Below are 57,671 nucleotides of genomic sequence, written 5' to 3'. Positions count from 1 at the left end.
GGACTGCAAGACACCGGCTGACGACAAAATCTACATCGTATTGGAGGGTCCGGGTAGTCTTGCCGTATACGGCAATGAAGAGAAACTGACCGGAGCGGTCAGCTTCCAATATCGTCCGGAAGAGCCGTCCAGGCTGAAAAAAATCAATAAGAGCATTTGCTTCAAGGATCTGCTGCCGGCCCAGAGTATGTATACTCCCGAGAATGTTGTCAACGGCTTCTCCAGACCTTATGGCCTGCCGAACGGCTGGATTTCGGAGCGTACAGAAGGACAGGAATGGCTGGAATTCTGTTTTGACGGCCCCAAAAATGTAGAGGAAATCCATCTTGTGTTCAATTCACAGCTCGATTTAGAGCATTTCAACGACCCGATCGAGTCCCTTGTGCAAGATTATGAGCTGACCTTGACTCTAGAAGACGGAACCGAGAGGACAATCCTGACACGCGGGAATTATCTCACGTTGAATAAACATCAGGTGGATGCGAAACATGTCACCCGCGTCCGGATGAATTTCAGCAGAACGTATGGTTCACCTTATTTTGAAGTGTTTGCTGTAAAATGGTTTGCTCCTAAAATCAATAAATGAGGCAAGGTGAAGTCACGATGAAGGAATTATACCCTCGTAGAGGGCTCCCCAATGTCATTCATAAATTGGAAAATGGCGATACCATCACCATCGTATATTTTGGCGGCAGCAATACGCGTTCTGAAGGCTACAGGGTCATGACGGCGGATTGGCTTCGTGAGCAGTATCCTAAGGCGGATATCCGCGCGGTGAATGCAGGCATTAACGGGACAGGGTCGGATCTGGGCTGTGCCCGGATGGAGACCGATGTACTGCGTCACCGGCCTGATCTGGTATTTGTTGAATTTGCCGGCAACGATGGCGGAGATCCCGAATCCAAGGCGCGGATCGAAGGAATTGTCCGCCAGATCCGTAAGCGGAGCCGGTTTACCGATATCCTGTTCGTGTATACGCTGAAGGAGCGGGATGTGGCCGTATTCCAGTCCGGGGAATACCAGAAAGGGGCTATCATGCAAGAGGAAGTGGCTGACTATTATGGTATTCCTTCAATTCACCTGGGCGTAGAGGTCAGCCGCCTGGTATCTGAGGGGAAACTCGTGTTCACCTCAAGGGAGGACCTATCCGTTCCCGGAGTTGTTATTTTCACACATGATTCGATCCATCCGACCATTCCCGAAGGACACCAGATTTACACGGATACGATCACCCGGTCATTTGAGATCATGCGCGAACTCAGAAGTCATCCGGGAAGGCAAGTACATCACTTGCCCCGGCATCCGTTGGTTCCGGCTAATCCTTGGGAGTACGCGACCATGCTGTCACTGGATAGTCTTCCTAACACTCATTTCACTGCAGGATGGTCTTACCTGACGCCCGAGGAATCTGCTGTAGTACGTGAGTACAATTGGTTGTTCCCGGGCCTATGGCAGGCGGCCGATCCTGGAGAGGCGGTCACGGTTCAGTTCGAAGGAACCCGTATCGGGTTATTCGATATCGGGGGGCCGGATTCTGGCAGATTGAAGGTGTCGGTGGATGGAGGGGAACCCTTTATTATCGACCGGTTCACCCATTACAACGATCATAACCGAAATCAGTATGTATTCCTGCCGGAGCTCCCGAACGGGAAACATACGGTTCGCTTCGAGCTCGATACCGGCAAGACAGACAAAGCGGCTGTGTTCGAGGCAAGCGGCAATGAACGGAGCAGTGAGCATATCCGGCAGCATCCAGAGTGGTATGAGCAAACGGTGATCCGGCTTGGGAAGCTGTTAATGGTGCAGCCTCCCTTATAATGGCTCATTAGACATTGTACAATGGATGAACCCTCAGGAACGCTATCCTAGCGTCCTGAGGGTTTTTAGCTTTTGTTTCATTTCTTTTGTCCGTTCATATTCAGTTCATATTGACGTCACGGGGAATACACTTTCATTGGTTAAGCTTACATCTTAGCAAAAGAAGAAGTAGAAAGAGAGGGAGTCAAATGAGATTATTTGAGATACTTTTAGTTCTATCCTGTTTCGCGCTGCTCGCAGATCTATTGTTTATCAGAAGAGGTGTAAAGACAACAGGACTGGCTTTGGGGATAGGAAGCAGCATTATATTGGCAGTTCAATTATCGGTAGAGGGATACAGGTGGCAGTTACTTTTGGTATATATCATGACGGCGCTGCTCATACTCATCGTTATACTCAGGCATTTAGGTAAGATAGGGAATATAGGGAATATAAAAGCAGGGAAGCTGTTGAAATATAGTTCATCTTCCATCATCGTCATTCTGCTTGTTATATCTACCGCCCTGTCTGTATACTTGCCCGTCTTTCATTTGCCGAAGCTTGAAGGCCCTGAGAAAGTGGGGACTCAAACCTTTCATTTTACGGATCAGAACAGAGATGAAATCTTAACGGAAGATCCAGGCGATAAGAGGGAACTAATGGTTCAAGTGTGGTACCCTACTGCAAATAGCAGTAACAAGAAGAGTGAAGCTCTTTTTCCAAAAGATAAAGAAATGTTCAAAAAGTATATCCAGACCTATTCTAATTCATTAAACCTGCCAGACTTTGTATTCGATTACTGGAAGTATAGTAAAACCAACTCTTATGAAAATGTAGAAATATTGCCTTCTACAAGTCCTTATCCTGTGGTACTGCTATCTCACGGTATGGGAACCAGTCGGGTTCTACATGCTTCACAGGCCGAGAATCTCGCCAGTCACGGGTTTATAGTAGTTACCATCGATCATACGTATAGCACCTTTGCTACCATTTTTCCGGATGGCCGTGTAACGGACTATACAACCAAGACGACTACCGTAGAAGATCGCAGAAGAATCGGTAAGATATGGACGAAAGATGTGGAGTTTGTAATCAATCAAGTGGATAAGCTAAATTCAGGTGCAATCGAAAGTCAATTTAAAGGAAAAATTGATCTAAATCATCTAGGCGTAATGGGGCATTCTTTCGGGGGGGCAACAGCGTTTAATACTACTTATCTAGATCCTAGAATCAAGGCCGGGGTCAATATGGACGGGTCGCTAATCGAAGTAGACAATAGAGATGATCTAAAGAAGCCTTTTATGTTCATAAGATCGGGAAGCTTTAAAGACTGGTTAGCAGATTTTAAGAAGGATACCCAACCGGATAACGAAATAACGAAACAACTTTCAGATGAGCTGCACATTATGCAAAATGTGATCAATCAAGGGGGGCTTGCGATTTATGTCAAAGGTACCCAGCACTTCAATTTCACCGACCTTCAATTCTATTCTGAGCTGATTAAGCTGACTGGAATAACAGGCGACATTAATGGTAAACGAGGATCAGACCTCGTTAATCAATATGTCCTCGATTTCTTTAATAAGCAGTTGAAAGGAGAAGGGGGACAACTGCTTGAGGGTCCAAACGACAGCTATCCCGAGGTGAAATTTATAAAGCCGGAAGACCTGTAATATGAAACAATATACGATTTTGATATAATTACAAACGATTTCGGGAGCAGCACTCCCTTCTTTATACTATTCTGAGAATAGAAATAAGAAGGGGGTGCTGCTTATGATCGTTCAGGCTGTGATAGGAATGCTGTTGATTCCATTCCTTAATTGCAATTTGTACAACTAACTGGTCTGATATGCCGCCAAGTCTCCGTTTAGTTGTATTTCCTGCAGTTAAAATGCCTCTATATCTGAATTTTCGCCCATCCGGGCAAATTTAGTTGTACAGAATACACTTAGAAGAGGAAGTCCACCCTTTTCATTGTTTTTAGTTGCACTGAATACACTTATCCCTTATATTCCTACAACAGAAAAGGTATAGCAGGGGGAAAACAAAAAAAGTCATAAGGATGGGATTTCTAAAGCAGAGGATAGCTGTGTAATAAACTTGGAAAGAACTTCTCTGTTTGAATTTTAAAAGGATTGTAGCACATTTTCCGCTTAAACAGCGGAGAGGACGGAACGATTGTGGAAAAGCGTCAGCGGTCGCCTTGGTCTCCGGATTTTCACCGCTAAGGGGAATAAAAAAAATCTGGAGAGCACAGCGATTGTAACAACGGTCTGTTCGCGGAGCGTCCTCACCGAGCGCAAACATCCATCCAACTCCAAAACAAGGGGGTGTCCCAGCCATTTCATGGCTTATGGGATACCCCTTTTATTTTAAGAAAAGCGCATAACCAATAACGAACATGGTTCTTGACGAACAGTGTTCGTTATGTTATAAATGTATCAGCTTAACTAATTCATACGCTTATTTAAGGAAAGGAGGAGAGCGTTTATGTCAGATACAAAGGATAGCCGCAGTGTTCAAGCAGCCTTTTCCTTAAAACAGATCCTGCCCGTACTTCTCGCTGTTGCTTCAGGGATGTTCCTGGTGATATTAGACAGCACCATCATGAATGTAGCTGTTCCGAAATTAGTTAGTGCCTTCGATACCAATCTTAGTACGATTCAGTGGGTCATTACGGCGTATACCTTGTCTTTATCGGCAGTCATTCCGTTAGCCGGCTGGTTCTCTGACCGTTTCTCACCCAAACGGATGTTCATGATCAGCATTGTGTTATTTGTGCTCGCTTCTGTTCTGTGTGCAATGGCGACCACTCCTAGTCAGCTTATCATTTTCCGCATCATTCAAGGTCTGGGCGGAGGCATGGTGGCTCCCATCGGAATTGCCACTGTATTCATGGTCGCTCCTCCGGACAAAAGAGGATCGGTCATGGGCATCCTCGGGATCCCGATGCTGCTTGCTCCTATTCTTGGCCCCTTATTATCGGGCTGGCTGATCGAGTACATCAATTGGCACTGGATCTTTTTCATCAACGTACCGGTTGGCATCTTGGCTTTATTCATGGCCTGGAGGTACTTACCTGCATCGGATGCACAAGCCAATAACAAGCTGGATGTGACCGGTGCGCTTTTGGCTCCTATTGCCTTTACTTCAATTGTGTTTGCCGTACATCAAGCAGGAGAGAAGGGGTGGTCCAATCTATGGACGTTAGCTCCTCTGGCCTTGGGCCTGGTTATACTGGCCATCTTTATCTGGAATGAGCTGCGGCAAAAGCATCCGCTGTTGGAGCTACGAGTATTCCGTTCGCCTACCTTTGTGCATGGCATTTCTGTCGCCTGGCTGAATCAGATCGCTTTGTTCGGAAGTATCCTTTTGTTCCCGCTGTATTTACAGCAAGTGAGAGGGCTAACTCCTCTTGAGGCTGGATTATATGTGATCCCGCAAGCCCTGTTATCTACTGTCGGGATTAACGCAGGTGGCCGGTTATTTGACCGTTTCGGTGTTCGCCCGGTAGCCATCATGGGTATTCTGTCTCTCTGCGGGTCCTTACTTGCACTGACGCAGATTGATGCACATACGAGTTCTATATATATCATTTGCAGCTTTGCTTTTGCAGGGCTTGGGCAAGGATTAACGATGATGCAGATTAATACACATGTCCTCAGATCAGCTCCCAAGGAATTAATAAGCCGTGTTACGCCCATAACCACTTCAGCACAGCAAATCATGTCCAGCTTCGGCGTTACCATCACGATGGCTTTTCTGGCCAAACAAATCAGGGGACTTCCCGCACAGCATTCACCCGATCAATTAGGTCATGCCTTCGGATCAACCTTCTGGATTACTTTGGGCTTTGCAGTGATTGCATTGGTTTTATCTTTGTTTTTTGCAGGCAAGAAGCAAGATTCTTGAGAAAATACTTTCAAACGAAGGAGATGTCTACACATGACAACTGTTAATTCTACCGAACAACGCCGGATCGCCATTATTGGGGGTGGACCAGGAGGGCTAACGCTCGCCCTGATTCTGCAACAGCATGGTATTTCCTCGACGATTTACGAACGTGAACATGAGGACCTTAGCCATGAACGCGGAGGCTCCTTAGATATCCATGAAGAATCCGGGCAACTCGCTTTGAAGGAAGCCGGATTATATGAAGCTTTTCTGCAGGCAGCAAGGTTTGAGGGCGAAGACTTCCGGCTCATGGATAAGACGGGGACTATATACCTGGATGAAGTGGCCGATGAAGAGATCTCGGAAGGGCAGAGACGCCCGGAGATTGACCGTGGTGTGCTTTGTGACTTGCTATTAAACAAATTAGATCCGTCTACCATTCAATATGGGTATAAACTGGAGAAGGTTGTATCTCTGGGCGAGGGTAAGACGGAGCTTCATTTTGAGAATGGACATATCGCTGTGGCAGATCTTGTCATTGGTGCGGATGGCGCCTTTTCCCGCGTTCGCCCTCTGCTTACCGATACAAATGTGGAATATTCAGGTCTGACTATGCTGGAGCTTAACGTTATTGCAGCCGATCACCCGGATCTGGCAGCATTCAACGCACGTGGCAAGATGTTTGCACTGGATGATCACAAAGGGATTCTGGGCCAGCTGAACGGCAACGGACGGATCAAAGTATATGCGAGTTTCAAGGTAGAGCGGGACTGGTTAGACGAAATCCGCAGCGATAACCCGCAGGAGATAAAGGCAAAGCTGCTTGAGCTGTTTCACGATTGGAGTGAACCGCTCAAGAATTATATCCGGTATGCGGAAGATGCTGTTGTGCCCAGACGGATTTACATGCTGCCTGTCGGCTTTCGCTGGGAACGGAACTCTGGTGTCACGTTGATCGGGGATGCTGCACATGTCATGTCTCCTTTTGCCGGAGAAGGGGTGAATCTTGCAATGCTGGATGCGCTGGAGCTGGCTCTTGCCATAGTAAGGAACAAGCAGACATCAGTGGCCATTGAAGAATATGAGGAGAAAATGTTCCAGTATGCCTCAGAGAAAGCATATGTATCTAACGAAAATCTCATCCTGAGCTTCTCACAGAATGCGGCACCAAAATTTGCTGAACTGATACAATCTTACCAAGTTCAGGCTGATCAGCTGGGATGAGGTTATCTTCCGCGGGTGTATTTACTATTGTCTTCCGGCATGTTATAAGAAAAGTATGATGAAACCTAAACGAGAAATTGTGAGCCGCCGCAACCGGCCAGCCAAAGAACCCCTCAGTCATGAACTAATTGTCAAAACCGCCTATGAGCTGCTGAAGCAGGAAGGGACCTCCGGTATGAGCATGAGGAAGGTTGCCAAACAACTGGACACCGGACCTTCCTCCCTGTATGTTTACGTCAAAAATTTGCAGGAATTGAGTTCTTATGTGCTTGACCTTGGTCTCGGTGAGTTGAACCTGCCGGAGCTGACGGACGATAACTGGAAGGAGCAGTTATTTCAAGCACTGCATGCTTATGCGGAGCTGCTTATCGAGCAACCCGGATTAGCTGAGCTGTCTCTACAGACGATTCCTATTGGGAATCATGCTTTTCGTCTGAATGAGTATTTACTTACTGTCCTCCAGAAGGGAGGAATCACCTCTACGTCTGCTGCTTGGGGAACGGACCTGTTGCTCCTGTACGTGTCTTCCATTGCCTTGGAGAAGGCAAAGAGAGCAAACGAACTGATGGAAACTGCCCAGAGCTACTATAATGAAGCAGATCCGGTACGGTTTCCGTTGATGAACAGTCTGAAGACTGATTTATTCTCGGGGGATACTGCCTCCAAGGAGAGGTTCTTCTGGGCCATTGAGGTGATACTTCAGGGGATATTGCACAAACAGTTAGGAGACAATGGTAAGTAACCAAGCGACGAAGATCATGAGAGAGGTGTCTATTGAAATGGAAGCGAATCAACCGACGAAAATAATTGTACAAGCCGTGGTTCAAGCCCCTATCGGGAAGGTATGGCGCTACTGGACCGAGCCGGATCACATCACGAAGTGGAATCAGGCGTCCGAGGACTGGCATGCGCCGAGAGCCGAGAACAATCTGCAGGCCGGCGGTACCTTTCTGACACGGATGGAAGCGAAGGACGGCAGCATGGGCTTTGATTTTGGCGGCGTATACGATGTCGTGAATCAGCACGAAGTGATCAGCTACACCATAGAAGACGGAAGAAGAGTGGAGATCACGTTCGTCGATCAAGGGAATGAGACGAAGATCATTCAAACATTCGATGCGGAAAACGCCAACCCCGTCGAGCTCCAGCAAGCAGGCTGGCAAGCGATCATGGACAATTTCAAAGCGTATACCGAGCACAACTAACTATCAAAGAAAGGCGCCTGGGATCCCAGGCGTTTTTCTTTTTGAAGCCTTAGTAGGAGCATACTCTTCGTTCAAAGAAGGAGAACAGATGTTTTAAATATGACATAAGGTGACATGATTAAGCTTTATAATGATATTAAATCAACGAAAGGAGCAATAAATCGTGAGCAGAAGAATCATTTTAGACTTGGCAGTTACTTTGGATGGTTATATTGAAGGGAAAAATGGAGAAGTGGACTGGTGCATTATGGACCCTGAGCTGGAGTTCACTCAATTTTTGAATCAAGTGGATACCATATTTTATGGAAGAAAAAGCTATGACCTATTTGGACAATACATTCTGAAGGATGAAGATTCGGATGCTGACAAAGAACTTTGGGCACTAGTTCATAGCAAAGAGAAATATGTGTTTTCCAGGTCGCAGCAGGGGGAGGGGCATGAAGCTATTTATATAAACGACCATATTCTCGAAGAAGTAAACAAAATCAAACAGAGACCCGGTAAAGACATCTGGTTATATGGTGGAGCAAGCCTGATTACAACGTTTATTCAATTAGGACTTGTGGATGAATTCAGATTATCCGTTCACCCTGTGGTTCTCGGAGAAGGAAAACCGCTGTTTGCGGATATCAAAGAACGGTTGAATTTAAAATTAGCTCATACCCGAAGCTTCTCCTCCGGACTTGTTCAGCTTATATACCATTGGGATGGTGAGCCTGGTGCACGCTAATGATATCGTCATTAAAGGCGCGAGAGAAAATAACCTGAAAAACGTGAATGTCCGCATTCCGAAACGGAAAATCACGATCTTCACAGGCGTCTCGGGTTCGGGCAAATCTTCGCTGGTCTTCGACACCATCAGTGTCGAAGCTCAGCGGCAGCTTAATGAGACGTTCTCTGCATACATCCGCAACCGGCTACCCCGGTATAGTCAGCCAGACGCCGATCTCATCGAGAACTTGTCTACGGCCGTTGTTATCGATCAGAAAAGACTCGGCGGCAACTCCCGTTCGACGGTTGGCACGATCACGGATATCAATGCTATGCTCCGGCTGCTGTTCTCCAGAATCGGCAAACCGTTCATTGGCAATTCGCATGTATTCTCCTTTAACGACCCGGCTGGTATGTGCCTGGAGTGCTCGGGAGTGGGACAAGTGGTGCAGTTCGCTGTGGAGAAGCTGCTTGACAGGTCCAGGTCGCTGAATGATGGCGCGATTCTGTTCCCCGCTTTCAAAGTGGGGGGCTGGTTATGGAATACATATTCCCATTCCGGACTATTCGACAACGATAAGCGGCTCGCTGACTACACACAGGAAGAGATGGATGTCCTCCTGCATGGCAAAGAGAGCAAGATCGTGTACAACACCAAGGGCGGAGCCATCGAATCGGATTACGAAGGTCTGCTGCCCAAGCTCACACGCCTGTATCTGAAGCGGGACAGCAGCGAGCTGTCCGAAGCCAAACGCGAATCCATTGACCGGTTCTTGTCCTACAGCGAATGCAGCCTGTGTAAGGGGAGCCGGCTTAATCAAGAAGCCTTAGGCTGCCGGATTAACGGATACAACATCGCTGAGTGTGTGGCTATGGAGATTGGCGGGCTTATTTGTATCATCGAAGCCATTCAGGAACCCGTTGCCGGGCCTATGAAGGAGGGAATCCTGACCCGGTTGAATCATCTGGTCTCGATCGGGCTGGAGTATCTCAGTCTGGACCGGCAGACCACAACATTATCGGGAGGGGAGTCGCAGCGCATTAAGATGGTCCGTCATCTGAGCAGCAGTCTTACCGATATGATCTATATTTTTGACGAGCCAAGCGTCGGGCTGCATCCGCGGGATGTTCATCGTCTGAACGGCATGCTGCGCCAGCTCAGGGACAAAGGGAATACGGTGCTTGTTGTTGAACATGACCGCGAAGTGATGGAAATCGCTGATTATATTATTGATGTAGGACCTCATGCCGGTACCCGTGGCGGTACAATCGTCTATGATGGTGACTTTGCAGGCTTACTCCAGGCGGATACGTTAACAGGACGGTACTTGAAGCAAAGTCTGCCCTTGAAGACATCTGTCAGAGTGCCAAAGGGACGAATGAGCGTAGCCTGCACCAGCTTGCACAATCTGAAGGAGGTGAGTGTTGATATCCCTGTTGGAGTACTGACTGTGGTAACGGGAGTTGCCGGCTCAGGTAAAAGTACGCTGATTAACGGAGCTTTCCTGTCCTCACATCCGGATGCCATCGTCATTGATCAGTCGGCTGCAGGCACATCCATCCGCTCTAATCCGGCTACCTACACGGGAATAATGGACGACATCCGCCGGCTGTTCGCAGCCGCCAACGAGGTCAGCGCTTCCCTGTTCAGCTTCAATTCCAAGGGAGCCTGTGCCAACTGTCAGGGTCTAGGCATGATCTACACAGATCTGGCGTTTCTCGAGCCCATACGGACGACTTGTGAAGTGTGTGCGGGCAGGCGGTTCAGCGAAGAAGTATTGACCTATAAACTCAATGGACAATCCATCAGCGACGTCCTGGCTATGACCGTGCGGGAGGCTTCGGAGTTCTTCAGCAAGAAGGAGCTGCTCCGCAAGCTGCAGACACTGGAGGATGTGGGACTTGGGTACGTAACGCTGGGCCAGCCTTTGAGCACCTTGTCGGGCGGTGAGTGCCAACGCATCAAGCTGGCTGAGGAGCTTCACAAGGAGGGTAGCCTCTACGTTATGGACGAGCCGACAACCGGACTGCATATGTCCGATATCTCTGGTCTGATGGACATCATGAACCGCCTCGTCGACAGTGTCAACTCCGTGTTGGTCATCGAGCATAATCTGGATGTGATCAAGAGTGCAGACTGGATTATTGACATGGGTCCCGAAGGCGGACACCGGGGTGGGCAAATCGTATTCGAAGGCACACCTGCCCAGCTTGCCGCTGCTGAACATTCTATAACAGGGACGTATCTGCGCAAGGCTCTAGAGCAATCTTGAATGAGCATCCCATATCAAACCTATCTTCGTTCCCTCTTCGGGATTCGATCGAACCTCAATTCGCCCTTTCATAGCCTCGATCAAGCCTTTGGTTACCGCCATACCCAGGCCTGAGCCGACATCGGGTGCCGCTGTATCTGTGCCGCGATAGTAACGTTCGAACAGCTTCCACACTGTCTCCTGATCCATTCCGCGTCCATTATCGGCAAATTGAATGATGAAATCGCCTGCCTCCGTACCTGGCTGCACACTTACAATCAGCTTCGCGTCCGGCGGATTATGCAGCAGGGCATTGGCGGTCAGATTATCAACGATCCGTTCAAAGGAGGGAATGTGTACATAACCCTGTACCTGAGCCGGGGCAGGCTGGAACGTAATGCGGCCCTCACCATAAGCCGGGTTACGTTCAGCACGCTCTACCAAATCCTGAAGCAGAGCATTGATATCCGTTAGCTCAACAGGGGGCTGGTATCCGCCACTGCGCAGACGATAAGTCATGGCCAGGTCGCTTACCAGCCTGTCCATGTACATCGACTTGTCTAACATAATGCCCGCGAATTCCCGTACTTCATTAGAAGCCCACTCGTATCTCTCTGCTTCCAGCATATGTGCATAGCCCTGGATGGAGGACAGGGGTGTCTTTAAATCATGGGTGATTCCAGCAATCCATTCCTCGCGAAGAGAGTCAGTCTGTCTGCGGAGTTCTTTATCCTGTTTCAGAGTATCGGATAACGTCTGGATGGAACGTAACACTTCCGTATATACCCGATATTTCCGCCGCCATTTCCCGTTCTTCTTCTGGCTAAGCGGCCTGCCGCGGGGGCCGGCCGGCTCCTCATATTGTCCGCGTTCCAGCCGCTGCAGCCATTGGAGCATATGGAGCATAGGATAACCGAACAGGTTGGCATACCAGACAGCAAGCAGGATCAGCAAGCCGATAATAGATACCAGAAGTGCAGCCAGGGCTGGACCAAAAATAAATCCGAAGGGGTTCTCATTGCTCCCCGCCGGCTTGCTCCCAAGTGGAACACTAAGCATCCAGGTAGAATGGTTCTGCTCATCATAGCTGGTAACTGCAGTCATTCCATACCGGGAGGGGTAACGTGTACGCAGAATCAGATCCTGGATGCTGTAGCTGTCCGGAATCCCTGCTGCGGGCTTGTTGAATGAAGCCATCTCCTGCCCCTGTTCGTCCAGAATCTGAAGATAGGCATCCGCCGCGCGGATGATGTCCTGCTGCCCGGATGCCAGTTCAAGCTTGTTATTTGCATAACGCCCCCCGTTATATGCTTGCTCCAGTATGGTTACGGCCTGGTTGTTCTCTCCATACAGCAGGGTGAAATTGATCCCTTGTCGTTCCCGGATAAGCAGATATAGCTCGTAGGGAAAGGGCTTTTGTCCTTGCCAATAGGATATGAGCTCTCCAGGTTTATAGTGATTCGGCACATCAGGAGGAGTATGAAAAGCATCCAGCACACGGCCCTGCTCATCGAGAATCTGCAGCCAGCCGTTGTTCTCTTCGATTCGCTTCAGCAGACCGGGATCATACTTAACACTGCCGTCCGGCAAAATATCGGCTGTACTGATTAGCTGGTCGAGCCCGACAGTAGCAAAATCTTCAACAAGGTTAGCCTCATTCAACTGCTGAATGACCCAGTAAGCTATACTTCCGCCTATGATCAAGATCAGAATCACTGTACCCGCAAGCAAGCCAATGAACCGCGTCATCAATCTGCGTCTTACACTCATCGCCCAGGCCCCATGTCGGACTGAATGAGCTTATACCCTAGCCCGCGTACGTTCACCAATAATTCAGGTGCGGAGGGATCTGCCTCAATACGCTCACGAATCCGGTGAATATGCACCATGACGGTGTTATCATCACGAATGGCCTCCGATCCCCAGACCCGCTCATATAATTCAGACTTGGTAAAGATACGATTGGGATGTTTGCAAAAGAACAGTAGCAACTGGTACACCAGCGCTGGGCAGTTCACGGGTTGACCTTCTACTCTAAGCTCACCGGCTGGCTCAATGACTTGAAAGCGTCCAAAATCATAGATGCCTTCCTGCGGCGGTTGCTCTGCTTCCGTCTGTCTGGGCAAATATCGTCTCAGCAGGGATTTGATCCGTGCGACTACCTCCAGCGGGTTAAAGGGTTTAACGACATAATCGTCTCCTCCAACCGCAAAGCCGGTCAGCTTGTCATAATCGGTAGTTTTCGCAGTCAGAAAGAGAATAGGGGCATCTGTAATTTGACGCAGAAAAGGGCAGACTTCCAGCCCGCTTCGGCCTGGAAGCATTACGTCCAGCACGATGCAGTGATAGATTTTCTTTTCACATGCCGCAATCGCCTCTTCACCGGTAGTGACCGTATCAATATCCAGGAATTGCTCTTTGAGCAATACCGTTCGGAGCATATGCAGAATCGCCTGTTCATCATCAACAAGCAGGATTGAAACTTCATCCATGACGAAATAGAGCCTCCCAGCTTTTTATACAAGTATCATACCATTCTGAAGCACTGTGTTGCGTGCCGGCAACCTTAACGGATGCTTAATTTTGGAGATAGAACACGCTGCAAAGTTAAGATAGACGTAAGAGTGGGTTAGACGGCAGATAAGATTGATTTCGTACACTGAACTGGAAAGATATCGTGCTAACAAAGGAGTGCAGGGAAATGACTAGAGTACATTCGAAAAGCTGGAAGCTGCTTGCCGCAGTGCTGGGTACGTGTGTGATATTATCTGCCTGCGGCACCTCGAAATCAGCTGAACCGCAAGAGGAATTACCTGTAGAACAGACTTCCAGTCCAGCCCCATCAGTGGAAGCTGCGAATGGAGCGGGGGAGGGCGCAATGATTACACCTGACAATTTCATGGATACCTTAATGAAGGGATCGAAGGAGGACATCTACAAGCAGATGAGCCCGGAGCTGCAGGGAATCATATCGCTGGACGAATTCAAGACGACTGCCGATAGCTTTATGGAAGGCATTGCTTCATGGGAGAAGGTTACGGAGTTTAAAATGAACAATCTGATTGAAAGCTCATGGAAGGATCAGACGGGGACTAAGGGGATTCAAGCCTCTTTTGCCGAAGATCACCAGATTGCGGGGCTGCTTATTCAGCCGCTTGAGAGGCATGAAGAAACGGATAAGGCGCTGACCAAGACTGCATTCCAGTTTCCTCTGAAGGGCGAATGGTTTGTATTCTGGGGAGGGAACGATGTGTTATCCAACTATCATTATGCTCATGAAACCCAGCGTTACGCACTCGACATTATCCGCACTCAGGATGCTGCAAGCTATGAAGATAAGGGAACGGACAATGAGAATTATTATGCTTTTGGTGAACCGATCTATGCAGCAGCAGATGGAAGGGTGGTTGAAGTCAAAAATGACATCCCGGATAACACTCCGGGCGTGATGAACGCTGAAGAACCGGCCGGGAATGTTGTGGTCATTGATCACGGAAACGGGGAGCACAGCATCACAGCACATCTCAAGCAAGGCAGTGCAGCCGTCAAAAAAGGGGATAACGTTCAGCAGGGAGATCTCATCGGACATCTTGGTAATTCAGGGAACTCCAGTGAAGCACACTTGCATTTTCAAGTATCAGACGGGCCCGACATCTTCACTTCGCGTTCGCTTCAGATCCGCTGGGCCGATCAGAGTCAGAAGCTGACACGGGGTAATTCTTTTCAGGGACTGCCCGATTAATTGCGTCAGTTTTTATAAACGGCATACTTTCCAAAGGACTCTTGCACCCGCAAGAGTTTTTGCCGTTCCAAGTAACGTACATGTGCTGAGGTCTCCCCAAGCGCAAACCGCGCGCTGTCATTGTCAAAAACCTTGGAGAACAGTCTCAGGCTAATGTCATATATCGTAGCACCAGCGCTTCCAGCCTCCTGCACAATGTCCAGGACATGATTGAGCCGCTCCTTATGATGGGCGATCACAGATTCAAAAAAGCCGGTCTGCGGCTGAAACACCGGTCCGTGTCCAGGCAGAACGGTGCGGATATTCCGTCTTTGCAGCGCGTGCAATGTCTTAAAATATGACGCCAGCGGATTATCCTCATCGTCTTCGTACTGATAGGTGATGTTGGGCGTGATTGTCTGCAGCAGCAGATCCCCGCCAATCAGCGCCTGACGTTCCGCATTCCAGAACCCCACGCTGCCCTCAGCATGGCCACCGCCGAGCACGATCTCATACGGCTCCCCGGCGAGCGTGATCGAGTCCCCTTCCAGCAGGTTTACCCTCGTTCCTGTAATTGGGGAAATTTGCTGGAGCAGCTGCGAATCCAGCACAGCTACCTCCTGAGCAAGCACCTCCGGCATTCCGCTTTTTAAATAAAATTGGAGATTTCGCTCTCCCTGCTCTTGGCTATAATAGTGCTCCGCCAAGGCATAAGTCTCGCGGCTTGCGAGCACCTCAGCTCCTGCCCAGCGCTGCATCTTACCGGCAAATCCATAATGGTCAGGATGGAAATGCGTAATGTAAATGTTGCGGATCTCAGAGGGCTTTATATGGAGCTGATGCAGCGTCTGCACCCATGATTTCTCGGTAATTACGGTGTCCAGCCCGGGATCGATGACACTCCACCAGGCCCCGTCCTGAACAAGATAGCTGTTCACGTGATTGAGCCGGAAGGGGAGCGGGATGCGAATCTGATAGATTTGCTTCAGCGGTGTCTCCATGTATTGATCTCCTCTTTATGTAAATCGAAGTTTAGTGAGAACTATAGATCAATGCAGAGCCTTTCGTCAATGGCTTATAGATTTTTTTGTTGTGATATAGAAAAATTCAATTAGACATTAAATACCTACCGGTTTAGTATGAATAAAAATGTTTCATAGGCAAACAAAAAGGAGATGAACATCCATTGGCCGCCGTTTTAACTAGAGAAGAAATAGAGCCGGTTCTGACCGGTACGAAGTTCCATCAGTTTCTGGGCATCCGGTTAGAAGAAGTGAATGATCAGTCCCTTACCATCCGGCTGCCCTATAATGAGCTCTTCTATACCTCCGCCGATGGATATATCCACGGGGGGATTCTTGCCACTGTCATCGACATCGCCGGATATTTTGCCGTGTTCAGCCAACTGAACCAGCCGGTACCGACGGTCGATCTCAAAATCGACTACTTGCGTCCCGGGAGGGCGGGGGATCTGCTGTTTACCGCTTCCGTAGTTAAGCTGGGAAGGACCGTCAGCATCGCCGATATCGTGGCAGCCGATGAATCCGGTAAAGCCGTTGCAATTGGAAGAGGATTGTTCAGCTCCAAACAGGAGTAAGAAACTAACAATATTCAGAAAACGAAGGTGGAGCAGCGATGAACGCTTACAATTTTGCAGAAATCATTCGTTCCTCTGCAGCCCGTGCTCCCCAAAGTCCGGCAATCATTGCCCAAGGGAGAACGATAAGCTACGGTGAGCTTCAGAGCCGTACCAACCAGGCGGGCCATTTGTTTGCCGGACTTGGGATTGAGCCGGGAGACCGGGTGGCCGTGCTATTCATCAACGACTTCAGGTTTTTGGAAATCTGCTTCGGACTGATGACCATAGGAGCGGTTCCGGTGCCGATGAATTCAAAGCTTGGCGCAGATACACTTACTTATATTTACAAGGATAGCGGCAGCCGCTTGCTGGTCTACCATTCATCGATGGGGGACAAGGCTAAGCTCATTCATCAGGAGGCGGATGTCACGGCGAGCATCATCTGCACTGCGGAATCACATCCGGACGATCCCGGACTGAATTCATTGGATTATGATGAATTGCTATCGTCACAGGACACCCGGTTGGACCTGTATCCGACCCGCGGCGGCGATCTGTGCCTGCTTCCGTACACGTCCGGATCTACCGGAAATCCCAAAGGCTGCCGCCTCACTCACAGCGGTCAGCTGTGGAACGTCACGGCGATTGCCGACATCCGTAGCTTGCAGCAGGGAGACCGGGCCGTGCTCTCCCTGCCCCTGTATCATAAGAATGCAATGCTGTCCATGAAGGCGGTGTTCTACTCCGGGTCATCGGCCGTTATCCTTCCGGCGCCTGAGCCTGCGGCTATTTTTCAAGCCATCGGGACGCATCGGGCCACTTATATTTCCGGCGTTCCAGCCCTGTACCGGATGCTGGTGACTCACCTGAAAGAGTCAGCCGCTGCTTATGATCTCAGCTCACTGAAGTATGCGATCTGCGGATCGTCTGATACGCCGGTTGAACTCCTGGAGGACATCAAGCAGTGGATGCACATCGAGGTGTATGAAGGCTACGGCCTAACCGAAGGAGGACCGGTTGTGCTGGAATCGCGCAAGGGCCTGCACAAGCCGGGATCAGCCGGCTTCCCGCTGCCGGGATGCTCGATTCGGATCGTGGATGCGGCTGAAGAAGATGTCCAGGAAGGAACGATCGGCGAATTGTGGGTGAGTAACCCTGGCGTAGCCGACGGCTATTGGAATCTGCCGGAGGTGACACGCAAACGGATCACCTCAGACGGCTGGCTCAAAACAGGAGATATGGCCTGGCAGGACGATGAGGGTTATGTCTACATTGTTGGACGCAAGGACGACATGATCAACGTAGGCGGCGAGAACGTCTATCCGAAGGAAGTCGAGAACATCCTGCTTCAGCATCCGCATGTCGAGGATGCCTGTGTGCTTCCGGTTCCTCATGAACTTAAAGGTGAGGTGCCTGTAGCATTTGTCGTATTAAATCATCACACGGGTCGTGAGGAAATCAAGCGGTTCTTCATCGAGCGGGGACCGGCCTATGCGCATCCGCGCGAGATTTACGAATTGGATGCTTTTCCGCTGACCGGTCCGGGGAAAGTGGACCGGACGCGGCTCAAACAAATGTTGGCTGAACAATTACAAAAAGGAGTGGGCAAATCGATATGAAAGCAGCGCTGATTCTTGAACATGGAGACCGAAGCAATGTAGTGGTGGGGGATTATCCGAAGCCGGAAGCCGGTCCTGGAGAAGTTCTGGTCCAAGTCAAGGCGGTCTCCCTGAACCACCTCGATATTTTCGTCAGAAGGGGAATTCCCGGAAGAAAGCTGGAGCTGCCCCATATTTCGGGCGGAGATGTCGCCGGCGTCGTTGAAGAGATCGGAAGCGGGGTGACGAACGTGCAGCCTGGCGACCGCGTTCTGATCAATCCGCATATCCAGGGCAAAGGGGCGCTCGGCGAAGATACGACGGGTGGACTGGCGGAATACGTAAAGGTTCCGGCAATCAATTTGATTCCTCTTCCGGAAGACATCAGCTTTGACGAGGCGGCAGCACTGCCAATCGCTTATGGAACGGCCTGGCGGATGCTGATTACGCAGGGCAAGCTTCAGGCCAACGAAACGATTGTTATCTTGGGGGCCAGCGGCGGCGTAGGGAATGCCGCAGTGCTGATCGCCAAGCTGGCAGGGGCACGCATTATTGCAGCAGCCGGATCGGACAGCAAGGCGGAGAAGCTGAAGGAGCTTGGAGCGGATCATGTGATCAATTACAGCAAATCCGATTTTGCCAAGGAAGTATGGGCTTTGACGGACAAGCAGGGTGCGGATATTGTAGTGGATTATACCGGCAAAGCCACCTGGCCGCAGAGCATCAAGGCGACACGCAAAGGAGGGCGGATTCTGACCTGCGGAGCGACGACGGGCTTCGAAGCTGTGACGGACCTCCGGTACGTATGGGTTCGCGAGATTTCGATCATCGGCTCCAACGGCTGGGGAGAGGGAGATCTGCATACGCTGCTGGATTTGGTCAGCCGTAAAAAGCTGAAGCCGGTCATAGACCGCGTATTGCCGCTTGAGGATATCAGGGAAGCGCACCGTTTGATCGAGGAACGGGAATTTTTCGGCAAGATCATTATTCATCCTTAACTGAGGACAAGGAGGAGCGGACCATGGGAGTTCAATTAACGTTTGATCATGCCGTACATTTCGTGAATAAACCTGAGCAAATGCTGGCAGAGCTTGCAGAGCTGGGAGTTCATACAGTGAACGGCGGAAGGCACGAATTGATCGGAACGTACAACGCACTGACGTATTTTGATCTGCGCTATATCGAATGGATCGGAATTTTTGACCCGAAGCTGCTGCCTCCCCACCAGGATACTGAGCGTTACGGGCTCGTGGATACGCTGGCAGGTGACGGTTTTGTCGAAGGGCTCAGCCGGATCGCGCTGCGGACGGAGCAAATTGAAGCGTTGGCGGAGCAGCTAGCCACCGAGGGTTATCAGGTAATCGGTCCTGTGGATTGCTCCCGCAGAAGGCCGGACGGGAAGCTGCTGGAATGGAAGCTGTTGTTCGCAGGCTTACCTGAAGAAGGACTGCCGCTGCCCTTCTTCATCCAATGGAACGAGGCCGATGAGGACAGGAGGGCCGGGCTGACGGCAAACGGCACCATAACGGATCATGCCCGTGGTCCCGTGACACTGGATTATGTGGCATTTACGGTTCGCGACTTGGGAGCGACGGTCAGCCGATGGACGAAATGGCTCCACTTAGAGGCCGGGGAAGCTGTCTATGATGACTATTGGAAGGGCAAGAAACAAGTCATTTATCTGGGCTCGTTCCAACTGGTATTTTTGGAGCCGGATCATGAGGGACCCGCAAAAGAGTACTTGCAATCCAGGGGAGAACGTCCGTTTCTAGTCGGATTGAACAGCGGTCAGGCAGGCTCACCCGAGCAGTACGTCAACCTTCACGGTTCTTTCTATCATTTGAAATAATCGCAGGGGACGCCTGAAGGAAAGGAGAGGCATCACATGGCGTTACGCACCAAAAAAGACACTAAAGCGAAAAACCTATGGATTCTATGCGTACAAATCGCATTTGTAATCATCCTGCTGGCGGGTATGCAGCTAGCGGTGTCCAACGAGTGGGTGAGCCGGGTATTCTTGGCCTCCCCGTCCCAGATTGTACAGGAGTTCGTGTATATGCTCCAAGAAAACACACTTTGGCCGCATTTGTCCATTTCCCTGCAAGAGGTTGCAGTAGGATATCTTATTTCGGCGGTAGCAGGCATCGGGCTTGGTGTGTTATACGTCTCATTTCCGTTATTGGAAAAGCTGATTGATCCGCTGATGGCAGCGATCATGGCGATTCCGAAAACGGCGATCATGCCGCTGCTCATTGTTTGGTTCGGCATCGGCTTCAAGAGTAAGGTCATCCTGGTCATTCTGTTCTGCTTTTTCAACATTCTGTATAACACCGTTACGGGCTCCAAGCAGACCCGGACGGAGCATTTGAAGCTGGCCAAAGTGTTTAAGGCGAGCCGGGCGCAGACGGTATTCAAGGTTTTACTGCCTTCCGCGCTCCCTTCCATTTTCAACGGGCTGCGTGTGACGGCGGCGACGGCGATCACTGGCGTCGTATTTGCCGAGATGGCAGCAGCGAAGAATGGGCTTGGTTTCCTGCTTAATGAGTCCCAGGCTGTACTAAATACGCCAAGATTGTATTTGGTCATTATTGTGGTGACGGTGTTATCCGTTCTGTTCGTCGGGCTGATCAACCTGATCGAGAGATTGGTCTGCCGCCGGTGGATGCCGAGCCGCGTGGCCTGATTAAGATTTGCACATTATATACGGGGGGGAAGAGACACATGTACTCAAATCAATGGTTAAGCAAAACAATTAGCGGAGTGATCTCCATATCTCTGGTTCTCACGCTCGCCGCTTGCGGCTCGTCCGCCAAGGATGCTCCTGCTTCCTCCAACTCCACGGGTTCTGCGGAAACCGGTAGCAGCACAGAGGCAGCTTCAAGTACACTGGACAATACAACCGTGGATATCGCTTCAGGGATTCCGCCATGGAAAGGGCGGGACAACAAAGAGGTCACCCTGACGGCCGGTTTCTCCAAAGGGATGACCGGAATTGCCAATCAGTTCGCCATCGACAAGGGCTGGTATGAGGAGGCTGGCATTAAGCTAGACTTTGTCGATACGATTAACCCGGTTGCGGCGTTCGGAGCCGGAGAGGTCGACATCGCCGACGGGGACCCCGGAACCTATATCCCTGCCATTGTGAACGGTGTGAAGATTAAAGTCGTCAGCAATATGTGGAGAAGCCGCGGGGCTTACTGGATCATTGCCAAGCCGGAGATCAAGACGTTCGCTGACTTGAAGGGCAAGAAGATTGGTTCTGCGCAGCCGATCGGCGGTATGCCGCTCACCTTGATGGAGGTGCTCACACAGAACGGCATCGATCCGAAAAGGGATGTTGAGCTTGTGCCGAACGGTGTGTATCAATCGGCTTATGCGACGTTTGAATCGGGCGAAGTTGACGCCACTATTATTCACCAGCCGTTCGCCACGATTGCAGAGCAGGCCGGTAAGGGGAATGTGCTGGCCAAGACTTGGGAGTTCATGCCGAAATACCAGACCGGTGTGCTGGTAGCCAGCGAGAAGCTGATTAATGAGCAGCCGGAAGTAGTGGAACGAGTACTCGAAGTGTATTTCTATGCCAACGAATACGCCAAGACGCATCTGGATGAATTCCTGCCTTGGGCGGCCAAGTATTTGAACCTGGATGAGAAGACAGCGCGTACCGCAATTGAATCGGAAATCGTCCTCTGGGAGAACGACCCGATTGTCGATAAAGACCGCTTGCAGGTGACCGAGGATCTGCTGAATGAATACGGCATGCAGCGGGACAAAATCTCGGTCGACGGCACCTTCGACAACACGTTTGCGGAGAACGTAGCCAAAAGGTTGAAGCTGGGCAAGTATAAGGCAGACAAGTAAAAGGTAAAGCGGGAAAGGAGCTGATCTCATGCCCACAATCGAGCTTCGGCATATTACCAAGGAATACGAAAATATCGATGAAGCGCAAACCTATGCGCTGCAGGACATTAACCTCACGGTGCAGGACGGGGAATTTGTATGCGTGCTGGGTCCAAGCGGCTGCGGAAAAAGCACGCTCCTGGAAATTACCGCAGGTCTGCTATCCCAAACGAGCGGAGAGGTGCTGCTGGATCAGGTTCCGCAGGCCGGAGCCAGCCGCGACATCGGAGTCGTATTTCAGGATTCCGCGTTGTTCCCTTGGCGGAGCATCCGCCGCAACATCGAATTCGGCTTGGAGATTGCCGGCGTCAGCCGCGAGGAGCGGCGCGCCAAGGTGCAAAAGACGATCGAGCTTGTAGGCTTGGCTGGCTTCGAAGACAAATATCCGCATCAACTCTCCGGGGGCATGAAGCAGCGCGCCGGGCTTGCCCGGACGCTGGTCGCCGATCCGCGGGTCATCCTTATGGACGAGCCGTTCAGCGCGGTGGACCATCTGACGCGGCTGACCTTGCAGGACGAAATGATCCGTATTTGGGAGAAAGAGAAGAAGACGATCTTTTTCATCACGCATGATGTGGCTGAAGCCGTCTATCTGGCGACCAGAATTGTCCTGCTCAGTCCGCGTCCCGGCCGCATCCAGCAAGTCTTCGACGTACCGTTCGACCGGCCGCGTAACCGGAACGATATAGAGCTCCTCAGTATCGTGGAAAAGATTTATATGGCGATCAACAACCCGGTCCAGAGCCGGGACACCGAATATTTTATTTAAAAAGATCAAAGGGTCTTCAAACCGGAGGATAGGGGGTATATGGATGAGAGTCATCATTACCGGGGGCAGCCGGGGGATCGGACTTGCGATTGCCCGGCAGCTGTCCATCGCCGGTCATGAGCTGCTGCTGGTGGGGCGCAGCGGGGAGGCCTTGGCTGAAGCGCGAACCGCGCTTGGCGGGAATGTTCGGGTGTTTACGGCAGACCAGACGAGCGGAGAAGCACCGGAACAGCTCTTTATATATATGAAGGAACTGCAATTTCAACCTGACGTCCTTATCTTGAACGCTGCCGCTTTCTTTGATGACACCCGTTCCGTTACGGAGCCAAAGGGGGATCAGTTGGAACGCATCCTTCAGGCCAATGTCGTATCCAACTACAATTGGGTGCGGACGTTGCTGCCGCTGATCCGCCAAGGTACATACCCGCGCATTCTGGTCATCGGGTCGACGGCAGCACTGCGGGCGGATACCTCGCTGTACGGCATTTCCAAAGCGGCGCTGCGGAATTACGTCCTCGGTCTGCGGGAGGAGCTGAAGCCTGCCGGAGTCGGCGTGACGCTGATCCATCCCGGCGGTACCTTTACCGAGCGGCGTGTTCCCAATGAGCGGACAGCTCCGGACCGGCTGCTGGAAGGCAGCGACATCGGTCTGCTGGTTGCAGCCATCCTGTCATTAAGTCCGCAGGCGGTCGTCGAAGAGCTTACGGTCCGGCCGATGCTGGGTGACACTTTTTAGCCGATATTAGCTGGGATTGGACAAAGGAGGAACGGTTGTATTGGATCAGTTTCATATTCAAGTGGACCTGGCCTTGGGACGGATGTTTGAAATTTATAATCTCCTGAATAAAAAACCAAAGGAATATGTGTCCGGCATGCTGCTGTATTATTCGGAAATCCATATGATTGAAGCCATAGGAAGACATCAGGACTCTAATCTGACAGAGCTTGCCGGCATATTGAACATCACGAAGGCAACCGCCTCCAAGACAATCGCCAAGCTAAGCTCAAAGGGGCTCATCTGCAAGTTCCAGCGGGAGGATAACAAGAAAGAGGTCCATTTCCGGCTGACGGAGCTTGGACAGCTTGCGTTTGAAGGCCATTACCGTTATCACGAGTCCCGAAGCTCGGATATCGACCGGGACTTCGACAGTTATTCCCCGGACGAGCAGAAGCTGATCTTGCGCTTTATTGAGCGTTACACCGAAGAATTAAGCCGCTACCTTCAAGAATGACAAGGTTGCCCTACATCATCAGATTTAAAGGAGGCATTTGCATGGCCAATCCCGGTTTAACTGCGGCGCTGCAGGAACGCTTGGTGGACATCCGCCGCAATCTGCACCAGGAGCCCGAATTATCCAATGAGGAGTTCGAAACGACGCGCAAAATTAAAGCGTGGCTGCAGGAAGCCGATATTGAAATTCTGGATTTGCCCAACCTGAAGACAGGAGTCATTGCGCAAATCGGGACCGGCAATGAACCGGTTATGGCTCTGCGGGCGGATATCGATGCGCTGCCGATCAACGAAGAGACGGACGTTCCGTTCCGGTCCAGGGTTGCGGGGAAAATGCACGCTTGCGGCCATGATTTTCATACAACCGTCGCTTTGGGGGCCGCCTATCTATTGAAGGAAAAAGAGCATGAGCTCCAAGGAACCGTACGTATCATTTTCCAGCCGGCCGAAGAGACTGGGCACGGAGCTAAGGATGTGGTGGATTCCGGTGGACTAGCAGGCGTCTCGGCGATCTTCGGCCTTCACAACTCGCCGGAGCTTGCGGTAGGGGAGCTGGGCACCTGCGCAGGCGCTATCACTGCCGGCGTTGACCGGTTCGAAATCGTCATTAACGGAATTGGCGCCCATGCGGCAACGCCTGAAAAAGGAACCGATGCGATCGTTGCCGCCTCCCAAATCATCCTGGCTCTGCAAACGATCGCCAGCCGCCGGGTCAGTGCACTCGATGCCGTCGTGGTCAGCATCACCCGAATCACAGGCGGGAACACATGGAACGTCCTTCCAGGGACAGTGGAGCTCGAAGGAACGGTAAGAACGCTTGATGTGGAGGTGCAGCAACGTATTCCAGACACGATCCGGCAGATTATTGACGGAATCGGAGCATCAGCAGGGGTGTCTGCCGAGCTGAAATGGTACCCCGGACCATTAGCTACGATCAACGACGCGTACTGGGCTAAATTCGCCAGCGATGCGGCGGAGGAATCCGGGTATGTCACCAAAGTGCTCGGACCAAGCATGGGCGGAGAGGATTTCTCCTACTATCTCCAGCACATTCCCGGCGCATTTGTGTTTGTGGGATCTAACTCACCCTATGCGCTGCATCATCCGGAGTTTAATCCGCAAGAGGACGCGCTGCTCCCCGCTGCGGAATATTACAGCCATCTGGCGGTACGCTGCCTTGACGAATTGAATAGCCGGTAAGACCCATGTATGCGGAAAACAGCATACAATCCTGCACGAAATGCAACAATTCCAGCGCTAACTTGCTCTAAACACTGAAATTTGTGCAAATAATGCAACAATGTAGCGCTGCCCATAACATTTATAGAAGAAATCCTGCAAAATGTGCAACATTGCTACTCCTTACAAGTGGCCGGTGATAGGTGGCACTAGCACATCCTTCACCCGAAGGTTTAGTTACTATAGATCCTGGACAATTTCAAAGCCTGTACCGAACACAACTAATGATCAAAATAACCCCACAAAGTGGGGCTTTAGCGTAAGTGATGACTCAGGTACTTTGCGTGGACCCCAAAACATATAAATTCGTATCTATCAAAGAAAGACGCCTGGAAAGATGCCCGGCGTCTTTCTTTTGGAATCTTAGTAAGAACACTTACTCTTCGTTAGCTCAACCTTTTGCCGCATCCGTGTTCATGCAATTAATCGCCCACAGATGGCCGTCCAAATCCACGAAGCCCCAATGATACATGAACCCATGATCTTCAGGTTCAGCGTGCAATTTCCCGCCTAAGGAGAGAGCGGTATTTACGATTTCATCGACCTTTTCCCGGCTTTCAAATTCCAAAGCAATTGTCAGCTGCGCATACTTGCCCGTATCGACGGATTGCTTCTCCGTGAGTGTATTGAAGAAGACTTGATCGATCAGCATGACCTGCAGGTTGTCGCCGATCAAGAGGGCTACCGAAGTCTCGTTATCAGGATATTGCGAGTTGAGCTCAAATCCGAGTCCGGTGAAGAACGCTTTCGATTGTGCTACGTTTTTAACAGGCAGGTTGAGGCTCGTGAATGCGGACGTTAATGCCATGTTCCATACACCTCTTCGTCATATATTTGCCAATGGTTCTTATGATTATATCACATCAAACATATTTGTTATCATCGATGAAAATGAGGATAATATAATAGAGTGATCAACGAGAGGACTGCGTTTATCTCGATTGTTCTATTTTTGAAACAGGAAAGGATGATAAAGGAATGTCCATGTCTCGACCAAAACGCGGAATTAAAGCGATAGAGCTGCGAATGGGCTCTTTTATTGTATATCCGACATTGTTGTGGGATGAACGCCATCTTGTACTTGTGGATACTGGCATTCCCGGGCAATTGGATAAGATTCGTGTGTTACTTGAAAGGGAAGGCTTTGGACTAGATGAGCTGACGCATGTCATCATTACGCATCAAGACAGCGATCACATTGGCAGCCTGCCGGAGCTCATTCGGGAAAGGGGAAACGAGTTGACGGTGCTCGCACATGAGGAGGCTGTACCCTATTTGACGGGAGCCATTCCGCTTATTAGAGGTACAACTTTTGCGCCGTCCGTGCACGTTCATACGGCACTGAAGGATCGGGACATTCTGCCTCTGGCCGGTGGCATTCAAGTCGTCTTTACCCCAGGACACACGCCAGATCATATGTCCCTCTATCATATCCCGACGCAAACGTTAATTGCCGGCGATGCCTTAAACTCAAAGGATGGTAAGCTCCTGTCCTGCGACAAATATTACACGTTGGATCACCCTACTGCACTGAAGTCGATTGCCAAGCTGCTAGAGCTGGATATTAAAAAAGTGATCACCTATCATGGTAACGAAGCTACACAACGAATCAAGGAATCTCTCCAGAATATAGTAAATGCAAGATGAAGCCGCCATTTTGGCGGCTTTTTCCAATGGATATTGCTATAGGTTTCATTGGAATAAGTTATTGGACAACTCATTTTTATTAAACTAGAGTGATGTTTATAGAAATGAGGGGATTGGATTGGCGAGAGAAAGGGCTCAATTACGTATAGGGGAAATCGTTTTTGGCGGGGAAAAATATCTGATGTGTGTTCCGCTGGTGAGCAAAACTATGGACCGTCTGGTAGAGGATGCAACGGCTGCAATGAAATTCGCACCTGATCTATTCGAGTGGCGGGCGGACCATTTCGAAGCTTATCCTGAGCCTGAAGCCATCCTTGCGGGTCTCCAAGCATTACGGACAGCTATTGGGAATATTCCTATTCTGTTCACTACCCGTCACTTCCTTGAGGATGGTGCGAGCGATATTTCCGATAGTCAGAAATTCGGGCTGATCGATCACATCAGCAATACAGGAATGGTGGAGCTTATAGATATTGAACAGCGTTACGGACCAGAATGCTTACTGGCGTGGAGCCGGAAGCTGCATAGCCGCGGCATCAGGTTGATCATATCCCATCATAATTTCAAACGAAAAATGAATCGCACTGAAATTCTGAAGGTGCTGCAAGCTGGACAGGACTGGGGCGCAGATATTAATAAAATGATCGTCAAAGCAAGCAGCTTCAGTGAACTGGCCGATTTCAGCGATGTGATCCATGAGGCCAGGAACAGCTTCCTGAAGATTCCTGTGATTGCCGGTGTCGTAGGCAAGGCTAGTCCGCTTATGCGCGTTTTAGGTGACTACCTCGGCTCTGATATGACCTTTGTGGCGGCTGGAGATAGCCGTTCCCATACATCACAGATCCATATTAATGAAATGAGACGGTTTCGTGACCGTATTCATTTAAGCCAGTAATGCAGTTTCCTTAGTGATAAATGTCTTGAATTGCTCAGCAGCAGGACTGAGAGGCCTGCTTTTGGAATGGGCCAGATAGTGGTAGAAGTTGCTCGACTCATTGGTCAACCGGATTTTCTTAACATTGTACTGGTTAATATGCTCTGCCTCAGGTGAAAGCGCAATTCCGAAGTTATTGGCTACCAGCGAGGCGGTAAAAGTTACACTTTCGGCTTCAAGCGCGACCGGAGGCAGAGCACCGATTTCGGCAAACATTTTCTCAAAAATCGTCCACATCCCTGTGATTTGTGCCGGATAGATGAATTTATAAGAGAGGGCTTCTGCGATATCAATCTGATCGTAGGCTGCCAACGGGTGGGACTCTGGCACAATTAAGCTGACCTTTTGCTTGAAGATGGGAACATATTCAAAATCATCCTGTTTGCTTTTGCTTGAACAAACGATTAGATGACACAGATTGTTTCTTAAGGCTTCGAAGGATTCGGGTGTATGCCGCTCATAAATGGAAATCCGTATGTTCTGATGGCTGGGCTGATTAAGAAACCCGGTTACATATTTAGAGAACTCGGATCTCGGATGCGAGTGGACCGAAGAAATTACAATCGTTTCAAGCGGGTCTTTCGGCTGCAGCTCGATGGCCGCAGTATCAATTAATTCGAACGCCTGCTGAATTTTATTGTGAAAAGCCCGACCAGACTGCGTTAAAAACACATTTCGGCCGCGTTTTTCAAACAAGGAAATGCCCAAATCTTTTTCTAGCCGCTTGATGCTTTGGCTTAGACTGGGTTGTTCAATGTGCAGCTGCTGCGCGGCTTTTCCAAAATGCTCTGTCTCGCCCAAAATTTTAAAATAATATAAGGAATTATAATTCATGAGGCTCTTCCACCTTTGATGTAGGTTGCAATATGCTGAAGTTGAGAGGCTGGAAATGGTTGATTTGATACTACAGTAAATAGGTCGGAATATCAAGGGATTATCGCAGCTGAATGAATTTTCCATAGATTAATCCTATAGATTATTAGACAAATAGTATGAGTCAAAACGCTATTCTTCCACTATACTGAGAGCAAGTGATAAAGAAGCAAGCTATCTGGCGACTTAATTCCTAGTAATCCCATTACATTAAGAGGAGGAAGCCCATGCTGAAGATTGTGGCCAAGAGAACGCTCATCGAAGGTAGTTTGGAGAAGTACACGGCTGTAGTTCAGGAGCTGGCGGATCAGTCAAGGCAAGAACCCGGCTGTGTGGAGTATGCGCTATATGTGAACCGCGAGCAGAATGTAGCGGCAATCATCGAAACATGGGAGAATCAAGAATACTTGGATGCCCACCTGAAGTTAGTTGAAGCTGGCGGATACCGGGACAGGTTGAACGCCTATGCTGAGCCAGGCCAGCCTGTGCAGGTGGAGAAATACGAGTTCGTGTATTGAAATCAAACACATCATAGATAATGGAGCCAAAAATTATGGGACTTAAATTGGGAGCAATACCATCGGATATCTGCGGCCCGGACGGGGATTTCGAACATGCTCTGGCTGTGATGCAGCAGGACGGTCTGAAATATGCGGATATTGAGTGGGTGTGGGGAAAGCGTGTGGGCACACACACCGAGGAAGAGCATCAGAGAATCAAAGCCTTGCTGAACAAATACGATATTCAGGCCGCTGTGGTCGGCGGGTTTGCCTTCAGGGATCAATCGGCACAGCATATTGAGCTTGGCGATGCCATTTATGAGGCGAATATCGAAGAGATTAAGGCACAGATTGAACTTGCTAAATATCTGGATTGCAGTAAAATCCGTTGTTTGACCTTTTCCAGACAAATGGCGATTTGGGGATATCATGGTGCTGATGTGCGAAATGCCTACCATAACCGGACCTGGCCCAAGATGCTGCGTTTATTTGAAGAGCCCGTACGGCTGGCAGAGGAACATGGAATTGATCTGTTGATTGAGACAGGAGTAAATACACTGCTGACCTCAGCTTATCTTACCCGAAAATTTGTCGAAGACATGGGCAGCAGCCGTTTCAAAATACTGTGGGACCCGGCTAACACTCTTTTTCATAGTGAGACGCCTTTTCCTGATGCCTATGAAGAGCTGAAGGATCATATCGGCCACATTCATATCAAGGATGGTACTGTGGATATCCGAAAGAGTATAATAACCTCTACCAATGTAGGGGAAGGCGCGATGGTGCCTTATATGGAAGCTATTGCGCAGGCTCTGACCAAGGATAACTATTCCGGTGTGGTCTCCCTGGAGAACTTCTTTGTGCCGGATGGGGGGACGCTGGAAGAAGGTTACCGCCAGTCGGTCATCGGGTTCAAGAGGCTATTCGGGGGAGAGCAGCGATGAAGACAGCCGTTATTACCATGAAGCACCGGGTGGAGATCCTGGATGCTCCTGTACCTTCATTACAAGATCACGAGGTCCTGGTTAAAGTTGAATATGCAGGAATTTGCGGCTCGGATATTCATTTATTCCATGATGAGCATCCCTTTCGCAAACCGCCGATGATTCCGGGTCATGAGATGTCCGGGGTGGTAGCAGAAGTCGGAGCTTCTGTTACCAAGTACAAGCCAGGGGACCGGGTCGTTGTCAATCATGCCATTCCCTGCGGGAAATGCCGCTTTTGCCTAGCTGGCCAGATTAATATTTGCCCCGCCAAAATTGTGGCTGGCAGTGACAAGATGATGGGATTTTTTGCCGAATATATTAACGTGCCTGAGAGTACCCTCTTCAGTATTGACGATGGCATATCGCTGGAATCTGCTGCCATTGCGGAGCCGCTCTCCATTGGCTTCCATATCATGAGGCGTCTGCAGCATGCAGGCAAGGGGCCCATTGCCATCCTCGGCACCGGCACGATTGGTCTGGTGGCCCTGATCGCCGCCCGAAGCCTGGGTTACAGCGAAATCTATTGTATTGACCCGATCGATTATAATCTGGAGGTGGCCTTGAAGCTGGGAGCGACCCGGGTCATTAATCCGCTCAAGGTCAATGCGGCAAAAGAGATTCAGAACTATACCGGTTCTAGCGGAGTGTGTGCTACTATTGTTACAGCTACCGCACAAGAGATTATTACAGATGCCTGCGCTATGACCAGCTTGAACGGCACTATCATATTGCTTCCTATGACCTCCCGGATTCTGGAGGGGAACTTTTACCGGCTGGTAGCAGGAGAACAGTCGCTCATCGGCTGCAGAGGGATCATTCAGGGTGATTTCGAGAATGCGGTAAACCTGATTAACAGCGGTTTTGATTTCAGTCCGTTGATTACGCATATTCTGCCTATGGCACAATCGCAATACGGCTTTGATATGATGGTCTCCAGGCAAGAGCCGGTAATTAAAGTACTGGTGCGGCCTTAAAACCAAGTAATACCATTTGATTAGTATATATCTGCGTCAGCAAGAGGAGTGAGCACAATGGCCACATGTGAGCAAGTCATGAGTGTCTTAAATACGATCGTACCCTTTGCGTGTGTAGCCGCCAGGGATAATTCCGGACTTATTGTCGGGGAGCCTTCCTTGAATGTCGATACCGTGCTAATGGCTGTAGACCTGACGGAAGCAGTTATAGAAGAGGCTGTTAACCTGAACTGCGGCATGATCGTAACCCATCATCATATTATGGGCAAAGGGGTCAAGCGGATTACACCGGATACCTTCGAGGGCAGAGCGGTCCGCAGGTTAACCCAGAATAATATTGCATTTGTGGTCTGCCATAACAATCTGGATTTTTTAACCCATGGTACAGCAGACACGCTAATGCGGGCAGCAGGAGCCGCCGAGTCAAGAGCTCTATATGAGGGTTATGCTTTTCTCGCCACCACTCCTGCGGAAGTCAATGCAGCAAGCATACCGGTGCCAAAGGGAGAGGGCATCGATCCTGATCTGGAGGCAGGCTTTGGCAGAGTGGGTAAGCTGGCTGTCCCTTGTACACTGATTGAGCTAATTAAGCGGTTAGAAGGAACGGTTACCGGTCCGGTAAATGTTGTAGGTGCGGATGACCGTCGTATTCGGTCGGTTGCTGTACAGGTAGGGGCAGGTGAACGTTCCGATCTGGACCAGGCCAAACGCATGGGAGCCGATCTTCTGATCTCCGGTGATGTAAGACATGACAACCGCCTGTATGCAGCCGAAATCGGCATATGTCTGCTTGATTTCTGTCACTATGAGGTGGAGCTGCCCGGGATACTCAGTCTGATGAGCCGTTTGAAGCAAGGACTTGACCGGGGAGGATACGAGGTACAGGTGAAGCTATCCCAGGCGGAAGCGCCGGTCAGACATATGGTTATGCCGGATAGGATCAATATGGAATCATTTGGTTTGTAACATTAACTTACTACATCAGAATATGGGAGTGTAAACCATGAAGTTGAAGAAATTGATATCCATCGTTCTCCTGGCCACAAGCGTATCTATCGTAGCAGCCGGATGCTCGGAAACTGCGGCCCGCAAGAATGAATATCCTAACGCCAATATTAACGGCATTGTTCCCTGGGCTGCAGGAGGAGGTACGGATCTGGTCTCAAGGACTGCCGTCATCGCTGCCGAGAAAGCACTTGGTAAAAGTATTGTGATTGTCAACAAGCCCGGGGCTTCCGGCACCATAGGCCAGCAATATGTCTATGACCAGAAGGCAGACGGCTACGATCTGCTCTTTAACACTGGAGACGGTACACTGTACCCTGTGCTTGGACTATCCGATTTAACCTACAAGGAATTTACGCCGATTTACATTTTCTCCAAAATTGCCGGCGTGATTGTAGTAAGCAAGGACTCTCCCTATAATACAATCGACGATCTGTTAAATGCCGCTAAAAGCCAGCCTGACAGTATTTCATTAGGCGTTGGCGGTGTAGGCACCTTGCCTTGGGTTGCATCCATTATGCTGGACAACCTGTTTGGGGCTACATTCAAATCGGTTCCGTTCGAGGGTGATAACCCGCTGATTACAGCACTGCTGGGCAATCAGATCGATGCTACGGTGCTGTCGGCGGGATCGGCCATTCAATATATTAAGAGCGGGGATTTTAAAGGCCTGGCGGTTGTCTCCAACGATCCTGTGGAGTCCATTCCTGATGTACCGGCCCTTGGAGCAATCAAGCCTGAAGCCCAGCCGATGCTCAAGACTACGGGGCCATGGTTCGGTGTTTTTGTCAAAAAAGAAACTCCTGCGGATGTGGTACAGACACTGACGGAGGCGTTCAAGAAGGGCTATGAAGATCAGCAGTTCCAGGCTTTCGCCAAAACCAATGGCTATACTCCTCTGGGCCTGACAGGTGATAAGGCGTGGGAATATATTAATGCCTGGCAGTCGCAACAGGCCTGGTTGATCTATGATGCCGGCAAAGCCAAAGAATCACCGGAGAAGTTCGGCATTCCAAGACCTGGACAATAAGCAGCACACAAGGAAGGGTGCTTTCACCTTCCTTTTGCCAATTAACCACAAAAAAGGGGTGAGCACATGTTGTCCGATCGTATCGGTGGCGTAATCACAATGTTTTTTGGCGCATTAGCGATATCCGAGTCCGTGAGATTATATCCTGCCCGAGAGAGTACGTATGTCGGAGATCACCTCATGCCGGGAGTGATCGGTGCTGCCATGCTTCTGTTTGGCTTCATCCTGCTGATCAAAAAAGGGGAGCGCTTCAAGGTACAGTTCCCCGACAGATCCACTTTGCGCCGAATGCTAGGGGTTGCATTGACCCTATTTGCGTATTGGGGCTTGATCAGCTATTTAGGTTATACCATCAGCACATTTATCATTTCTATTGCTTTATTCAAAATCATCGGTTCCTATCCCTATGCAAAAGCAATGTTCTATTCAGCGGTTCAGACTGCAATCATTTATTTCATCTTTGTATATTGGCTCCGGTTGCCATTCCCTGCAGGTTACTTCAATTTCTAGGCAAAGGAGTCGTTCACAATGGAAGCACTGAATATGCTGATGTCCGGCTTCGGAGCAGCGTTCACACCTATGAATCTTTTAATGGCATTGTGGGGGGCGTTGATTGGGACTTTGGTAGGTTTGCTGCCTGGACTTGGCCCCACGTCTACCATTGCCATTCTGCTCCCGTTCTCGATGTCGTTGGGGCCTACCGAAGGCATTATTATGCTCGCAGGCATCTATTACGGGGCCATGTATGGGGGCTCGACTACGGCCATACTCCTGAACATTCCGGGAGAGGTGTCTTCCATTCCCACCAGCCTGGATGGCTATCCGCTGGCTAAGCAGGGAAGAGGCGGAGCGGCACTTGGGATATCCGCTATCGGTTCATTCATTGCCGGTACAATTGGGGTATTTGGGCTTGTATTCTTCGCACCGCTTCTGGCCGATCAGGCCTTAAAGTTTGGTCCTCCCGAATATTTTGCATTAATGCTGCTTGCGCTGACGGTTATCGTTAATCTGGCAGGCAACTCTCTAATTAAGGGATTAATTATGGGGTTGTTTGGTTATTGGCTCTCCATGGGAGGAATGGGGTTCACAGGAGGGCAGATCCGTTTTGCCTTCGGAATCGAACCCTTGAGAGGCGGAATTGAATTAATCAGTGTAATTACCGGCCTGTTCGCCATTACCGAGGTGTTCAAAGGACTGGAAGAAAAGACAAAGACCATCGCCATTAAAAATATCGGCAACGTCTATCCCAAGTGGGCGGAGATCAGGCAAACCCTGAATTCCATGTTCAGAGGCGGGCTGGTCGGCTTCTTTATGGGTCTTTTGCCGGGATGCAATGCAGGAGTTACGACCTTCATGGCCTACGATCTGGAGAAGAAAGTGTCCAAGACACCCGAGAAGTTCGGCCACGGAATGATGGAGGGTGTAGCCTCTCCTGAAGCTGCCAATAATGCCACCAGCTCCTCCGGATTTATTCCGCTGTTCGCGCTGGGGATTCCGGGCTCTCCTCCGCTGGCGATCCTGCTGGCCGGACTCATGATTAACGGGCTGACACCGGGACCGATGCTGTTTAAGGATCATGGCCCCTTTGTCTGGACCGTCATTGCCAGTATGTTCATCGGGAATGTGATGCTGCTGGTACTCAATCTTCCTTTGGTTGGACTATGGGCCAAATTAACTTTAATTCCTTACGGAATTATGGCCCCTGTGATCTTGATTTTAAGTCTGATTGGCGCATATTCCATTAACAACAGCATGTTTGATGTATTTACCGCCCTTGTTTTCGGAGTAATCAGTTACTTTCTACATAAATACCGCTGGCCAGTGACCCCGTTGCTGTTGTGCTTCGTGCTGGGACCGATGTTCGAGAAATCATTCATTCAATCCATGGCTATGTCTTCAGGCAGCTTTGCGATCTTCTTGCAGCGTCCCATCTCCTTGACGATTATTATTCTTGCCTTGCTGCTGTTTATCTTCTCTCTATTCATCATTCGCCGCACCAAACGTCAGGTGAAGGCAGCGGTTGGCGAGAATCTGGAGCTTGCAGATTAAAGCTGAAGAGATAGGAGGTCTTAATGGATTGATTTCCCCACAAAAAAGCAAGAGAATTGGCTGATGTTGATTTACATCACACAGGCCAATGATCCTCAGGATCATTGGCCTGTAATTCTGTTTTAGTAGACGCCCACCGCATTGTAAGCTTTGGTTACAGCGGTTACTTGAGCCGAGCCTGCTCCAAACAATTCAGTGGCCGATTGAATGATAGCTGTACGTGCAGCAGAGAAGTTGGATGAGGTTGTAAGGTAATATACAAGTGCATTGTAATAGATTTGAACGGCATCCTCACGGCCAATACCTGTGACCGTTACACCGTTAAACGTGCCGCCTTGAGCAGCCAGATAGAAAGCTTTGTTATTGATGCCGCTGTTCGTATGCACGCCGCCTTCGTCAGCGGTGCCGGTGTAACGGTCGCTGTATTTGTCAGGCTGGCCGTACAATGGCGGATTAGCCAGTGAGCGCAGTGCGTCCCCCGCAATGCCCGGAGTATATATTTTATCACCGATCAGCCAGTTCGCACCTTCAATTGAATTGCCGATGATGTCGGAGAAGGACTCATTAAGTGCCCCTGGTTCCCCGTAGTACTCAAGATTGGAGGTCTTCTCAGTCACACCATGCGTCAGCTCGTGGCCTACCACGTCCAAATCACCGGACAGCAGTGTAAAGGTAGATCCATCCCCATCACCGAAAACAATCTGTGCACCATTCCAAAATGCGTTGTTATAGGAAGTATAGTAATGAACGGTTGAACGGATCTGCAGTCCGTTGTTGTCCAGGCTGTTGCGGCCGAAATGCTGGAGATAATAATCATAGGTTCTCTCAGCATAGGTGTGGGCATCAACCGCTGCTTTGTCTGTCCAGACATTGTTAGTGCTGGTTAAGAGCGTCCCCGGAAGTGAGGTCTTGTTCTTGGCGGTATAGGTCACAATGCCCTTGCCGCGGGTGCTGTCATAGAGCTGGTAGGTTGAGCCTGAGAGGCGTGTCTCGAACGTCTTGGTATCTCCAAAAACTCCAGTGCCCGTACCCGTCAGATTCTCCAAGATATTATATTTGAACAGTACGCTGCCATTCTCCGCAGAAATGAAGTACCGTATCCGCAAAGGCTCGGGTTCCAGCACGTTCACTTCCGTTTTATAGGCTAATTTAGGTTCTCCGTCAACGATAAAATAATACAAATCCGCTGCAGGAGTAACCTGGGGCTCACCTAGCGGTCCATGCTCCATCCTGGCATCCTGGCTGGCTGCCAGGATGGCCTCTGCTCCGGATATGGTTTGGAGTTGAATCAGCGGCTGCGGAATGGTCTGGTACACATCTTCAACTACACTTCCCAGCAGGGAGGTAACATTGCCGTCTTTGTCGATATGCAGGGTCTGATCGGCTCCATATACCGGTATTCCCGAGATATACTGGCTTAACCGGTAATGCTGGCTGCCGGTCTTGCTGCTTATGGTTTGCTCTGTAATTTTAAATTTTGCCCGAATATCCTCCTTAGCCGAAAGATGCAGGTTCCCTTTAACACTTTCAAGATATCCCCATACTTTGTCCTCAAAAGCGGAGCCTGCTGGAGCTTTCCAGGCTTGGCCCGTAATCGAAATGGGGGAAGAGCCTGAGAAGAGCTCGGCAGGCTGATTACGCTCGTTGTTTTCAGCGGCAGCGCCCACCGAAGCAAAGGACCCAAGTGCTACAACACCTGCAAGAAGTGAAGCTACAGTCTTTTTCATAATTAATACTCCTCCGATCAAATTGGTAGGTTTTAAATCAAGCCTGTGTACTTACTCAAGCTGCGATCTGGGGTGCAAGGACTAAGGCGGCGAACAACCTTAATGTACGGAGGGAGAGTGTGGAGAGGGCAAGACCCCTTTCGTGAAATTTACAACTACATCATTATTCACAGATCCCAAAATGGATATAAATTATAAAAATGTAATTATAGTGTTTTCAGTATATTTAGGTTTTTGAATATCAACTATGATCAGAATCACAATTAATGCAATAAAATTAGTAGGCAATAATTGTGCAACATAAATTGACGAAGAAAGTTAATTGTGCTAGCATTGCTGTAACTTAAAACAAAAAGGCTATGATGAGAAATAGTAACTATTAAGGATCTCACAGAGAGAAGATGGTTGGTGCGAATCTTCATTGATCTAATAGTGAAGCAGTCTCGGAGCTGTGAACCGAACAGAGCAATCTTAGTAGGCTTCAACGGAGTTCCACCGTTATTCAGGAAACAGTATCGGAGAAATCCCGTACTGATAGAGCGCAGAGCAATCTGAAGTTAGGTGGTAACACGGACATAATCGTTCGCCCTAAGTTGACAAGAAACATGTCAGCTTAGGGCTTTTTTGTTTTATTAAGCATAAATAATATTTGATGGAGGGATTGAGCATGGTGAGAATGACACCAGATGGATTAAGACGATCATATATTGATTTTATGAAAGGAATAGGGGCCAGCCAAGTGCCCTCAGCAAGCTTGTTACCGGAGAATGATCCCTCGACGTTGTTTACAGGAAGCGGCATGCAGCCGATGGTTCCCTATTTATTGGGGGAAAAACATCCGATCGGCAATGAGATTGCTAATATTCAGAAGTGCTTGAGGACAGTGGATATTGAGGAAGTGGGAGATACGTCGCATCTGACATTTTTCGAAATGATAGGCCGGTGGGAGTTCAAAGCAAATGAGCATAACTATAAGCAAACACAAATCGATGCCATTTGGAATTGGCATATTATCGAATTAGGAATGGATCCGGGCAGGCTGTATATCAGTGCTTTCGCAGGAAGTGACGAATTGAATATACCGAAAGATACGGAAGCCATTGGGCTCTGGTCAGCAAAATTCAAATCCGTTGGGATAGATCCCATCATTGAAGAGGATCCCTGGCAATATGGGGCATCTAGAGGCGGGAAAATATTCTTATACGATGAAAAAGAAAACTGGTGGAGCCGGGCCGGAAGTCCACTCCATATGCCTGTTGGTGAACCTGGTGGACCTGATAGCGAAATGTTCTATGATCTTGAACCGGGCGTTGATCCACTGGATCATCCTGCTTCTGAAAGCGACAGATTCCTGGAAATTGGGAATAACGTATTTATGTGTTACACCAAAGAAGACACAGGATTCGTAAAAATGCAAAATCCCAATCTGGATTATGGAGGCGGATTAGAAAGGGTTGCAACAGCTCTCAATGGTGATAAGGATATCTATAATACGGCCTTCTTCCTTAATCCCAAGAACAAGTTGATGGAGATAAGCGGTAAATCCTATACTGACGATCTAAAGTCGTTTAGAATCATACTGGATCATGTAAGAGCAGCTACTTTCCTCATTAATGACGGTGCGGAGCCAGCTAATAGTGATGCAGGATATATAACAAGAAGGCTATTAAGAAGGGCGATTCGTGCAGGTAAAAAAATAGGGATACAAGGAAGCTTTGTGGGTCTGTTGTCTGAAGTTTATATCGATGAAGCAAGAGCTTATGAAGATTTGTTCGGCAATAAAAAGAAAGTTATCGAAATCGTAAATAAGGAAGAAAATCTTTTCTATAGAACGTTACAGCAAGGAGAAGTTGAAATCCAAAAACATCTTAAGTATAAGGGTAAAGTTACAGGTGCAGATGCCTTTTATTTTTACGAAACCTATGGGTTTCCCTTGGAGTTGACGGAAGAGTTTCTTATGGAAAGTGGATATAGCATGGAGGACAAGGCGTCTTATATAGAGGCGGCAAAAAAACATGCTGAAAAGAGCAGAACTGCTTCTGCGGGTAAATTTAAAGGTGGCTTAGCTGAACACTCAGCAGAAACAACCGCGCTGCACACGGTATCTCATTTGCTACTTGCGGGGTTAAGGGAAGTTCTAGGGGATCATGTTCACCAGCAAGGAAGTAATATTACTTCCGAACGGTTACGGTTTGACTTCAACCATGATGAGAAACTTACGCCAGAGCAAATAGCTGAGGTGGAGAAGTATGTGAATGATGCTATTTCATCCAAAGCAGTTACCTCTATTTCAGAGCTGCCTAAGCTTCAAGCGAAAGAAAGTAATGTGGAAGGGAACTTTTGGGATAAGTATCCGGATATCGTTAAGGTGTATACCATCCAAGATCACGAAGGGAAAGTATGGAGCCGGGAAGTATGTGGAGGACCTCATGTAGCAGATACAACAAACATAGGGACGTTCAGGATTACAAAAGAACAATCTTCTGCTGCTGGAGTCAGAAGGATTAAAGGAGTCATTGTCAGTAGACAATAACATAGTCCCAAACCTGCACAAGTTGCAGGTTTTTTTCGGTTGAGAGGAGGGAATGGCAATTTAAGAGCCAACAAATTAATTGACCATAGGATGGAAAAGACTTATTATTGTAATAAAATGGTCTGTAAGGAGTGAATTAGGAGTTGTTGGAACTTGATGGTATGGATGCCGACTCGTTAATAGCTATGCTAAAAGCTTCATTCACCTTAGACAATTTGACGAAGAGTCATTGGAAGAAATTGAATATTATAAAAATACCGCTAGAGCCAACGCTTTCGTTCTTGACTTACTTGAGGGAAAAGAGGAAGTATTGCCTGAATACGTGAAATTTCTAAAGATGGGTGCTAGGGAAGAGTTGACCGCTGGTTTGCTAAATATCTTGGACTCCGCATTAAGATACAACTATCCGGTGGACTGGGCATTGGAAGAACTGCAAAGTGATGTCGAGAAAATTGATGATACATCACCAGCTGTATACGTTAGGTACTACATAGAATATATTCATCTATTATCAATTTATTGTTTTAAACGGGGAAAGTCAGCTATTGCAATAAACCTAACTCTGGAAAATATCATATTAAGTGGTAAACTATTCGATAGAGCAGGCTTTAGAAAATCTATTGCTTTTTATGAGCTTGTTAGAGCTAAGGCCAATATTTCACAGTTACAAGAGTCTCATGCAATCATGCGAAATATTTTAGAAGGGGAGTTCAATGATGAAAATTATGAAAAAGAAGCTTTTGTTATTGACAACCGTATTGCTGATTAGCTCATTAACCATTTTGACTGCCGCAAGCGCTGAAGATGTCAGTGCATTACAGACCACAACAGTGACAACCAATAGCCACGGCATGGGCCACTGATTTGTCTGAGATGTATTAATTTCAATCTTTATTAAGGGAAGACTCTGTCGTCAAGATAGAGTCTTTTTAATTTGGTTCCCATGGTCTACAGCCAGTAACTTTTCAAAAGAAATCCTGCAAAATGGGCAACAATACTATGTTCATTGCAGAGAAACCCAGATCTTTTAAAGACTCTGGGTTTCTTTTGTATCAAACCGGTCTCTAATATACGGGTATACTTGTCTGGTTTTCGTTTCATTTCGTCCTGGCTGCATGAGAGATCTCCCTCTACTGCCTAAGGGTGGTCAGCATACTCTGAATATGGCTCTCCATAAGCTGCCGGGCGGTTCCGCTTTGCCGCTCCTCGATGGCAATGGCGATCAGCACATGATAATTGGAAGCTTTGGTCCGCATATTGGGCAGCGTATTGGTCTGCTTGCGTCCTTCGGCCAATAGTGGAAGAATCGATTGGAGCATTCGTGCCACCACCGGATTGGCTGCCCCTTCGGCGATTAATTGATGGAAGGCGAGGTCTGTCTCGAAGAAGGAGCCGCCTTCCTCCATTTGCTGCACCATACGATCCGCCAGCACCCGCAGCCGGCGGATCTGAACCTCATCGGCCCGCTTCGCGGCTAGAGCGGCAAGCTCAGGCTCAATGAGCAGTCTGGCTTCCAACAGATCCACGATCGAAATGTTGTCTAATTCCTCTAAAGCGACCGCCGGATCATCCAGCAGCAGCGGATCGTTCCGTACATACATCCCGCGCCCGTGTTCAATGCTGACATTCCCCTGACTCTCTAATATCCGCAGCGCCTCACGTACTGTTGTGACACTAACCGAGAAATCAACGGCCAGCTGCTGGAGAGTAGGGAGCCGGTCTCCCGGAGCCCAATCCCCATCGAGAATTTTCTGCTTCATAAGCTCTATTGTAGATTGAAACGCAGTTTGTTTATTCTGTTTCATAGTTAGCCGTCCCTTTAACCTGGAATACATTCATTCTAGCATAAGAGCTTCGTGACAATAAACAGATAGATCTGAGTATTGATTTAGTATTGACTAGCGAAGAGCAAGATAATATGATCTTATCGTAAAGATCATATCTATATTAAATAATTAACGATAAAGATACGATCTTTAAAGAGAGACCCGATTAGTGAACAAGCAGAAGGAGGAGGGGCAATGGAGGTCGTAACCTTTGGGGAAACCATGGTGCTTCTGGCACCGGACCGGATGGTTCCCCTTGAGTATGTGAACGGTTTTCACAAGCATGTTGCCGGAGCTGAGACTAATGTGGCCATTGGGCTCGCCCGGATGGGGCATACCGCAGGCTGGTTCAGCAAGCTCGGAAATGATCCGTTTGGCCGGTATATCAGGCAGTTCGTAAGAGGACATGGCGTTGATGTTTCCGAAGTCAGGGTTACCGCGGAAGCGCCGACGGGAGTATTCTTCAAAGAACAAATCTCCCCGGACCAAATACAGGTGTACTACTATCGCAAACAATCGGCGGCCAGCCTCATGCAAGAAGATGAGCTTAGTGAGGCATATGTTGGAGGGGCCCGAATCCTGCATGTTACTGGCATTACGCCAGCTCTTAGCCCGGAATGCAGGCAATTAACCTTTCGGGCCCTCGAAGCGGCCAAAAAACACGGTACGGCCATTGTGTTCGATCCCAATATCCGCTGGAAGCTGTGGAGCCGAGAAGAAGCTTATCGTGTTCTTAACGAAATCGCGGCTCTTGCCGACTACGTGCTGCCCGGCATGGAGGAGGGGCAGTTTCTGACAGAATGTAATGAGCCTGCAGAGATCGTAGAGCGATTGCTGAAATCCGGTGCAGGTGCTGCCGTAATCAAGCTTGGCGCGGACGGTGCCTATTACAGTAACGGACGAATCTCTGGAACTGAGCCAGGGTTTCCCGTGAAGAGACTCATTGATCCGATGGGTGCCGGAGACGGTTTTGCCGCAGGCTTTATAAGCGGTTTGCTCCAGGGAGAGGACCTGCCTTCTGCCGTGCGGCGCGGCAACGCTGTGGGTTCCATGGTTGTCGGGGTAAGCGGCGATGTGGAAGGTCTCCCGGCCCGGCAGGATGTGGATCTTCTCTTGGCCGGGGGAGCCGGCATGGAAGATATTATCCGGTAAGTGAGTGCATTTCCAAGAAGGAGGAAGGACATGGACAAAGCAATGCAGATTGAGCGGCTGATGACTTCCGGACTGGTCGCTGTTATTCGTAGACCACCGCCTGAACGGGTGGATCACATTGCCTCAGCACTGGCAGACGGCGGGGTCGGAGCGCTGGAGATTACGACCGATACTGCGGAAGTATACAAGCTGATTGCGGACATGAAGGCGAAATATGGAGACCGTCTGCTGGTTGGAGCGGGTACCGTACTGAAGCTGACGCAGGCCGAGCAGGCGATCGCGGCGGGAGCCGATTTTATTTTCTCCCCAAATTTGAATGAGGCGATTGTAGAACTGACCTTACAGCACGGGCGAATCTCGATTCCAGGTGTAATGACACCGACCGAAGCGGTCAGAGGGCACGACGCTGGTGCAGACCTGCTTAAGGTATTCCCGGGAGGTTCACTGGGTGCCTCCTACATTAAGGAACTGCAGGGGCCCCTTGGCCACATCCGCATGATGCCGACAGGAGGCGTGACACTCCAGAATGTCGGAGCCTTCATTGCCGCCGGAGCCGTTGCCGTTGGTCTTGGAAGCGCTCTCGTCGATCGGGAAGCGGTGGAGCAGGGCGACTATGGGAGAATCACAGAGACGGCCCGCCAATTCGCCAAGGAAGTCCGCAAGGCCAGAATGAACAACAACAAAGGAGCAAAAAAACCATGAAAATAACCGGATTCGAGACCTTTATCGTTCCTCCCCGCTGGCTGTTTCTGAAGATTGAAACCGATGAAGGTATATCCGGCTGGGGGGAGCCGGTGGTCGAAGGCAAGGCGCATACGGTGCAGGCCGCAGTGGAAGAGCTGATGGATTATTTGATTGGGCAGGACCCCCAGCGGATTGAAGATCTATGGCAGCTCATGTACAGGGGAGGCTTCTATCGTGGCGGGGCTATTCTGATGAGTGCGTTAGCCGGGATCGATCAGGCCTTATGGGATATTAAAGGGAAAATCTACAATGCGCCTGTGTATCAGCTGCTGGGCGGCGCTTGCCGTAATTCCATGCGGGTGTACTCCTGGGTAGGCGGAGACCGCCCCATCGATGTTGTTAAGGCGGCACTGGAGAAGAAGGCCGCCGGGTTCACGGCGATTAAGATGAATGCCTCGGAAGAAATGCAGTTCATTGATACACATGACAAGATCTATGCTATCGTCGAGCGGGTCGCCGCCATTAGGGAGGCCTGCGGACCGGAGTTCGGGATTGCTGTTGATTTTCACGGACGGCTGCACAAGCCGATGGCACGGGGACTGGCCAGAGAGCTGGACCCCTACCGTCTGATGTTCATAGAAGAGCCAGTGCTGCCGGAGAACAACGAAGTACTGCGGGAGATCGCACATCATACCAGCACTCCGATCGCCACGGGTGAACGTATGTACTCACGCTGGGAATTCAAAAATCTGCTGAAGGATGGGGTGGTTGACATTATTCAGCCCGACTTGTCCCATGCAGGAGGGATCACGGAATGCAAGAAAATATTTGCCATGGCCGAGGCGTTCGATGTCGCAGTCGCGCCGCATTGCCCGCTTGGACCGATCGCTCTGGCCGCCTGTCTTCAGGTGGATGCAACCTCTTACAATGCGGTCATTCAAGAACAAAGCCTGGGCATCCACTATAATCAAGGCAATGACCTGCTGGATTATATCACCGATCCGTCCGTCTTTGCCTACAGTGACGGGCATGTCCAGATTCCTTCCGGACCGGGACTTGGCATTACCGTGAACGAGGAGTATGTGCGGAAGATGGCGGAGGACGGCCACCGCTGGAGAAACCCGGTATGGCGGCACCGCGACGGCAGCATTGCGGAGTGGTAAGCTTAAGTAAATATAGTCCTATTGAAGCCGCTATTATAGCGGTTTTTTTATTTTAGATGTTGTCAGAAAACCTGCCATGGGAGTAATATGAAATACAGAAGATTAACAGGTATAATTCATACTTAACATTAACGTAGGAGTGGTTGCAGTGAAGATTCTTGTAGATGATTTGAGCGGGGCACAAGTGATTGGATTAATTGCAGAACATCTGCAAGGAATGGCAGAGGACTCTCCGCCAGAGAGCATTCATGCCCTTAATCTGGACGGGTTGAAGCAGCCTGAAATCACCTTCTGGTGCGCCTGGGAGGATGAAGAGCTTCTGGGCTGCGGGGCGATAAAGGAATTGGACACAGAGCATGCAGAACTCAAATCGATGCGGACTGCCAAGAAGCATTTGCGCAAAGGTGTAGCCAGAAATATTCTTGCTCGTATTATTGAAGTAGCCATAAGCCGCGGATATAAACGGATCAGCCTGGAGACTGGCTCCATGGATTCATTCATCCCCGCCCGCAAGCTGTATGAGGATTTCGGCTTCACCTATTGTGAGCCGTTTGCAGATTATATCCCTGATCCGAATAGTAGTTTTATGACGAAGGAACTGTAGTTTAATATATCACACTACTCTGGGTTTCTTTTGTACTTCAACTACAAGCCGTAATTGCTGCAAGATCCCCGTGTAAGTATAATGTCATAAGAGAGAAGTAATGGAGGGGATCCTATGAGAGAGCTGAAAAATATTGAGGAACGTATACTGGACCGTGCATTGTACCTGATGGGAAAGAATAAAAGCTGCAATATCGCGATTCGTGCCATTGCCAAGGAAGCGGATGTAAATGTGAGTGCCATCAATTATTATTTCCGAAGTAAAGAGGAAATGCTCAATCTGGTTAAGGAATTCTACATCCAGAATATCCTTACTGTATTGTCAATCTTACGAGATGAAGCCTGCAGTCCAAAAGAGAAGCTGCTGCTGGCCGCCAATGAGATTATGGAATATTCGCTGCGTTTTCCCGGTAACCGGGTCATCTACACACATTCCTTAGAGTGTTCCGATGATGATAAAACTTCAAGACGCGTTATCGATCTGTCAGAGGAGATTGGCAGCCTGCTCAAAGGGTGTTTTCGGAAGCTCGTATCAGGAGACGATGCAAGCTTCAGGTTCAAATACTTAATTTTCACTTCATCTGTTAATTATCCCACGGAATACGAAGGGATTACGGAAACAGATGGTTTATTCCTGACTGACAAAGAAGCGCGTACAGAGTACCTTAACCTGTTGATTCATTCGTTATTTTCCGGTTAACAGACCTCATGAATAGTGACGCAAAAAATTCAAACAATTTGTTTTAAACATATTGTAACAAATCATTCTCTCAGGTATATTTGAGGTGTCAGTGATCAGGTCGAATTGATTATGTGAAATTTATTACAATGTTTCGGGCCTCTAAAAAGAATGTGAAGGAGAATGTATTATGGCTTATCCTGCTTTGTTCAGTCCTATTCAAATCAGAGGGTTAGAGTTAAAGAACCGTATTATCTTTCCGGCCATGGGAACCAAAATGCCTACTGAGGAACGCTTCGTTACCCGGCAGCTTATCGATTACCATGTAGCCAGAGCAGAAGGAGGCTGCGGTTTAAATTTCACTGAGGTATGTTCGGTATATGGGCCAGCTGCGCCTAAGAAGTTCCTCGCCATCTCTGATGATAAATATATCCCGGGTCTACAGCAGCTTACAGACGCAATCCATAATGTTGGCGGCAAGGCAGGAATTCAGCTGTGGCTGGGTGGCTTGGCCGTTGCGAGTGATCCGGAGCAGATGATTATTATTCCGAGTCCCGTGCCTGTGCCTGGTACAGAATATACCATTCCGGGAGCCGCAATCGAGACCTTGCAGGCGGCTGCCAAGTCCTTCGGAGAAGGAGCACGGCGGGCAGTCGAAGCTGGCTTTGATGCTATTGAATTTCATGCAGGCCATAACTATACCCCGCATTCCTTCCTGAGCCCCTTCTTTAACCGGAGAACCGATGAATATGGGGGTAGCCTGGAGAAAAGAGCCAGATTCCTCATTGAATGTATTACTTCTATCCGTCACAACATTCCGGCAGATATGCCGCTGTTTATGCGTATTGACGCTCATGATGATTATCTGGAGGGCGGACTGAGTATAGAGGATGTTATCGCATTCTGTAAAATGGCAAAAGCTGCTGGCGTGGATGCGCTCGACGTCTCCAGAGGAAACTTCTCTTCTGCGGCAATCAAATATGAGGTTCCTCCTATCGACCTGCCAAGAGGGTTCAATGTCGATAATGCCGCCAGAATCCGCCAGGAAACAGGGATGCTGACTGTTGCGGTAGGACGTATTAATGCCCCTGACCAGGCAGAGGACATCCTTGCGGACGGCAAAGCAGATATGGTGGTGATCGGACGTGCCCAGCTTGCTGACCCTGAATTCTGCCTGAAGGCAGAGTCCGGCAACAGCAACGATATCGTACAATGTGTCGCTTGCAATCAGGGCTGTTATGACGGATTTGTCTCAAGTGAAGTGCCGTTCATCACATGCTTAAGAAACCCGGCTTTGGGCAGAGAAGCGGAATACAAGCTGATGAGGACAGATCATCCCAAGAAGGTCGTGGTTGCCGGTGGCGGGATCGCCGGTTTGGAAGCAGCGATGGTCCTGAAACGCAGAGGACATCAGCCGATTGTATGCGAGGCGGCAGGAGCGCTGGGCGGCCAGTTTGCCCTGGCTGGGGAAGCGCCAAGAAAAGAAGAGATGAAAGCAGCCGCTATATCCCGGGGAGAACAGGTAATCAGAGAGGGGATTGAGGTCAGACTGGATAGCCCGGTTACGGCGTCGCTCCTGAAGGAACTCAAGCCGGACGAAGTGATTGTGGCCATAGGCGCAGCTCCCATGGAGCTGAGAATTCCCGGAAGCCAGTTGACCAAGGTTACGAATTCGCATGATGTACTGTCTGGAGAAGCCATGGTTACCGGAGAAGTCGTTATTGTCGGCGGGGGACTCGTTGGTCTTGAGGTTGCCGAATACCTGCATGGTAAGGCTTCTAAGATCACTGTAGTCGAAATGCTGGATAAAGTAGCTAAAGACCTAGGTGAACTACGCTCAATCTGTGTCATGGAAAGCCTGCATGAATCAGGGGTCCAGCTTATGACCAATACCAAATGCCTTGAAATTAATGAGTACGGAGTCGTCATCGAAAGCAATGGTGAAGTTTCTGCGTACCCGTGTGACTCCGTTGTTGTTGCCATTGGAGCGAAGTCACGGAACTATGAGGGGCTCCAGCATTTTTGCAATGAGCATGATATCCCTGTTCATGTGATTGGTGATGCTTTACGTGCCCGCAGAGCCTTAAACGCCGTCAGCGAAGCGCATGAAGTGGCGAGAATGATCTGACAGAACAGCAAATGAACCGAAAGTCCAGGGGCTTTACATTAGAATTAAGAGGGCGTTGTAGGATTACTACAATGCTCTTTTATTTTAACGTGTACTAGAATTCATCAGTATGAAAGGGCTGCCGAGTATATCCCTTTCCCTTTCGTACGATTCTATAATTATTGATCTATAGTACAATCAAGTAAATGTGGATGGGGGGATGAAATGAGAACGTCCAGAGTAGATGAATTGATGGTTGCGCGGGTACCTATTCTTATCTGGGTTTCTTTAGTCTACGTCGCTTCCATGATTCTGCAAAGTACCAGTGACCTGGTCTTTTTGAATACTATAATTTTCACCATAATTTATATTCTCCATGGCGTTCTTCATTGGAGCCTGTACCGGATCTCCCTCAGCCAAACTTGGGCTTATTTCATCGTACAAGGAATATTCATCTTCACTTGTGCTTTACTGATGCCCATTAGCTCACCTGCTGTACTCATTGGCTTGTTTCCTGTACTCATCGGACAAAGCATTGGGTTGTATTATCAGAAGCGGAAAATAGTGCTGGTTTGCCTATACTCTATTTTGATGTTCTTCTATGCGCTATTCTATTTAAGAAACGAATATGATCCGGTACTACTCGTTCTTTTATTCCTCTTAATGCTGATTATTGTGGGTGCATACGCCTCTTTGTTTTTTCGGCAGGTACATGCCCGGGTTCGGACCCAAGTCTTTCTGGAGGATTTAGAAAAGGCACACCAAAAGGTCGAGGAGCTAACTCTTGCTAATGAACGGCAACGTATGGCACGTGATCTGCATGACACCTTGGCTCAGGGAGTGGCGGGTCTAATCATGCAGCTTGAAGCAGTCGATGCGTATATTTCACAAGGGAAGGTCCAAAGGGCGCAAGAATTTGTTGAGATCTCCATGCGTCAGGCACGGCGGACACTAGCGGAGGCTCGTCTTGCAATTGATAATCTTCGGGTGAAATCCGCTTCCGGGATCGATTTCACAGAAGCAATTACAGATGAAATACGAAGATTTAATCAAGCAACGGGAATTGATGTTATTCACCAGATTAACATTAGCTCGCTACTGCCGGGAACAATCAAGGAACATAGTCTGCAAATCATTAGTGAAAGCTTAATGAATGTAGCAAAGCATGCTAAAGCTAATAAGGTATGGATAAGAGTTCTGGAGCAGAATAACCGGATTCAGCTTGTTATTAAGGACAATGGTGCGGGCTTTGATACCAAACTTATCGGGAAAACCACCGGACATTACGGCATACTGGGTTTATATGAGCGTGCACGTTTAATCGAAGGTGAAATCAATATTGTGAGTCTGTCCAGCGGTACCAGCATCCAAATAGAAGTTCCATTGATCTAAGGAGACGGGATATGCAGCCATACCAAATACTTATCGTAGATGATCACTTAGTGGTACGGGAAGGATTGAAAATGATTTTGGAGACCGATCCGCGCTTTAGCATTGCCGGTGAAGCGGAGAATGGTCAGATTGCTCTTCACTTAGTGGAAACACTTGTGCCCGACGTGATTTTGTTGGATTTAAATATGCCTGTGATGAGCGGACTTGATACCCTGAAGGCTATAAATGCTAAGCAATATAATATTCCTGTAATCATCTTAACAACCTATAATGAGGATGAATTAATGATCAATGCGCTGGCCCTTGGAGCAAAAGGCTATTTACTGAAAGATACAAACCGGGATGAATTATTCCGGACCATTGAATCGGCAATCCGGGGGAGTACCCTATTACAGGCTGATATCGTAACTAAAGTGTTAGCAGCCAAGGAACGGTCAAAAGTTGCCGGGGCAAAGGATACAGAGCCTGTTAATCTTACAGATAAGGAACTACTCATTTTGCAGCTTGTGGCCCGGGGGTTTAAAAGTAAAGAAATTGCCTTTGATATGGGTGTTACGGAGCGGACAATCAAGTCGCATTTGACCAATATCTACAGTAAGCTTGGAGTAGAATCACGCGCCCAGGCCGTAGTTACTGCCATAGAACAGGGCATTCTTCATATCTAGCAAGCAGGCATTATCCAGACATTCCCTTTTGGGCTATGCCGGGATAATGTCTTTTTCTTTAGCTGTCCGTTCCTTCCCAAAAGTACATGTCCACGCCTTCCCCTTGGTACGATTCGTCTTTTACCGTTCTCCTATACACTAAATGCATAGAGAATAAACAACAATAGGATGTCGGGAGGACACGAAATGGCAAAATATCTATACCGTTTAGGTCATTGGTCAGCAAGCAATGCGAAATCAGTGATGTTGGGGGGATTTGCAGTTTTAGTGGCATTTGCAATACTTGCGCTGAGCTTGGGGCCAGCGTTCAATGACAACACCTCTATTCCAGGGCTGAAATCCCAATCAGCGATTGATCTGTTAAATAAAGAATTTGCCGGACCACAGGAAAATGGAGGACAAACCCGGCTCGTCATGAAAGCACCACAAGGTCAAACCTTGTCGTCAGAAGCCTCTCAGGCCGCCATTCAGAAAACACAAAAAGAGATTATGGAAGATCCGCAAGTGAAGTCCGTAGCGGGTCCTTATGATAACCGGTCGCTGAATGCCGACAAGACGATAGCCTACATGGACATCACCTACAAAATACCTGCCGGTGAAGTCACAGAAGCTTCCAGAGAACATATCACAGCTGTAGCGGAAGGGATGCGCTTCTCCAATTGGCAAGCTGAGCTGACGGGTCCTGCTTACGTCCAGATGAAAATCATGGGTCCGTCCGAAGTCATTGGTGTACTGATCGCTTTCTTGGTTCTGTCTATCACCTTCAGTTCCTTCCTGCTTGGAGTATTGCCCATTGCAACAGCAGTGGTAGGCCTTGGGATTGGCTTACTCGGTGTAATGATTGGCTCCAATATGCTGGATATTCCCTCAACCTCCATGGCGCTCGCCGCTATGCTTGGGCTGGCGGTGGGTATAGACTATGCGCTCTTCATTGTCTCCAGGTTCCGTCAACAATTGGCCGCGGGCTATAGCAGCAGGGAATCTATAGCAATCGCCAATGCTACAGCAGGCAGCTCCGTAGTCTTCGCAGCCATTACGGTCATCATCGGACTGGCCGGTCTGGCTGTCGTGAACATTCCGTTTCTGACAGCTATGGGGCTGGCAGGTGCATTCTGTGTACTCTTAGCCATGCTCACCTCGATCATCCTGGTTCCTGCCGTGCTCAGCGCTGTGGGGAGCAAGGTCACTGCTTCAAGCGGAAACAAGTGGCTGAAGCCCCGTAAACGGATGAACACAAAAAAGAACCGTCTGGGGCATTTTGTAACAAATAAGCCTTGGACGATAGTTATTCTGGGAATGATCTTGCTGGGTGTAATTGCCTTACCTTTCTCACATCTGCAGTTAGGGAGTTCCGACGACGGGGTGAAATCAACGAAAAAAACGGAGCGCCGGGCGTATGACCTGCTCTCGGAAGGGTACGGCGAAGGCTTTCACAGTCCGCTTATTGTTCTGGCCGTTGCCGAAGGGGAAGGAGACTTCATGACCAATGTATCAAGCGGGTTAAAGGAACTGGAGACTATTCCCAATATAGGTACGGTATCACCGGCTATTCCCGGACCGTCTGGAAAAGCTGCACTGATCAATATTATCCCGGCGACAGGGCCGCATGATACAGAAACGACTAAGCTTGTCGAAGCCATCCGAAATCAGGCTCCTGACATTCTAGAGAAGAACCATGTGGAATTTATGGTTACAGGCAGCACAGCCGTTAATCTTGAGATTTCGCAGAACCTGAGTGATGCGCTGCCTAAATTCTGCCTCATCATCATCGGACTGGCGTTTCTCCTGCTGATGGTCGTATTCCGTTCGCTGCTGGTGCCGGTGAAGGCGGTACTGGGTTTTATTCTCTCCCTTGCAGCAACATTTGGATTTGTCGTCTTCGTCATTCAGGATGGACATCTGGGCAGCATCTTCGGCTTCTACGGTACAGGTCCGGTTCTTAACTTTCTCCCCATCATCGTTGTAGGCATCCTGTTCGGCCTTGCGATGGATTATGAGGTCTTCCTCGTTAGCCGGATGCGTGAAGAATTCACACATACAGGGGATGCCAAGCAAGCCGTGCTGGCGGGAATGGGCCACAGTGGCGGTGTAGTATCGGCAGCGGGTCTGATTATGATCTCCGTATTTACCGGCTTCATGCTGGCAGAAGATCCGATTATCAAGTCGATGGGCTTCGCACTTGCCTTTGGTATTCTCTTCGATGCTTTTGTAGTAAGGCTGCTCATCGTTCCGGCTGTAATGACCCTAATGGGTAAATCTGCATGGTATCTGCCGAAATGGCTGGACCGTATTTTGCCTAATCTTGACATTGAAGGGGAATCGGTAATGAAAGAGCTGAAGCGTAGTGCTGCTTAGAACATTTAATAAACTACTTACTTCTCTTCTAGCTGTGTAATCGCCACTAAGGAATGGTCGGCCAAAGTGAAGATGAGCTCCGCCAGTTCATTACTGGAGAGGATAAACCCTTCTTGTATCCATTCTTGGATGATCGACAGGCTTCCATTGACCAGGTAAGAATAAGTATACCGTTTCAATCGTTCAGGTACGTTGAGTTGAAGCTGGCTATCAATATTCTTGAGTATTTCACTAAGAAGGCGTTTGGGAAATAACACGTTTTCATTGGAGGTGAGGAGCATGACAGTGAATAGCTCCTCATCTTTTTTAATGTACTCCAGAAATGCCAGGATATAAGTAGTACCGCTGTTTCCCGCTTCAATTTTATCCAGATAGGCACTCGTATTATTAATAATCTCCTGTTCAACATTCTCAAGCAGGTCGTAAGCGTTGGCATAATGTAAGTAGAACGTGGAGCGGTTGATGCCTGCTGCGGAGCACAATTCCTTAACGCTGATTTGGCTTATATTCTTCTCTTTGAGCAAGCGGATCAAGCTCTGCTTCAACAATAGCTTCGTTAAGCGCTCACGTTGATTCATGGTCAAATCATCTCCAAGCCATAAAATTTCTATAAAAATAGACACTGTGATCTCAAATGTCTAAATTACATCAAAGCATAAAGCAACTGATGGTTGTTAAATAGACACTGTGTCCGTAGTATGAAGGTAGACGAATGACTTGTCAATAAACTAATGATGCAGGTGAACAATAATGAAGAAAAAACGGATCATGATTACAGGTGCAGCAGGCAATATGGGTGGAGAGACATTAAAGCTGCTGATAAACGATCTGGCGAAATGCGAACTGCTGCTCTTTGATTTAGACAGTCCGAACAGCCGTGAGAAGCTCCAGCGGTATGAAGGGCTGAACGGTGTGGAAGTAGTCTACGGTAATTTGTTGGATCGCAGCCTGGTGGAAGAATGTGTGAAGGATGCCGACATTATTCTTCATATCGCTGCTTTTGTTTCCCCTGCAGCTGATGAGTTTCCCGAACGGGCGATGCAGGTTAACTATGGTTCAGCCAAAAACATTGTTGACGCCATTAAGAAATGCGGCCATGCAGGGATAACGCGCTTTGTAAATATCGGTACAATCGCTGAGACAGGTGACCGTATGCCGCCTATCCATTGGGGGCGAGTAGGAGATCCTCTCAAGCCAAGTGTGTATGATTACTATGCTGTATCCAAAATCGCTGCCGAGCGTATGGTGATTGAATCCGGACTCAGCTATTGGGTGAGTCTCCGCCAGACCGGAATAATGGGCCCTGCGATGAGCAAGATTCAGGACCCGATTATGTTCCATAACTGTCTGGAGAATGTGCTGGAGTATGTGTCGGACCGGGATTCAGGACGATTAATGCGCAACCTGTGCATCCAGGATATTGACGGAGAGCTTGATCAGGCATTCTGGCAGCATATTTACAACATTGGCGGAGGCGAAAGCTGCCGGGTGAGCACGCTTGAGATGTACCGGGTGCTGTACGGCAAGCTTGGCATTACCAATCTGGATCATGTCATCGATCCGAAATGGTATGCCACCCGGAATTTCCATGGACAATACTATCTGGATTCCGACAAGCTGGAGGATTATTTCCATTTCCGCCGGGATACGATGGAATACTTCTATCAGAGCTACCTCGATAATCTTGGCGCACTCGTCCCCGCAGCGAAGGTCATCACGAAGCTCCCGGGAGGGCAAAAATTCATGGGGGCTATGATTAAACGTACACTGAAAAAGCAGGCTGTGAAAGAACGGGGCACGCTACGTTTTATAGAGGATAATGACCTTGAGAAAATCGATGCATATTGGGGAAGTAAGGCAAACTGGGAGACGATTCCGGAGAAGCTGTCCGGGATGAAGAAATTCTCCGCTTGGAATAAAGTGATCAAGCTTGACCATGGTTACGATGAGAATAAGCCTGCCTCAGAGTTAAATATTGAGGATATGAAAGGGGCTGCAACCTTTCGCGGTGGCGAATGCCTGTCTACAGAGATGGAGACGGGGAATTGGACGGATAAGATTGATTTCAAATGTGCATTCGGCCATACCTTTAATGCCAGCCCCAAACTGGTTCTGGAGGGAGGACATTTCTGCCCGCAATGTGAGCGCGAAACCTGGAATTACAAAGAACGTGCCAAACGCGAGCCGTTTTTCGCCCAAGTGTGGAACCCTATTCAAGGCAAGGATGATGGCCGGGAATATGCAAAAATTGTTTCTGAATTACCTTAAGGAGGAAAACTGCAGGGAGGAACACAATGCACAGTCTTAAAAGTCTGGAACTGTGACAATGGACGAGGTGATGGCATGCTCTCGAAGAATGTGAATTTTCTAATGGATTCCTTCTATAATCTTACAGGTCTGCCGATTCGCTACTACCTGGATAATTCGCTTATACGGATGTTGCCTGATGTTCCTTCATTCATTGATCCTGGCGTTCAGATGCAGCAGCAGCTCCTGCCAGATCAGCAAGCAGTATATTACCGTGTGACGGACGAGATTATGTTCTATGGTGTAGTATCGGAAGAAGATGGAGGGGGGATGTTCGTCATTGGCCCCGGATGTATCCCGTTAATTACCTTCGAGAATTTTTTGAGTGCGCTCTGCTTCTTTCATTTCGCAATGAACCAGAAATGCCTCACTGTCGAATCGCTCCTGCTCTCCGGCAACAAGTTCCAGCGCTTCGAACCGGGAATTCAATCTAATTTGTCAGAGGTGCTGTACGAGGCTGACGGGGAGCCCCCAGTCCATGACACCTACAACCTGGAGCGCCAGATCATGTATTATGTCCGAGGCGGTTCTACAGATAAGCTGAATGAGCTATTCGAGAATGCTGTACGTGCTAGGGCAGGAACTATGTCGAAGGACGCGCTGCGCCAGGAGAAGAATATTTTCATTTCCACAGCCACACTTGTAACCCGGGCGGCCATCGAGGGCGGACTGGATGTGGAGATGGCCTACCATCTCAGTGATCTGTATATTCAGCAGGCAGAAAGCCTGACGCGGTTAGACCTGTTGTCCCTGCTCCGGCAGCAGATGGTACTGGATTGTGCCAAGCGAGTGGAGGAGAATAAGTATCCTGCAGACGTCTCTTCATTAACAGAGAGCTGTATCCGTCTGATTCGCAAAAGAATGAACACAGCCATTCTGGTTCGGGAGCTGGCACGCGAGCTAGGTGTCAGCGTCTCCTATCTCTCCCGGATCTTTAAGCGCGACCTGGGAGTCAGCCTGAACGACTATATCAACCATGAAAAAATCGAGGAATCCAAGCGCCTGCTGGCCTTTTCGGGCAAGCCGCTCAGTGAGATCAGCAGCTATCTTTGCTTCTCTTCTCAGAGCTATTTTCAGAATTTGTTCAAAAATGAAACCGGGCTGACTCCCCTCAAGTATCGGAATGCTATGCATCATCAAGAATGAGCTGGAACAGCTAGATAAAGTAAGTTCCCCCAAAGTCCTGCGTTCATAATTGAATGCGGGACTTTTTTTAAGCATGTTCAACAAAACGAAATTAAGGTCATGTTTCTACAATACATTTGTATACGGCTACTCTAAACTGAGGATAAATCACAGAAAGAATGGAGTAGCATAATGAATCATATGAAAGCGTTTTTCCAGTTGCGGTGGCTGAACTCACGGATTACCCAGTCTGAAACCACAGCCAAGGAGCGTTGGTTCGGTTATTTAATCGGTCCTACCGGAGCACTCCTGCTAAATGCGGTACTGGCCTCTTATCTTAATGTGTATTATACCGATGTTCTAGGATTAACCTCCGTTGCCGGCGGCGCCTTCCTGGTCTTGTTTCCGATGCTGTCCAAGATTCTGGACGCAGTGGCCAACATTGTTATGGGCTATGTCATTGACCGGACCCGGACGAAACAGGGCAAGGCCCGGCCGTGGCTCCTGTTGTCCGCTCCGCTGATGATGATTGCCGGGACACTGCTGTTCCTGGTGCCTCAAGCAGATACGAAGATTCAGGTAATCTGGATTATTGTGTCGTATAACCTGTATTACTCGATTGCCTTTACCTCCTATAATGTGGGTCACAATCTGATGGTCCCGCTGTCGACAAGAGATAGTGCACAGCGGGGGAAGCTGTCCGTGTTCAGCCAGATTTCGGTGATTATGATGAGCGGAATCATTGTGGCCCTGATCTTCCCGATGCTCATCCTGCCTGTTATCGGGGTGGACAAGAGCCGCTGGATCCTCGTGATGTGCATCGTTTCGATCCTGGTGCTGCCGCTAACCTTACTGGAGTATTTCTTCACCAGGGAAAGAGTCACCGCCGAGAGCGCAGAAAGGGAAGAGCAGGAAGGCGAGGTTAAGCTCCCGTTCCGCACCCAATTGAAAGCGGTTGTAACTGACCGCTACATGCTGGTTATTCTGCTGTACTTCCTAATTTATACCTTTGCAGTCTGTCTAAAAAACCTGAGTCTAATCTATTATTGCAATTATGTGCTTGGGAGCTATAACGACGGTATAACCCAGACTCTGATTTCCCTGATCGGCGGCATTCCGCTGGGGATTGGCATTGTGATTGTCTGGCCGCTTGCTAAAAAATTCGGCAAGCGCAACATCACCGTAATCGGCTTCATGCTGGTCGCTATCGGCAGCGGACTATGTTGGCTATTCCCGGCCAGTATGCCCGTGGTACTGACCGGCCAGTTCATCAAGAACATGGGGCTGTTGCCCAGTGCATATATCTTCATGGCGCTGTTCGCTGACACACTCGACCATATGGAGTGGAAGAACGGCTTCCGCTGCGACGGGACTGCGATGTCGATTTACACGACGATTTCCGTTACAATGGTGGGCCTCTGCACCGGAATATTTAACGGGCTGCTGTCGAAGGCCGGCTACGCCGCACCTTATTACAATGCTGCAGGAGATCTGATCTCCACTCAAAACAGTGCTGTTCAGCAGGTAATCACCTTCTCCTTCGTAGGTCTGGAGACGATAACAAGTCTGATTCTGATTGGGCTGCTGGCATTCCTGAGTGTGGAGAAGAACCTGAGTCATAAGCAGCAGGATATACGTGAACGCCATTCATCACAACCATTACATTAAAAAGAAAGCAGGAGCTAGATGGATCAACATACCATAATCAAATTAATGAGTCTGGAAGAAAAAATAGCTTTGTGCTCAGGGGCATCCTTCTGGATGACCAAGGCTTTTCCACAATATGAGATCCCTGCACTGTTCCTGAGCGACGGCCCGCATGGCATCCGCAAGCAGGAGGGAGAAGCAGACCATCTGGGACTTAACGCCAGTGTCCAGACGACCTGCTTCCCCACAGCGAGTCTGCTTGGTGCGACTTGGGATGAAGCTTTGCTTACGGAGATTGGTGAAGCGCTAGGCCGGGAGGCTATTCAGGAGGATGTAAATGTAATTCTGGGTCCTGGTGTGAATATGAAGCGCAGCCCGCTGAGCGGACGGAATTTCGAGTATTTCAGTGAAGATCCCTACCTGTCGGGCAAGCTTGCCGCAAGCTGGATCAAGGGTGTCCAGCGTACCGGCACTGGTGTGTCTGTCAAGCATTTCGCGGGCAATAACCAGGAAGCCAAACGAATGAGCAGCGATTCATTGATTGACGAACGGGCCCTACGCGAATATTATTTGCCGGCCTTTGAG

52 protein-coding genes and 1 other annotated feature (2 of these 53 cut by a window edge) are annotated in these 57,671 nt (G+C 49.1%); of the genes, 44 read left to right on the top strand and 8 right to left on the bottom strand.

Annotated elements, in window-relative coordinates; genetic code table 11:
* From NSS64_RS12190 to NSS64_RS12150, 9 genes are all read left to right on the top strand, one after another.
* On the top strand, positions 1-586 hold the end of the coding sequence (locus NSS64_RS12190; RefSeq protein WP_341140256.1) for an FAD-dependent oxidoreductase. It extends 1,631 nt beyond the left edge of the window; the window shows 586 of its 2,217 coding nt (coding positions 1,632-2,217); its start codon lies beyond the left edge, outside the window; its stop codon occupies positions 584-586.
* Positions 587-603: 17 nt separating this feature from the next.
* A complete protein-coding gene (locus NSS64_RS12185) occupies positions 604-1,818 on the top strand; it encodes a GDSL-type esterase/lipase family protein (protein ID WP_341140255.1) in 1,215 nt (404 codons plus the stop codon).
* Positions 1,819-2,006: 188 nt separating this feature from the next.
* Entirely contained in the window at positions 2,007-3,470 is a 1,464-nt protein-coding gene (locus NSS64_RS12180; RefSeq protein ID WP_341140254.1) for an alpha/beta hydrolase family protein, read from the top strand.
* A gap of 820 nt (positions 3,471-4,290) precedes the next feature.
* A complete protein-coding gene (locus NSS64_RS12175; RefSeq protein WP_341140253.1) occupies positions 4,291-5,712 on the top strand; it encodes an MDR family MFS transporter in 1,422 nt (473 codons plus the stop codon).
* A gap of 33 nt (positions 5,713-5,745) precedes the next feature.
* Positions 5,746-6,918 carry an FAD-dependent oxidoreductase gene (locus tag NSS64_RS12170; RefSeq protein ID WP_341140252.1) on the top strand — a complete coding sequence of 391 codons (1,173 nt, stop codon included), beginning with the start codon at positions 5,746-5,748 and terminating at the stop codon, positions 6,916-6,918.
* A gap of 55 nt (positions 6,919-6,973) precedes the next feature.
* A complete protein-coding gene (locus NSS64_RS12165; RefSeq protein ID WP_445667792.1) occupies positions 6,974-7,660 on the top strand; it encodes a TetR/AcrR family transcriptional regulator in 687 nt (228 codons plus the stop codon).
* A 37-nt stretch (positions 7,661-7,697) separates the two neighbouring features.
* Positions 7,698-8,123 carry an SRPBCC family protein gene (locus NSS64_RS12160; RefSeq protein WP_341142803.1) on the top strand — a complete coding sequence of 142 codons (426 nt, stop codon included), beginning with the start codon at positions 7,698-7,700 and terminating at the stop codon, positions 8,121-8,123.
* A gap of 163 nt (positions 8,124-8,286) precedes the next feature.
* Complete coding sequence (locus NSS64_RS12155; protein ID WP_341140250.1) at positions 8,287-8,853, top strand: dihydrofolate reductase family protein; 567 nt, start codon at positions 8,287-8,289, stop codon at positions 8,851-8,853.
* Positions 8,831-11,107: an excinuclease ABC subunit UvrA gene (locus NSS64_RS12150; protein ID WP_341142802.1), complete on the top strand. Its 2,277-nt coding sequence runs from the start codon at positions 8,831-8,833 to the stop codon at positions 11,105-11,107. Before NSS64_RS12155 ends, NSS64_RS12150 begins: the two co-directional genes overlap by 23 nt.
* Here the strand turns inward: NSS64_RS12150 and NSS64_RS12145 are convergent.
* Both NSS64_RS12145 and NSS64_RS12140 read right to left on the bottom strand, forming a co-directional pair.
* Positions 11,093-12,856, bottom strand: coding sequence for a sensor histidine kinase (locus tag NSS64_RS12145; RefSeq protein WP_341140249.1), 1,764 nt, complete (start codon positions 12,854-12,856; stop codon positions 11,093-11,095). The two genes, NSS64_RS12150 and NSS64_RS12145, sit on opposite strands and share 15 nt — an antisense overlap.
* A complete protein-coding gene (locus tag NSS64_RS12140) occupies positions 12,853-13,578 on the bottom strand; it encodes a response regulator transcription factor (RefSeq protein ID WP_341140248.1) in 726 nt (241 codons plus the stop codon). Before NSS64_RS12140 ends, NSS64_RS12145 begins: the two co-directional genes overlap by 4 nt.
* Before the next feature lie 209 nt (positions 13,579-13,787).
* Here NSS64_RS12140 and NSS64_RS12135 point away from each other — a divergent pair, with 209 nt between their 5' ends.
* Positions 13,788-14,828, top strand: coding sequence for a M23 family metallopeptidase (locus NSS64_RS12135; RefSeq protein WP_341140247.1), 1,041 nt, complete (start codon positions 13,788-13,790; stop codon positions 14,826-14,828).
* A 5-nt stretch (positions 14,829-14,833) separates the two neighbouring features.
* Here NSS64_RS12135 and NSS64_RS12130 read toward each other — a convergent pair whose 3' ends face one another.
* A complete protein-coding gene (locus NSS64_RS12130; RefSeq protein ID WP_341140246.1) occupies positions 14,834-15,808 on the bottom strand; it encodes an MBL fold metallo-hydrolase in 975 nt (324 codons plus the stop codon).
* Positions 15,809-15,993: 185 nt separating this feature from the next.
* Between NSS64_RS12130 and NSS64_RS12125 the strand changes: the two genes are divergently transcribed.
* From NSS64_RS12125 to NSS64_RS12080, 10 genes are read left to right on the top strand one after another with little or no spacing between them, the layout of a single operon-like run.
* Positions 15,994-16,404, top strand: coding sequence for a PaaI family thioesterase (locus NSS64_RS12125; RefSeq protein ID WP_340940602.1), 411 nt, complete (start codon positions 15,994-15,996; stop codon positions 16,402-16,404).
* A 38-nt stretch (positions 16,405-16,442) separates the two neighbouring features.
* Positions 16,443-18,005 (top strand): class I adenylate-forming enzyme family protein, encoded by a 1,563-nt coding sequence (locus tag NSS64_RS12120; protein ID WP_341140245.1) that lies wholly within the window; start codon positions 16,443-16,445, stop codon positions 18,003-18,005.
* A complete protein-coding gene (locus tag NSS64_RS12115) occupies positions 18,002-18,982 on the top strand; it encodes a zinc-binding dehydrogenase (RefSeq protein WP_341140244.1) in 981 nt (326 codons plus the stop codon). Before NSS64_RS12120 ends, NSS64_RS12115 begins: the two co-directional genes overlap by 4 nt.
* 23 nt (positions 18,983-19,005) lie before the next feature.
* On the top strand, positions 19,006-19,833 hold the full coding sequence (locus NSS64_RS12110; RefSeq protein ID WP_341140243.1) for a VOC family protein: 828 nt from the start codon (positions 19,006-19,008) through the stop codon (positions 19,831-19,833).
* Between the two features lie 36 nt (positions 19,834-19,869).
* On the top strand, positions 19,870-20,667 hold the full coding sequence (locus NSS64_RS12105) for an ABC transporter permease (protein WP_341140242.1): 798 nt from the start codon (positions 19,870-19,872) through the stop codon (positions 20,665-20,667).
* A gap of 38 nt (positions 20,668-20,705) precedes the next feature.
* Complete coding sequence (locus NSS64_RS12100) at positions 20,706-21,845, top strand: ABC transporter substrate-binding protein (RefSeq protein ID WP_340940593.1); 1,140 nt, start codon at positions 20,706-20,708, stop codon at positions 21,843-21,845.
* A gap of 28 nt (positions 21,846-21,873) precedes the next feature.
* Positions 21,874-22,653: an ABC transporter ATP-binding protein gene (locus NSS64_RS12095; protein WP_341140241.1), complete on the top strand. Its 780-nt coding sequence runs from the start codon at positions 21,874-21,876 to the stop codon at positions 22,651-22,653.
* A gap of 43 nt (positions 22,654-22,696) precedes the next feature.
* Positions 22,697-23,389, top strand: coding sequence for an SDR family oxidoreductase (locus NSS64_RS12090; RefSeq protein WP_341140240.1), 693 nt, complete (start codon positions 22,697-22,699; stop codon positions 23,387-23,389).
* Between the two features lie 40 nt (positions 23,390-23,429).
* Positions 23,430-23,885 (top strand): MarR family winged helix-turn-helix transcriptional regulator, encoded by a 456-nt coding sequence (locus tag NSS64_RS12085; RefSeq protein WP_341140239.1) that lies wholly within the window; start codon positions 23,430-23,432, stop codon positions 23,883-23,885.
* Between the two features lie 41 nt (positions 23,886-23,926).
* Positions 23,927-25,084, top strand: a complete 1,158-nt coding sequence (locus NSS64_RS12080) for an amidohydrolase (protein ID WP_341140238.1) — start codon at positions 23,927-23,929, stop codon at positions 25,082-25,084.
* Between the two features lie 430 nt (positions 25,085-25,514).
* Here NSS64_RS12080 and NSS64_RS12075 read toward each other — a convergent pair whose 3' ends face one another.
* Positions 25,515-25,931 carry a VOC family protein gene (locus tag NSS64_RS12075; protein WP_340940588.1) on the bottom strand — a complete coding sequence of 139 codons (417 nt, stop codon included), beginning with the start codon at positions 25,929-25,931 and terminating at the stop codon, positions 25,515-25,517.
* Positions 25,932-26,101: 170 nt separating this feature from the next.
* Between NSS64_RS12075 and NSS64_RS12070 the strand changes: the two genes are divergently transcribed.
* Positions 26,102-26,770: an MBL fold metallo-hydrolase gene (locus NSS64_RS12070; protein ID WP_341140237.1), complete on the top strand. Its 669-nt coding sequence runs from the start codon at positions 26,102-26,104 to the stop codon at positions 26,768-26,770.
* A 118-nt stretch (positions 26,771-26,888) separates the two neighbouring features.
* A complete protein-coding gene (locus tag NSS64_RS12065) occupies positions 26,889-27,665 on the top strand; it encodes a type I 3-dehydroquinate dehydratase (protein WP_341140236.1) in 777 nt (258 codons plus the stop codon).
* On the opposite strand, the gene NSS64_RS12060 is transcribed toward NSS64_RS12065, so the two are convergent.
* Positions 27,654-28,538: a LysR family transcriptional regulator gene (locus tag NSS64_RS12060; protein WP_341140235.1), complete on the bottom strand. Its 885-nt coding sequence runs from the start codon at positions 28,536-28,538 to the stop codon at positions 27,654-27,656. The genes NSS64_RS12065 and NSS64_RS12060 overlap by 12 nt on opposite strands.
* Positions 28,539-28,804: 266 nt before the next feature.
* Here NSS64_RS12060 and NSS64_RS12055 point away from each other — a divergent pair, with 266 nt between their 5' ends.
* The 7 genes from NSS64_RS12055 (at position 28,805) to NSS64_RS12025 (ending at position 35,121) form a co-directional block, all read left to right on the top strand.
* Entirely contained in the window at positions 28,805-29,095 is a 291-nt protein-coding gene (locus NSS64_RS12055) for a putative quinol monooxygenase (RefSeq protein ID WP_341140234.1), read from the top strand.
* 35 nt (positions 29,096-29,130) lie between these two features.
* Positions 29,131-30,021 carry a sugar phosphate isomerase/epimerase family protein gene (locus NSS64_RS12050; protein WP_341140233.1) on the top strand — a complete coding sequence of 297 codons (891 nt, stop codon included), beginning with the start codon at positions 29,131-29,133 and terminating at the stop codon, positions 30,019-30,021.
* Positions 30,018-31,037 carry a zinc-dependent alcohol dehydrogenase gene (locus tag NSS64_RS12045; protein WP_341140232.1) on the top strand — a complete coding sequence of 340 codons (1,020 nt, stop codon included), beginning with the start codon at positions 30,018-30,020 and terminating at the stop codon, positions 31,035-31,037. The genes NSS64_RS12050 and NSS64_RS12045 overlap by 4 nt, the downstream gene beginning before the upstream one ends.
* 57 nt (positions 31,038-31,094) lie before the next feature.
* A complete protein-coding gene (locus NSS64_RS12040) occupies positions 31,095-32,003 on the top strand; it encodes a Nif3-like dinuclear metal center hexameric protein (RefSeq protein ID WP_341140231.1) in 909 nt (302 codons plus the stop codon).
* A 37-nt stretch (positions 32,004-32,040) separates the two neighbouring features.
* The gene (locus tag NSS64_RS12035; protein WP_341140230.1) at positions 32,041-33,072 is read left to right on the top strand and encodes a tripartite tricarboxylate transporter substrate binding protein; all 1,032 of its coding nucleotides are present in this window, start codon (positions 32,041-32,043) and stop codon (positions 33,070-33,072) included.
* A 66-nt stretch (positions 33,073-33,138) separates the two neighbouring features.
* On the top strand, positions 33,139-33,582 hold the full coding sequence (locus NSS64_RS12030) for a tripartite tricarboxylate transporter TctB family protein (protein ID WP_341140229.1): 444 nt from the start codon (positions 33,139-33,141) through the stop codon (positions 33,580-33,582).
* Positions 33,583-33,600: 18 nt separating this feature from the next.
* Positions 33,601-35,121 (top strand): tripartite tricarboxylate transporter permease, encoded by a 1,521-nt coding sequence (locus NSS64_RS12025; RefSeq protein ID WP_341140228.1) that lies wholly within the window; start codon positions 33,601-33,603, stop codon positions 35,119-35,121.
* A 122-nt stretch (positions 35,122-35,243) separates the two neighbouring features.
* On the opposite strand, the gene NSS64_RS12020 is transcribed toward NSS64_RS12025, so the two are convergent.
* Positions 35,244-36,848, bottom strand: a complete 1,605-nt coding sequence (locus tag NSS64_RS12020; RefSeq protein ID WP_341140227.1) for a M4 family metallopeptidase — start codon at positions 36,846-36,848, stop codon at positions 35,244-35,246.
* Positions 36,849-37,198: 350 nt separating this feature from the next.
* Positions 37,199-37,442: a binding site (T-box leader), on the top strand.
* A 73-nt stretch (positions 37,443-37,515) separates the two neighbouring features.
* Here NSS64_RS12020 and NSS64_RS12015 point away from each other — a divergent pair.
* Complete coding sequence (locus NSS64_RS12015; RefSeq protein WP_341140226.1) at positions 37,516-39,381, top strand: alanine--tRNA ligase; 1,866 nt, start codon at positions 37,516-37,518, stop codon at positions 39,379-39,381.
* 229 nt (positions 39,382-39,610) lie between these two features.
* The gene (locus tag NSS64_RS12010; protein WP_341140225.1) at positions 39,611-40,150 is read left to right on the top strand and encodes a hypothetical protein; all 540 of its coding nucleotides are present in this window, start codon (positions 39,611-39,613) and stop codon (positions 40,148-40,150) included.
* Positions 40,151-40,511: 361 nt separating this feature from the next.
* Here NSS64_RS12010 and NSS64_RS12005 read toward each other — a convergent pair whose 3' ends face one another.
* Positions 40,512-41,186 carry a FadR/GntR family transcriptional regulator gene (locus NSS64_RS12005; protein ID WP_341140224.1) on the bottom strand — a complete coding sequence of 225 codons (675 nt, stop codon included), beginning with the start codon at positions 41,184-41,186 and terminating at the stop codon, positions 40,512-40,514.
* A 216-nt stretch (positions 41,187-41,402) separates the two neighbouring features.
* On the opposite strand from NSS64_RS12005, the gene NSS64_RS12000 reads away from it, so the two are divergent.
* From NSS64_RS12000 to NSS64_RS11960, 9 genes are all read left to right on the top strand, one after another.
* Positions 41,403-42,359, top strand: coding sequence for a sugar kinase (locus NSS64_RS12000; protein ID WP_341140223.1), 957 nt, complete (start codon positions 41,403-41,405; stop codon positions 42,357-42,359).
* A 30-nt stretch (positions 42,360-42,389) separates the two neighbouring features.
* The gene (locus tag NSS64_RS11995) at positions 42,390-43,061 is read left to right on the top strand and encodes a bifunctional 4-hydroxy-2-oxoglutarate aldolase/2-dehydro-3-deoxy-phosphogluconate aldolase (RefSeq protein WP_341140222.1); all 672 of its coding nucleotides are present in this window, start codon (positions 42,390-42,392) and stop codon (positions 43,059-43,061) included.
* Positions 43,058-44,206, top strand: a complete 1,149-nt coding sequence (dgoD, locus tag NSS64_RS11990) for a galactonate dehydratase (protein WP_341140221.1) — start codon at positions 43,058-43,060, stop codon at positions 44,204-44,206. The genes NSS64_RS11995 and dgoD overlap by 4 nt, the downstream gene beginning before the upstream one ends.
* A 148-nt stretch (positions 44,207-44,354) precedes the next feature.
* Positions 44,355-44,810 (top strand): GNAT family N-acetyltransferase, encoded by a 456-nt coding sequence (locus tag NSS64_RS11985; protein WP_341140220.1) that lies wholly within the window; start codon positions 44,355-44,357, stop codon positions 44,808-44,810.
* Positions 44,811-44,924: 114 nt separating this feature from the next.
* Positions 44,925-45,509, top strand: coding sequence for a TetR/AcrR family transcriptional regulator (locus NSS64_RS11980; RefSeq protein WP_341140219.1), 585 nt, complete (start codon positions 44,925-44,927; stop codon positions 45,507-45,509).
* A gap of 169 nt (positions 45,510-45,678) precedes the next feature.
* On the top strand, positions 45,679-47,616 hold the full coding sequence (gene baiCD / locus NSS64_RS11975; protein WP_341140218.1) for a bile acid Fe-S flavoenzyme BaiCD: 1,938 nt from the start codon (positions 45,679-45,681) through the stop codon (positions 47,614-47,616).
* A 204-nt stretch (positions 47,617-47,820) separates the two neighbouring features.
* Complete coding sequence (locus tag NSS64_RS11970) at positions 47,821-48,987, top strand: sensor histidine kinase (protein ID WP_341140217.1); 1,167 nt, start codon at positions 47,821-47,823, stop codon at positions 48,985-48,987.
* Between the two features lie 11 nt (positions 48,988-48,998).
* Positions 48,999-49,652: a response regulator transcription factor gene (locus tag NSS64_RS11965; protein ID WP_341140216.1), complete on the top strand. Its 654-nt coding sequence runs from the start codon at positions 48,999-49,001 to the stop codon at positions 49,650-49,652.
* A 186-nt stretch (positions 49,653-49,838) separates the two neighbouring features.
* Positions 49,839-52,007, top strand: a complete 2,169-nt coding sequence (locus tag NSS64_RS11960; protein ID WP_445667791.1) for an MMPL family transporter — start codon at positions 49,839-49,841, stop codon at positions 52,005-52,007.
* A 17-nt stretch (positions 52,008-52,024) separates the two neighbouring features.
* Here NSS64_RS11960 and NSS64_RS11955 read toward each other — a convergent pair whose 3' ends face one another.
* Entirely contained in the window at positions 52,025-52,585 is a 561-nt protein-coding gene (locus tag NSS64_RS11955) for a TetR/AcrR family transcriptional regulator (protein WP_341140214.1), read from the bottom strand.
* Between the two features lie 172 nt (positions 52,586-52,757).
* On the opposite strand from NSS64_RS11955, the gene NSS64_RS11950 reads away from it, so the two are divergent.
* The 4 genes from NSS64_RS11950 to NSS64_RS11935 form a co-directional block, all read left to right on the top strand.
* The gene (locus NSS64_RS11950; RefSeq protein WP_341140213.1) at positions 52,758-54,275 is read left to right on the top strand and encodes an NAD-dependent epimerase/dehydratase family protein; all 1,518 of its coding nucleotides are present in this window, start codon (positions 52,758-52,760) and stop codon (positions 54,273-54,275) included.
* 75 nt (positions 54,276-54,350) lie between these two features.
* Positions 54,351-55,460, top strand: coding sequence for a helix-turn-helix domain-containing protein (locus NSS64_RS11945; protein WP_341140212.1), 1,110 nt, complete (start codon positions 54,351-54,353; stop codon positions 55,458-55,460).
* Between the two features lie 171 nt (positions 55,461-55,631).
* Positions 55,632-57,107, top strand: coding sequence for an MFS transporter (locus NSS64_RS11940; RefSeq protein ID WP_341140211.1), 1,476 nt, complete (start codon positions 55,632-55,634; stop codon positions 57,105-57,107).
* A 93-nt stretch (positions 57,108-57,200) separates the two neighbouring features.
* Positions 57,201-57,671: the 5' end (the start) of a glycoside hydrolase family 3 C-terminal domain-containing protein gene (locus NSS64_RS11935; protein ID WP_341140210.1), read on the top strand. It continues 1,851 nt past the right edge of the window; 471 of the gene's 2,322 nt are visible here — the first part of the coding sequence; it begins with the start codon at positions 57,201-57,203; its stop codon lies off the right edge, out of view.

Source organism: Paenibacillus sp. FSL H8-0122 (genome assembly GCF_038005345.1).
GTDB lineage: Bacteria > Bacillota > Bacilli > Paenibacillales > Paenibacillaceae > Paenibacillus_AQ.
Note: the sequence above shows the minus strand (reverse complement) of the source record. Positions and strands in the feature narration are given on the sequence as shown.

Excerpts from the sequence above, each read along its gene's own strand:
- NSS64_RS12170 (WP_341140252.1), top strand. The coding sequence starts at position 5,746 with ATGACAACTGTTAATTCTACCGAACAACGCCGGATCGCCATTATTGGG.
- NSS64_RS11980 (WP_341140219.1), top strand. The coding sequence starts at position 44,925 with ATGAGAGAGCTGAAAAATATTGAGGAACGTATACTGGACCGTGCATTG.
- NSS64_RS12095 (WP_341140241.1), top strand. The coding sequence starts at position 21,874 with ATGCCCACAATCGAGCTTCGGCATATTACCAAGGAATACGAAAATATC.
- baiCD (WP_341140218.1), top strand. The coding sequence starts at position 45,679 with ATGGCTTATCCTGCTTTGTTCAGTCCTATTCAAATCAGAGGGTTAGAG.
- NSS64_RS12080 (WP_341140238.1), top strand. The coding sequence starts at position 23,927 with ATGGCCAATCCCGGTTTAACTGCGGCGCTGCAGGAACGCTTGGTGGAC.
- NSS64_RS12135 (WP_341140247.1), top strand. The coding sequence starts at position 13,788 with ATGACTAGAGTACATTCGAAAAGCTGGAAGCTGCTTGCCGCAGTGCTG.
- NSS64_RS11965 (WP_341140216.1), top strand. The coding sequence starts at position 48,999 with ATGCAGCCATACCAAATACTTATCGTAGATGATCACTTAGTGGTACGG.
- NSS64_RS12075 (WP_340940588.1), bottom strand. The coding sequence starts at position 25,931 with ATGGCATTAACGTCCGCATTCACGAGCCTCAACCTGCCTGTTAAAAAC.
- NSS64_RS11960 (WP_445667791.1), top strand. The coding sequence starts at position 49,839 with ATGGCAAAATATCTATACCGTTTAGGTCATTGGTCAGCAAGCAATGCG.
- NSS64_RS12140 (WP_341140248.1), bottom strand. The coding sequence starts at position 13,578 with ATGGATGAAGTTTCAATCCTGCTTGTTGATGATGAACAGGCGATTCTG.
- NSS64_RS12145 (WP_341140249.1), bottom strand. The coding sequence starts at position 12,856 with ATGAGTGTAAGACGCAGATTGATGACGCGGTTCATTGGCTTGCTTGCG.
- NSS64_RS12105 (WP_341140242.1), top strand. The coding sequence starts at position 19,870 with ATGGCGTTACGCACCAAAAAAGACACTAAAGCGAAAAACCTATGGATT.
- NSS64_RS12160 (WP_341142803.1), top strand. The coding sequence starts at position 7,698 with ATGGAAGCGAATCAACCGACGAAAATAATTGTACAAGCCGTGGTTCAA.
- NSS64_RS12030 (WP_341140229.1), top strand. The coding sequence starts at position 33,139 with ATGTTGTCCGATCGTATCGGTGGCGTAATCACAATGTTTTTTGGCGCA.
- NSS64_RS12150 (WP_341142802.1), top strand. The coding sequence starts at position 8,831 with ATGGTGAGCCTGGTGCACGCTAATGATATCGTCATTAAAGGCGCGAGA.
- NSS64_RS12025 (WP_341140228.1), top strand. The coding sequence starts at position 33,601 with ATGGAAGCACTGAATATGCTGATGTCCGGCTTCGGAGCAGCGTTCACA.
- NSS64_RS12070 (WP_341140237.1), top strand. The coding sequence starts at position 26,102 with ATGTCCATGTCTCGACCAAAACGCGGAATTAAAGCGATAGAGCTGCGA.
- NSS64_RS12040 (WP_341140231.1), top strand. The coding sequence starts at position 31,095 with ATGGCCACATGTGAGCAAGTCATGAGTGTCTTAAATACGATCGTACCC.
- NSS64_RS12165 (WP_445667792.1), top strand. The coding sequence starts at position 6,974 with ATGATGAAACCTAAACGAGAAATTGTGAGCCGCCGCAACCGGCCAGCC.
- NSS64_RS11940 (WP_341140211.1), top strand. The coding sequence starts at position 55,632 with ATGAATCATATGAAAGCGTTTTTCCAGTTGCGGTGGCTGAACTCACGG.
- NSS64_RS12000 (WP_341140223.1), top strand. The coding sequence starts at position 41,403 with ATGGAGGTCGTAACCTTTGGGGAAACCATGGTGCTTCTGGCACCGGAC.
- NSS64_RS12120 (WP_341140245.1), top strand. The coding sequence starts at position 16,443 with ATGAACGCTTACAATTTTGCAGAAATCATTCGTTCCTCTGCAGCCCGT.
- NSS64_RS12020 (WP_341140227.1), bottom strand. The coding sequence starts at position 36,848 with ATGAAAAAGACTGTAGCTTCACTTCTTGCAGGTGTTGTAGCACTTGGG.
- NSS64_RS12090 (WP_341140240.1), top strand. The coding sequence starts at position 22,697 with ATGAGAGTCATCATTACCGGGGGCAGCCGGGGGATCGGACTTGCGATT.
- NSS64_RS11945 (WP_341140212.1), top strand. The coding sequence starts at position 54,351 with ATGCTCTCGAAGAATGTGAATTTTCTAATGGATTCCTTCTATAATCTT.
- NSS64_RS12185 (WP_341140255.1), top strand. The coding sequence starts at position 604 with ATGAAGGAATTATACCCTCGTAGAGGGCTCCCCAATGTCATTCATAAA.
- NSS64_RS12055 (WP_341140234.1), top strand. The coding sequence starts at position 28,805 with ATGCTGAAGATTGTGGCCAAGAGAACGCTCATCGAAGGTAGTTTGGAG.
- NSS64_RS12175 (WP_341140253.1), top strand. The coding sequence starts at position 4,291 with ATGTCAGATACAAAGGATAGCCGCAGTGTTCAAGCAGCCTTTTCCTTA.
- NSS64_RS12130 (WP_341140246.1), bottom strand. The coding sequence starts at position 15,808 with ATGGAGACACCGCTGAAGCAAATCTATCAGATTCGCATCCCGCTCCCC.
- dgoD (WP_341140221.1), top strand. The coding sequence starts at position 43,058 with ATGAAAATAACCGGATTCGAGACCTTTATCGTTCCTCCCCGCTGGCTG.
- NSS64_RS11970 (WP_341140217.1), top strand. The coding sequence starts at position 47,821 with ATGAGAACGTCCAGAGTAGATGAATTGATGGTTGCGCGGGTACCTATT.
- NSS64_RS12115 (WP_341140244.1), top strand. The coding sequence starts at position 18,002 with ATGAAAGCAGCGCTGATTCTTGAACATGGAGACCGAAGCAATGTAGTG.
- NSS64_RS12060 (WP_341140235.1), bottom strand. The coding sequence starts at position 28,538 with ATGAATTATAATTCCTTATATTATTTTAAAATTTTGGGCGAGACAGAG.
- NSS64_RS12100 (WP_340940593.1), top strand. The coding sequence starts at position 20,706 with ATGTACTCAAATCAATGGTTAAGCAAAACAATTAGCGGAGTGATCTCC.
- NSS64_RS11950 (WP_341140213.1), top strand. The coding sequence starts at position 52,758 with ATGAAGAAAAAACGGATCATGATTACAGGTGCAGCAGGCAATATGGGT.
- NSS64_RS12035 (WP_341140230.1), top strand. The coding sequence starts at position 32,041 with ATGAAGTTGAAGAAATTGATATCCATCGTTCTCCTGGCCACAAGCGTA.
- NSS64_RS11955 (WP_341140214.1), bottom strand. The coding sequence starts at position 52,585 with ATGAATCAACGTGAGCGCTTAACGAAGCTATTGTTGAAGCAGAGCTTG.
- NSS64_RS12015 (WP_341140226.1), top strand. The coding sequence starts at position 37,516 with ATGGTGAGAATGACACCAGATGGATTAAGACGATCATATATTGATTTT.
- NSS64_RS12005 (WP_341140224.1), bottom strand. The coding sequence starts at position 41,186 with ATGAAACAGAATAAACAAACTGCGTTTCAATCTACAATAGAGCTTATG.
- NSS64_RS12045 (WP_341140232.1), top strand. The coding sequence starts at position 30,018 with ATGAAGACAGCCGTTATTACCATGAAGCACCGGGTGGAGATCCTGGAT.
- NSS64_RS12050 (WP_341140233.1), top strand. The coding sequence starts at position 29,131 with ATGGGACTTAAATTGGGAGCAATACCATCGGATATCTGCGGCCCGGAC.
- NSS64_RS12110 (WP_341140243.1), top strand. The coding sequence starts at position 19,006 with ATGGGAGTTCAATTAACGTTTGATCATGCCGTACATTTCGTGAATAAA.
- NSS64_RS11995 (WP_341140222.1), top strand. The coding sequence starts at position 42,390 with ATGGACAAAGCAATGCAGATTGAGCGGCTGATGACTTCCGGACTGGTC.
- NSS64_RS12180 (WP_341140254.1), top strand. The coding sequence starts at position 2,007 with ATGAGATTATTTGAGATACTTTTAGTTCTATCCTGTTTCGCGCTGCTC.